General features: G+C 39.1%; 52 protein-coding genes. 41 read left to right on the forward strand and 11 right to left on the reverse strand.

The features are described from left to right. From AB5150_RS12630 to AB5150_RS12665, 8 genes are all read left to right on the forward strand, one after another. A partial coding sequence (locus AB5150_RS12630) for a murein hydrolase activator EnvC (protein WP_368291971.1) occupies positions 1 to 1,017 on the forward strand: 1,017 nt, incomplete at its 5' end. Positions 1,018 to 1,081: 64 nt separating this feature from the next. Beyond that, positions 1,082 to 2,314: a S41 family peptidase gene (locus AB5150_RS12635; RefSeq protein WP_368291972.1), complete on the forward strand. Its 1,233-nt coding sequence runs from the start codon at positions 1,082 to 1,084 to the stop codon at positions 2,312 to 2,314. 259 nt (positions 2,315 to 2,573) lie between these two features. Beyond that, a complete protein-coding gene (guaA, locus tag AB5150_RS12640) occupies positions 2,574 to 4,115 on the forward strand; it encodes a glutamine-hydrolyzing GMP synthase (protein ID WP_349818836.1) in 1,542 nt (513 codons plus the stop codon). Between the two features lie 139 nt (positions 4,116 to 4,254). Beyond that, on the forward strand, positions 4,255 to 4,371 hold the full coding sequence (locus AB5150_RS12645; protein ID WP_349824140.1) for an HAD hydrolase family protein: 117 nt from the start codon (positions 4,255 to 4,257) through the stop codon (positions 4,369 to 4,371). Further along, a complete protein-coding gene (locus AB5150_RS12650; protein ID WP_349824141.1) occupies positions 4,332 to 5,030 on the forward strand; it encodes an HAD hydrolase family protein in 699 nt (232 codons plus the stop codon). The genes AB5150_RS12645 and AB5150_RS12650 overlap by 40 nt, the downstream gene beginning before the upstream one ends. Before the next feature lie 21 nt (positions 5,031 to 5,051). Next, entirely contained in the window at positions 5,052 to 5,480 is a 429-nt protein-coding gene (locus AB5150_RS12655; RefSeq protein WP_173795988.1) for an NUDIX domain-containing protein, read from the forward strand. A gap of 387 nt (positions 5,481 to 5,867) precedes the next feature. Continuing rightward, a complete protein-coding gene (locus tag AB5150_RS12660; RefSeq protein ID WP_173795987.1) occupies positions 5,868 to 7,019 on the forward strand; it encodes a helix-turn-helix transcriptional regulator in 1,152 nt (383 codons plus the stop codon). Positions 7,020 to 7,050: 31 nt separating this feature from the next. Beyond that, a complete protein-coding gene (locus tag AB5150_RS12665; protein ID WP_173795986.1) occupies positions 7,051 to 7,560 on the forward strand; it encodes a toll/interleukin-1 receptor domain-containing protein in 510 nt (169 codons plus the stop codon). A gap of 388 nt (positions 7,561 to 7,948) precedes the next feature. On the opposite strand, the gene AB5150_RS12670 is transcribed toward AB5150_RS12665, so the two are convergent. From AB5150_RS12670 to AB5150_RS12685, 4 genes are all read right to left on the reverse strand, one after another. Beyond that, positions 7,949 to 8,599, reverse strand: coding sequence for an ATP-binding cassette domain-containing protein (locus AB5150_RS12670; protein WP_009243732.1), 651 nt, complete (start codon positions 8,597 to 8,599; stop codon positions 7,949 to 7,951). 2 nt (positions 8,600 to 8,601) lie between these two features. Beyond that, positions 8,602 to 10,557 carry a hypothetical protein gene (locus AB5150_RS12675; protein WP_101629281.1) on the reverse strand — a complete coding sequence of 652 codons (1,956 nt, stop codon included), beginning with the start codon at positions 10,555 to 10,557 and terminating at the stop codon, positions 8,602 to 8,604. A gap of 81 nt (positions 10,558 to 10,638) precedes the next feature. Continuing rightward, positions 10,639 to 10,953: a hypothetical protein gene (locus tag AB5150_RS12680; protein WP_009243730.1), complete on the reverse strand. Its 315-nt coding sequence runs from the start codon at positions 10,951 to 10,953 to the stop codon at positions 10,639 to 10,641. A gap of 411 nt (positions 10,954 to 11,364) precedes the next feature. Then, positions 11,365 to 12,000 carry a helix-turn-helix domain-containing protein gene (locus AB5150_RS12685; protein WP_101629280.1) on the reverse strand — a complete coding sequence of 212 codons (636 nt, stop codon included), beginning with the start codon at positions 11,998 to 12,000 and terminating at the stop codon, positions 11,365 to 11,367. Positions 12,001 to 12,497: 497 nt separating this feature from the next. Between AB5150_RS12685 and AB5150_RS12690 the strand changes: the two genes are divergently transcribed. From AB5150_RS12690 to AB5150_RS12700, 3 genes are all read left to right on the forward strand, one after another. Then, on the forward strand, positions 12,498 to 13,547 hold the full coding sequence (locus tag AB5150_RS12690; protein WP_257963366.1) for a replication initiation factor domain-containing protein: 1,050 nt from the start codon (positions 12,498 to 12,500) through the stop codon (positions 13,545 to 13,547). 12 nt (positions 13,548 to 13,559) lie between these two features. Further along, positions 13,560 to 13,766, forward strand: coding sequence for an excisionase (locus tag AB5150_RS12695; RefSeq protein WP_101629282.1), 207 nt, complete (start codon positions 13,560 to 13,562; stop codon positions 13,764 to 13,766). 77 nt (positions 13,767 to 13,843) lie between these two features. Beyond that, positions 13,844 to 15,034: a site-specific integrase gene (locus tag AB5150_RS12700; RefSeq protein WP_101629279.1), complete on the forward strand. Its 1,191-nt coding sequence runs from the start codon at positions 13,844 to 13,846 to the stop codon at positions 15,032 to 15,034. A 372-nt stretch (positions 15,035 to 15,406) separates the two neighbouring features. Here the strand turns inward: AB5150_RS12700 and AB5150_RS12705 are convergent, their stop codons facing one another. The 4 genes from AB5150_RS12705 to AB5150_RS12720 all read right to left on the reverse strand — a co-directional run bounded on the left by AB5150_RS12705 (position 15,407) and on the right by AB5150_RS12720 (position 18,228). After that, positions 15,407 to 16,468, reverse strand: a complete 1,062-nt coding sequence (locus tag AB5150_RS12705) for an IS256 family transposase (RefSeq protein ID WP_173796019.1) — start codon at positions 16,466 to 16,468, stop codon at positions 15,407 to 15,409. A gap of 454 nt (positions 16,469 to 16,922) precedes the next feature. Then, positions 16,923 to 17,282, reverse strand: a complete 360-nt coding sequence (tnpB, locus tag AB5150_RS12710) for an IS66 family insertion sequence element accessory protein TnpB (protein WP_173795985.1) — start codon at positions 17,280 to 17,282, stop codon at positions 16,923 to 16,925. Further along, a complete protein-coding gene (locus AB5150_RS12715) occupies positions 17,272 to 17,628 on the reverse strand; it encodes a hypothetical protein (protein ID WP_173795984.1) in 357 nt (118 codons plus the stop codon). Before AB5150_RS12715 ends, tnpB begins: the two co-directional genes overlap by 11 nt. Before the next feature lie 96 nt (positions 17,629 to 17,724). Then, a complete protein-coding gene (locus AB5150_RS12720; protein WP_349818835.1) occupies positions 17,725 to 18,228 on the reverse strand; it encodes an IS3 family transposase in 504 nt (167 codons plus the stop codon). 475 nt (positions 18,229 to 18,703) lie between these two features. On the opposite strand from AB5150_RS12720, the gene AB5150_RS12725 reads away from it, so the two are divergent. The 16 genes from AB5150_RS12725 (at position 18,704) to AB5150_RS12800 (ending at position 34,622) form a co-directional block, all read left to right on the forward strand. Continuing rightward, positions 18,704 to 18,952, forward strand: coding sequence for a type II toxin-antitoxin system prevent-host-death family antitoxin (locus AB5150_RS12725; protein ID WP_173795982.1), 249 nt, complete (start codon positions 18,704 to 18,706; stop codon positions 18,950 to 18,952). Positions 18,953 to 18,955: 3 nt separating this feature from the next. Next, positions 18,956 to 19,255 (forward strand): type II toxin-antitoxin system RelE/ParE family toxin, encoded by a 300-nt coding sequence (locus tag AB5150_RS12730; RefSeq protein WP_173795981.1) that lies wholly within the window; start codon positions 18,956 to 18,958, stop codon positions 19,253 to 19,255. Between the two features lie 16 nt (positions 19,256 to 19,271). Further along, on the forward strand, positions 19,272 to 21,761 hold the full coding sequence (locus tag AB5150_RS12735) for a DEAD/DEAH box helicase family protein (RefSeq protein ID WP_173795980.1): 2,490 nt from the start codon (positions 19,272 to 19,274) through the stop codon (positions 21,759 to 21,761). A 180-nt stretch (positions 21,762 to 21,941) separates the two neighbouring features. Next, positions 21,942 to 23,192 (forward strand): three-Cys-motif partner protein TcmP, encoded by a 1,251-nt coding sequence (tcmP, locus tag AB5150_RS12740; RefSeq protein ID WP_173795979.1) that lies wholly within the window; start codon positions 21,942 to 21,944, stop codon positions 23,190 to 23,192. After that, on the forward strand, positions 23,189 to 23,980 hold the full coding sequence (locus AB5150_RS12745; protein ID WP_173795978.1) for a radical SAM protein: 792 nt from the start codon (positions 23,189 to 23,191) through the stop codon (positions 23,978 to 23,980). The genes tcmP and AB5150_RS12745 overlap by 4 nt, the downstream gene beginning before the upstream one ends. 223 nt (positions 23,981 to 24,203) lie before the next feature. Then, positions 24,204 to 25,157: a hypothetical protein gene (locus AB5150_RS12750; RefSeq protein ID WP_173795977.1), complete on the forward strand. Its 954-nt coding sequence runs from the start codon at positions 24,204 to 24,206 to the stop codon at positions 25,155 to 25,157. A 484-nt stretch (positions 25,158 to 25,641) separates the two neighbouring features. Further along, positions 25,642 to 26,325, forward strand: coding sequence for a response regulator transcription factor (locus AB5150_RS12755; RefSeq protein WP_172674890.1), 684 nt, complete (start codon positions 25,642 to 25,644; stop codon positions 26,323 to 26,325). Positions 26,326 to 26,376: 51 nt separating this feature from the next. Continuing rightward, a complete protein-coding gene (locus tag AB5150_RS12760; RefSeq protein ID WP_368291974.1) occupies positions 26,377 to 27,330 on the forward strand; it encodes an ABC transporter ATP-binding protein in 954 nt (317 codons plus the stop codon). Further along, entirely contained in the window at positions 27,323 to 28,168 is an 846-nt protein-coding gene (locus tag AB5150_RS12765; protein WP_173795137.1) for an ABC transporter permease, read from the forward strand. The genes AB5150_RS12760 and AB5150_RS12765 overlap by 8 nt, the downstream gene beginning before the upstream one ends. 3 nt (positions 28,169 to 28,171) lie before the next feature. After that, positions 28,172 to 29,086, forward strand: coding sequence for a sensor histidine kinase (locus AB5150_RS12770; RefSeq protein WP_368291975.1), 915 nt, complete (start codon positions 28,172 to 28,174; stop codon positions 29,084 to 29,086). 1,128 nt (positions 29,087 to 30,214) lie between these two features. After that, complete coding sequence (locus AB5150_RS12775; protein ID WP_368291976.1) at positions 30,215 to 30,508, forward strand: helix-turn-helix domain-containing protein; 294 nt, start codon at positions 30,215 to 30,217, stop codon at positions 30,506 to 30,508. Next, complete coding sequence (locus AB5150_RS12780; RefSeq protein WP_368291978.1) at positions 30,508 to 31,449, forward strand: reverse transcriptase family protein; 942 nt, start codon at positions 30,508 to 30,510, stop codon at positions 31,447 to 31,449. Before AB5150_RS12775 ends, AB5150_RS12780 begins: the two co-directional genes overlap by 1 nt. A gap of 92 nt (positions 31,450 to 31,541) precedes the next feature. Beyond that, on the forward strand, positions 31,542 to 32,243 hold the full coding sequence (locus AB5150_RS12785; RefSeq protein ID WP_368291979.1) for a hypothetical protein: 702 nt from the start codon (positions 31,542 to 31,544) through the stop codon (positions 32,241 to 32,243). A gap of 17 nt (positions 32,244 to 32,260) precedes the next feature. Further along, positions 32,261 to 33,433 carry a PIN domain-containing protein gene (locus AB5150_RS12790; RefSeq protein ID WP_368291980.1) on the forward strand — a complete coding sequence of 391 codons (1,173 nt, stop codon included), beginning with the start codon at positions 32,261 to 32,263 and terminating at the stop codon, positions 33,431 to 33,433. A 162-nt stretch (positions 33,434 to 33,595) separates the two neighbouring features. Then, positions 33,596 to 33,820: a hypothetical protein gene (locus AB5150_RS12795; protein ID WP_368291981.1), complete on the forward strand. Its 225-nt coding sequence runs from the start codon at positions 33,596 to 33,598 to the stop codon at positions 33,818 to 33,820. 4 nt (positions 33,821 to 33,824) lie between these two features. Beyond that, entirely contained in the window at positions 33,825 to 34,622 is a 798-nt protein-coding gene (locus tag AB5150_RS12800) for an LPO_1073/Vpar_1526 family protein (RefSeq protein WP_368291982.1), read from the forward strand. Positions 34,623 to 35,166: 544 nt separating this feature from the next. Here AB5150_RS12800 and AB5150_RS12805 read toward each other — a convergent pair. Next, complete coding sequence (locus tag AB5150_RS12805) at positions 35,167 to 36,009, reverse strand: GIY-YIG nuclease family protein (RefSeq protein WP_346998694.1); 843 nt, start codon at positions 36,007 to 36,009, stop codon at positions 35,167 to 35,169. Positions 36,010 to 36,262: 253 nt separating this feature from the next. Here AB5150_RS12805 and AB5150_RS12810 point away from each other — a divergent pair, with 253 nt between their 5' ends. The 10 genes from AB5150_RS12810 to AB5150_RS12855 all read left to right on the forward strand — a co-directional run bounded on the left by AB5150_RS12810 (position 36,263) and on the right by AB5150_RS12855 (position 51,023). Next, positions 36,263 to 39,241 (forward strand): DUF3427 domain-containing protein, encoded by a 2,979-nt coding sequence (locus AB5150_RS12810; RefSeq protein ID WP_368291983.1) that lies wholly within the window; start codon positions 36,263 to 36,265, stop codon positions 39,239 to 39,241. 12 nt (positions 39,242 to 39,253) lie between these two features. Beyond that, entirely contained in the window at positions 39,254 to 39,655 is a 402-nt protein-coding gene (gene mutT, locus AB5150_RS12815) for an 8-oxo-dGTP diphosphatase MutT (protein ID WP_368291984.1), read from the forward strand. 87 nt (positions 39,656 to 39,742) lie between these two features. Beyond that, complete coding sequence (locus AB5150_RS12820) at positions 39,743 to 43,231, forward strand: topoisomerase DNA-binding C4 zinc finger domain-containing protein (RefSeq protein WP_368291986.1); 3,489 nt, start codon at positions 39,743 to 39,745, stop codon at positions 43,229 to 43,231. A 73-nt stretch (positions 43,232 to 43,304) separates the two neighbouring features. Further along, on the forward strand, positions 43,305 to 44,072 hold the full coding sequence (locus AB5150_RS12825) for a zinc ribbon domain-containing protein (RefSeq protein WP_015533465.1): 768 nt from the start codon (positions 43,305 to 43,307) through the stop codon (positions 44,070 to 44,072). A gap of 63 nt (positions 44,073 to 44,135) precedes the next feature. Then, positions 44,136 to 45,812 carry a hypothetical protein gene (locus tag AB5150_RS12830; RefSeq protein WP_368291987.1) on the forward strand — a complete coding sequence of 559 codons (1,677 nt, stop codon included), beginning with the start codon at positions 44,136 to 44,138 and terminating at the stop codon, positions 45,810 to 45,812. After that, a complete protein-coding gene (locus AB5150_RS12835) occupies positions 45,805 to 46,587 on the forward strand; it encodes a TPM domain-containing protein (protein ID WP_368291988.1) in 783 nt (260 codons plus the stop codon). Before AB5150_RS12830 ends, AB5150_RS12835 begins: the two co-directional genes overlap by 8 nt. Before the next feature lie 216 nt (positions 46,588 to 46,803). Continuing rightward, positions 46,804 to 47,433 (forward strand): RNA polymerase sigma factor, encoded by a 630-nt coding sequence (locus AB5150_RS12840; RefSeq protein ID WP_368291989.1) that lies wholly within the window; start codon positions 46,804 to 46,806, stop codon positions 47,431 to 47,433. A gap of 161 nt (positions 47,434 to 47,594) precedes the next feature. Then, a complete protein-coding gene (locus AB5150_RS12845; RefSeq protein WP_022216301.1) occupies positions 47,595 to 48,653 on the forward strand; it encodes a lysylphosphatidylglycerol synthase transmembrane domain-containing protein in 1,059 nt (352 codons plus the stop codon). Next, positions 48,616 to 48,912 (forward strand): hypothetical protein, encoded by a 297-nt coding sequence (locus AB5150_RS12850; protein ID WP_015533463.1) that lies wholly within the window; start codon positions 48,616 to 48,618, stop codon positions 48,910 to 48,912. The genes AB5150_RS12845 and AB5150_RS12850 overlap by 38 nt, the downstream gene beginning before the upstream one ends. 92 nt (positions 48,913 to 49,004) lie before the next feature. Further along, the gene (locus tag AB5150_RS12855; protein ID WP_015533462.1) at positions 49,005 to 51,023 is read left to right on the forward strand and encodes a hybrid sensor histidine kinase/response regulator; all 2,019 of its coding nucleotides are present in this window, start codon (positions 49,005 to 49,007) and stop codon (positions 51,021 to 51,023) included. A 128-nt stretch (positions 51,024 to 51,151) separates the two neighbouring features. Here AB5150_RS12855 and AB5150_RS12860 read toward each other — a convergent pair whose 3' ends face one another. Continuing rightward, on the reverse strand, positions 51,152 to 52,474 hold the full coding sequence (locus AB5150_RS12860; RefSeq protein WP_368291991.1) for a sodium-dependent transporter: 1,323 nt from the start codon (positions 52,472 to 52,474) through the stop codon (positions 51,152 to 51,154). Between the two features lie 239 nt (positions 52,475 to 52,713). Here AB5150_RS12860 and AB5150_RS12865 point away from each other — a divergent pair, with 239 nt between their 5' ends. The 4 genes from AB5150_RS12865 (at position 52,714) to AB5150_RS12880 (ending at position 56,477) form a co-directional block, all read left to right on the forward strand. Then, entirely contained in the window at positions 52,714 to 53,226 is a 513-nt protein-coding gene (locus AB5150_RS12865) for a DNA-deoxyinosine glycosylase (RefSeq protein ID WP_243440838.1), read from the forward strand. A 157-nt stretch (positions 53,227 to 53,383) separates the two neighbouring features. Then, positions 53,384 to 54,220 (forward strand): undecaprenyl-diphosphate phosphatase, encoded by an 837-nt coding sequence (locus AB5150_RS12870; protein ID WP_015533460.1) that lies wholly within the window; start codon positions 53,384 to 53,386, stop codon positions 54,218 to 54,220. Between the two features lie 117 nt (positions 54,221 to 54,337). After that, positions 54,338 to 55,486 (forward strand): glycosyltransferase, encoded by a 1,149-nt coding sequence (locus tag AB5150_RS12875; protein WP_015533459.1) that lies wholly within the window; start codon positions 54,338 to 54,340, stop codon positions 55,484 to 55,486. A 10-nt stretch (positions 55,487 to 55,496) separates the two neighbouring features. Continuing rightward, positions 55,497 to 56,477 (forward strand): glycosyltransferase family 2 protein, encoded by a 981-nt coding sequence (locus AB5150_RS12880; RefSeq protein ID WP_015533458.1) that lies wholly within the window; start codon positions 55,497 to 55,499, stop codon positions 56,475 to 56,477. 63 nt (positions 56,478 to 56,540) lie between these two features. Here the strand turns inward: AB5150_RS12880 and AB5150_RS12885 are convergent, their stop codons facing one another. After that, a complete protein-coding gene (locus AB5150_RS12885) occupies positions 56,541 to 57,395 on the reverse strand; it encodes an ROK family protein (protein ID WP_015533457.1) in 855 nt (284 codons plus the stop codon). Positions 57,396 to 57,671: the final 276 nt, after the last annotated feature.

Raw genomic sequence — 57,671 nt, forward strand, 5'->3', positions numbered from 1 at the left:
GTTCAGGACGTTGCGGATCTGGATGCCAAGATGACATCCGTCCAGACTCAGATAACGAGCCTGCAGGAGCAGACAGACGAGCTCCAGACGGAGATAGACACAACTCAGAAAAGTCTGGATGAAGCTCAGAAGGCAGAGGATGAGCAGTATGAGGCGATGAAGCAGAGAATACAGTATCTGTATGAGGAGGGGGAGACGGAATATGTCGATGCCCTGCTCACATCCATATCATTCAGCGATCTCCTGAACAAATCAGAGTATATAGACCAGATATCGGAATACGATCAGAGGCAGCTTGCAAAGCTGATCAAGACCAAGACAGATATTGCCAATTATGAGGCGCAGCTTGAATCTGACCTCAGACAGGTGGAGTCGGTCAAGACGGATCTGGAGAGTAACGAGGCTGAACTGCAGACCATTATAGATCAGAAGCAGGAAGAGATCACCAGATATGATGGTGATATAGAAGCCCAGAAGTCGTTGATGAACAAGTTCACTGTGGCCCGTGAGGAAGCCGAGAGACGTATCGCGGAGATATCCAGACAGGAGATGGGCAAGGCAAATGCAAATGGTACGGGTGCGTATACGAAAGATGGAAAGGTATACGACACCTCCAAATATAAGGGCAAATTCATGTGGCCGGTATCGACCGGAGGTGTTATCACGGATGAATTTGGTTACCGAGATGCTCCTACAGCGGGAGCAAGTACATATCATCAGGGACTTGATATAGGCTGTGATTATGGAACAGATATTGTTGCGGCGGAGGCCGGCACAGTCGTGATGTCCTGCTACAATGGCGGCGGTGGCAACATGGTCATGATCAGCCACGGCGGCGGAATATGTACGGTATATATGCACAACTCACAGCTATGTGTAAATGTTGGCGACAAGGTTGTGAAAGGTCAGGTCATAGCAAAGGCAGGAAGTACGGGTGTGTCGACAGGTCCGCATTGCCATTTTGGCGTGTCGATAGACGGAACGTATGTCAATCCGCATGACTTCCTTGGAAAGTAGACCGGGCAGGGGATATGGAGAGATTCAGGTATTTGATGGCAATACAAGGTTAGGAGATAATGATATGAGGAAAATGTTGAAGAAGACAGTAGTGACAGCGGTGCTGGCAAGTACGGTGATCGGTCTGACGGGCTGCGGTACATCAGGTGTGTTCAGTGGCACACTCAGCGGCAAAACCGGCAGTTCCACCAAGATAACCTATGATGGCAATCTGTTGGATGCGGACGTACTTGACAAGACAGAGAAGATCGAGAGTATCATAGACAATTATTATTACAATGATATTGACGATGATACGATCAGGGAGGGCATATACAAGGGTATAATGGAATCCCTTGACGATCCGTATGCACAGTATTACACCAAGGAAGAGTATGCCAAGCTGCAGGAGGATGATTCAGGTGAGTATGCCGGAATCGGAGTTACGGTCAGCAAGGATGAGGATACGGGATATGTCCGTGCGGTAAATATCCTTGAGGGTGCACCGGCTGAGAAGGTGGATATACAGCCTGATGACATTATTGTACAGATAGATGATCACGAGATCACTACAGACGATGATCTTGACTACCTCGTATCACTCATAAGAGGCGATGCTGGAACTGATGTTACGCTGAAGATATACAGGGAGCGTGATAAGGCTTACCACGATGTCACCATCACCAGGGAGATCGTTGAGTACAGTACGGTATCATCATTTATGATAGACGACAAGATCGGATATGTGAGGATCACGCAGTTCATAGACAACACAGACGAGCTTTTCCAGAAGGCAGTTGAGGAGCTCAAGAATGAGGGCATGCAGGCACTGATGATCGATGTCAGAAGTGATCCGGGTGGAATGCTCACCACGGTCGTAAACATTTGCGACTATCTGCTCCCAGAAGGAACCATAGTGTCCATCAAGGACAAGACCGGCAAGGTTGTGGACGAGTATAAATCGACAGATGATAAATACCTCGATATGCCTATGGTAGTCCTGACAAATGAGTACAGTGCCAGTGCGTCAGAGATACTTACATCGGCACTCAAGGAATTCGGGGCTGCAACTGTTGTAGGAAAGAATACCTATGGTAAGGGAATCGTGCAGAGTGTTATACCACTTGGTGATGGCACAGCGATCAAGCTCACGACACAGAAGTATTTCACACACGATGACAACGATATCCACAAGAAGGGTGTTGCGCCTGACATTGAGGTGGATCTTCCAGATGATTATACCTATGAGGATTTCCAGGGCAAGAATGACAGCCAGTACCAGAAGGGTATTGAGGTTTTGAAGGAGAAGCTGAAGTAGGGATTAAGATAGAGATTGGTATAAATATAGTTATATAATAGATTTCAATATTGAGTGGGCAGGGCAGATGACGTTACTGCGTTATATAATTTGTCAGTGAAGTATCTGTTCGAATGCTATCGTATATGTAAAATGCATAAATAATTAAAACAACATAATTTTTAGATAATATGCAGCACAAAAGTGCTGCATATTGTGTTATACTAGGAAATGTTCAGAAATCTGTTATAAGTAATAAAAGGCAACAAAGGAGATATACATGGATAAGGAACTGATTATCGTATTGGACTTTGGCGGACAGTACAACCAACTGATCGCCAGACGTGTAAGAGAGTGTAATGTATATGCCGAAGTACATCCGTACACATTGCCGCTGGAGAAGATCAAGGAGATGAATCCAAAGGGAATCATCTTCACAGGCGGACCAAACAGCGTATACAAAGACGATTCACCTAGCTGCAGCAAGGAGATATTCGAACTGGGTATTCCTATTCTCGGAATATGTTACGGTTCACAGCTCATGGCTCATCTGCTGGGCGGCAAGGTCAGCACGGCCCCTGTCAGCGAGTATGGAAGAACAGAGGTTGAGGTTGACAAGACATCCAAGCTGTTTGCAGATGTGAATGACAAGACCATCTGCTGGATGAGTCACACAGATTATATTGCAGAGGTACCAGAGGGTTTCAAGAAGACAGCTTACACTCCTGTATGCCCAGTGGCAGCCATGGAGAATGCTGAGAAGAAGCTGTATGCGACTCAGTTCCACCCAGAGGTTATGCACACCGAGGAAGGCATGAAGATGCTCAGAGCATTTGTCATGGATGTATGCCAGTGTGCAGGCGACTGGAAGATGGATTCATTTGTAAAAGATACAATAGAGAGTCTCCGTGCCAAGATAGGCGATGGCAAGGTGCTGTGCGCCCTGTCAGGTGGTGTGGACTCATCAGTAGCTGCAGTTCTCCTGTCCAAGGCGATAGGCAAGCAGCTCACATGTGTGTTCGTAGACCACGGTCTTCTCCGTAAGAACGAGGGCGACGAAGTTGAGGCGGTATTCGGACCAGATGGACCTTACGACCTGAACTTCATCAGAGTAAATGCGCAGGACAGATTCTACAGCAAGCTTGCCGGAGTAACCGAGCCTGAGGCAAAGAGAAAGATAATAGGCGAGGAATTCATCCGTGTATTCGAGGAGGAGGCCAAGAAGATCGGTGCCGTTGACTTCCTCGTACAGGGAACCATATATCCTGATGTCATCGAGTCAGGTCTTGACAAGTCAGCGGTCATCAAGTCCCACCACAACGTAGGCGGACTTCCTGACTATGTAGATTTCAAGGAGATCGTGGAGCCACTCCGTCTTCTCTTCAAGGACGAGGTCCGCAAGGCCGGCCTTGAGCTTGGAATCCCAGAGTACCTGGTATTCCGTCAGCCATTCCCAGGCCCAGGCCTTGGAATAAGAATCATCGGAGAGGTCACAGCCGAGAAGGTCAAGATCGTTCAGGATGCCGACGCCATCTACCGTGAGGAGATCGCAAAGGCAGGCCTCGACAGAAGCCTCGGTCAGTACTTCGCAGCCCTGACCAACATGCGTTCAGTTGGCTGTATGGGAGATTTCAGAACGTACGATTACGCCGTAGCACTCCGTGCTGTAAATACAACAGACTTCATGACAGCAGATTGTTCAGAGATACCATTTGAGGTGCTTCAGAGGGTAATGAACAGGATTATTAATGAGGTCAAGGGTGTTAATAGAGTAATGTATGATCTGACTAGTAAGCCGCCTGGAACGATTGAATTCGAATAACGGATTAAAATGCCGAAAACCTGTATTTATGCGGGTTTCCGGCATTTGTTTTATCAAATGGCTCTGGTTTGGCTCTATTTGTGGGGAGAGTAATTGATGCAAATGTAATTTTTCATAAGAATGAAAAGGAAAAAATGATATGAAGAAATGCAAACTTCTTTTTTTTGATTTAGACGGAACTTTATTACAGAGTGAAAAAACAATATCAACAAGAACATTATCAGCTCAAAAAAATGCAGGGAAAATGATATATTGATAGGTGTTTCCACCTCCAGAAGTGAGCAAAACTCTTTGGTATTTTTAAATGAATTGATGCCCGATATTTTAATATCGAGTGGAGGGGCATTAGTAAAATACAAAACAGAATATATTTATAGGGCAGAATTTTCCGAAGAAGAAACGAATGTGATGATTGACATGGCAAGAAATATTTGTGGAAATGATTGCGAAATTACGATAGATACAATAGATACACATTATTGGAATTATAAAATAGATCCTAAGAAGTTAGATAAGAGTTGGGGAGATAGTATTTATACAGATTTTTCAGATTTTAACGAATGTTCATTAAAAATGTGTGTCGAGATATTTAATCAAGATAAGGCAGATAAGCTGGCTCGAAGTCTCTCTGATTGTGATTGTATTCGTTTCTCTGATGGATTTTGGTACAAGTTTACAAAAAAGAATGTGACGAAAGAAAACGCAATTATGAAGATTACGGAAGTATGTGGATTTAGTACAGATTCAATTATTGCATTTGGAGATGATTATGCAGATATCGGAATGCTTGAATTATGTGGAACAGGTGTTGCAATATGGAATGCGATTGATGAGGTAAAAGAGAGAGCGGATATTGTAATTGGTTCAAATGACGAAGAGGGAATTGCGGATTTTATTGAAAATGAAATATTGTAGATATGTACATGGAGAGGAAATATGGTGGAAGTAAGATTTTATGATACAGTTAATGATGAACTATTGAAATTTGCAGTAATTATCTCACAGAGTAACGGCAAGTGGGTATTTTGCAAGCATAAAGAAAGAGATACATATGAAGTGCCGGGAGGGCATAGAGAAGCTGGGGAGAATATTCTTGAAACGGCTAAAAGAGAGTTACAGGAAGAAACAGGGGCAGTCAAGTTCGAGATAAAGCCGATATGTGTATACTCAGTAATCGGTAAGACCAGAGTAAATGATACTGGGGAGGAAACATTTGGACTGCTTTGTTTTGCAGAGATAACTGAATTTGCAAAAGAATTACATAGCGAAATGGAGAAGGTTGTGTTTATGGATGAGCTACCCGAGAAATGGACATATCCTTTGATACAGCCTAGGTTGATAGAAAAGTATTTGCAGATGAAATAAAGCTATAATGGTACAATAATAGCTATCTCAGTTGCCAGACCATATGAAAGGCATCATCCAGAAAATAATAATTGAGGATTGTACAATGAAGTATGGTTATATTGAAAGAATTATGGTGTTAGAAGGATAATTGAAGCAATATATGTAATGAGAGATAGGAAAAAATGATAAAAAAGTATGTAATATAGCCTTGATTAAGAGTTGTTTAACTTTTAGCCAAGGCTTTTGTTGTACATAAGTTGAATATGAAATATGGGGACGTTTATGATTGGTAACAATACTGGAAGTAAAAAATAACTGCGAAAATGTAAATAAAATATTTACAACAATGTGCGGGAGTGATACTATAATTTATATGAATGCGGAATTTATATCAAGGAGATTAATATGCAGAATAGTAATGATTTGTTTGATTTGAGAGCAGCAATAGGAAGTAAAATAAAAAAACAAATGGAACAGCAGGCGATTTCAAAGGCTGAATTATGTCGTGAAACTGGCATGTCGAGACCAACGTTGGATAAGATGATCTCAGGAAGTATTACAAATAAGACGAATTATGATAAACATATATCAAAGATAATGGATTGCCTTGGGATATCGTCGGATGTGCTTTTAGGCAATATAAAAAAGAATCGGACTAGAAATATTAGAGAGATTTTAAGGAAATCTATTGAAGACATAGCAAAATTTACTGGCATATCAGTAGATCGTTTGAAAGATATAGAAGACGGTGCGGAGGCAACATTAACAGAACTGAGAGATATTGCTATGTGCTTTTCTACAAGCGTCAATGTAATACAGGAAAAAAATTTCTTTGAACCTCAACTGGCAGAGATGGATTTGTTGATTTCTACTATTGCTGAAAAGGGTACCAATGATGTAAGTGGTTTTTGGGGTCATGTTGGGATTCGGATATCGCGTGGAAAAAAATACAAATGGTTTCCTATTACTAGAATTACCAGAAAATTTGTATATCAGGATATGGAAAACAAATACATGGTAATCCCGTGTATGAACAACAAGGTTCTATTTCTGAATATGGATAATATTGATAGAGTTGTATTGTTAGACGACGCATGTGATCCGCCTGCTGATTTAGATTGGCCGATGTGGAGTGGGGAAGAAAAAATTAGTGAGGGAGAAGTCCCTCAGGTGTTATATGAACTTCTAGAGGATTATTACTTTGGCGAATTGACAGAGATTTCAGACAACTTGCATAAATGTTTAGAAGGGTTCGTTAGAGAGTATAAAATATCTGAAGAAGAAATGAATGATATTGTAAGTGGGATTGAAATATATTATGCTGATGGGCTGCACGAATCAGATACGATATATTTTGATGATAATGAAAATATATCAGAAGCAGTCTCGTATGTGTATGATCATGATGATTATGACGATTATGATTGTATGGATGAGGTTCTATATTATACTGGATATTGTGAATGCGAGAATTTGATAAAATTAAAGAATATAGCTATGTTAGAATTGCCATTTATAAAACTTGAAAATGCTATAATCGAAAAAAATGACTTATGAACATAAGGGGAAAGGAAAGGGTGGATATTGTTTGGACAAGAAAATATTTATAAGTCATTCTTCTAAGGATGTACGATACGTAGAAAAAATAATAGATCTTATTGTTGATATGGGTGTTCGTGAAAAACAGATATTTTGCTCGTCTGTACCAGGCTTTGGGATTCCGATGGACAAGGATATATATGATTATCTTGCAGAAGAATTTAGCAGGACTGACGTACATGTAATATTTGTGCTTTCGCGCAACTACTATAAAAGTATTCCCTGTTTGAATGAAATGGGGGCAGTATGGGCACTGAAAAAAGAGTATATGACTATATTATTGCCTCATTTTGATTATCAGGAGATCAAAGGCGCAATAAATCCCAGACAGATTTCGTTAAAACTTGATTCCGATCAGGGGGAGATGAAGGAGCGGATTGAGGAAATGAGAACTAAGTTAAGTAAGGAATTGGAGCTGCCTCCAATTGTTGTTACGAGATGGGAGAGGAATAGAGATAGGTTTATTAAGGATGTGTTGGAGATTGATGATTGGTTTTAGAAAGTTTGAGATATAAAATCAAGAAGGTGTCTCATAATTGATTGAATTCTCAAAATATAGTTTGGGTTGTATTAAATAAAGTTGAAGCCATTCGTATCGATTTTATATGACGAATGGCTCATGCTTTATAAATAACAAATGAAATTACTATTTAGAGGTATAAAAAATTTTTGGCTGTCTTAAGTCGTAAATTAAAGATTCATATTTAAATGAAACTTGATATAGAAAATCCGATTATCCGCATAAATACAGCATTTAAGGGCTGTTCATCACTTGAAAAAATAAGTGTTTTACCACGAATTTACCATAATTGAATATGAGTCTTGATATGACGAAATATAAAGGGAGATTGCACGTATAATAAAACCGCGTATCTCCCTTTAACAAACTATCTAAAGTTTTCTACATTTATAACTCTGGAAAAACAATCGCACAAATTCATGTTGTGAGTGACCATGATTATAGTAATGCCCTTTTCATTTAATTCTTTCAAAAGTTTCATCACTATCAATTCGTTCTCTTTATCAAGTCCAGAAGTTGGTTCATCAGCTAATATAATCTGACTTCCTTGCAAAATCAATTTAATAATTGCAATTCGCTGTTGCTCTCCACCGCTTAACTGATATACTTTTTTGTTAAGCATGTCACTTAGCTCAAATTGCTTTAAATACTTATTGATTAGTTTCAGTTTTTCTTCTTTTTTTACTTTTTTATATTCAAGAGCTAATTTTAAATTCCACAACACGCTTTCATCTTCTATTAGTCCATAATTTTGAAATAGATAGCCTATTGTATATCTTCTCAAAATCATAGCATTTTTACCGTTCATGGACAAATTTTTATGACTATCAATAGTGATTGTTCCCTCGGATATATCAGTAATCAATCCTATTATATTTAAAAGTGTCGTTTTACCTGCCCCGCTTTTCCCTACAAGCCCCACAAATTCGCCTTTTTCTATTTCTAAAGATAAATTTTCAAATAGAACCTGATTTTTCCCATATTCTTTTTTGACGTTCTTTAATGTAATCAATGACATACTTATGCCCCCTTTTCAATCTCATATAAAGCGTTTGAGATATAAATTCTATAAAGCAATTCGCAGAATATGTAGTCAATAAGTATAATCGCAAAAAGGCAAGCAAAATAATAATTTATAGCAGTTAATACGCCTGATATAATTATTTCGATTCCCCAAAAAATATACCGATTTTTCAGTGTCCTAAAATGAGAGAATCCTAAAATCTCTTTTGCCGCATATCTCTTTCGATTTACAAAAATGTCCACATAATTTGAAATATACAAAATAAACAGTAAAGACACTATAAAGACAATCGTAAACATAGTGAGTGTTTTAAGAACGAATGTCACATTTTCAAGTTGCATTAAATAAGGTGTAAGTAATGTTCCAGCTGTAACTAATTGCTCTAAATCATATTCTGATAACAAAGAAGAAAAATCTTCTCTTGACTCCATTTGAAAAAATAAACACCTTGTATTTAAAGAATCCAAATAGTAAAGTCCTGCAAAATTGCCCGTATCAACAATGATAACAGGATTAGCCATATCCGAAAAACCATTTTCTGTATTGACTTTTATCGTAGAATCATCGTCTATATAAACAACATTAAATTTATCAATAGTTTTTTCTTCTCCCGGTATTCCATAAAATTGATTGTAATTCATCAATCGGAAATATTCTTGCTTAATATATTCGCTAATAGAATTTTCATCATTCTTATATTTATGTGGAACTAATACTGTTGGTTCACTAAATATATCTTCTCCCAATGGTTTTCCACTGAGCTGGATATTTGAAAATTCATTCAGATAATTTCTATTTGCAATAACAAGCTGTTGTTCATAATAGGGGCGTGATGTCTGCAAACCACCGTCTGTCCTAAAATCACATAGTAGTGAATGGTTATGATTATACATCTCTAATGTTTGTTCAGAATATTTTTCTAATATGTCTGTGTTTGCTAACGCATAATCATACTCCGATGAATTAAAACCATTAGCGGTATAATATCCGTCCAGATACTTATAATCTAAAACAGCTTGTTGGCTTTGTCTAAATGAGTTCCCCTGATTCAGCAATGAAATAATAGTGATAGCGATTATTACCGAAAAAATTATTTTTATAGCCTGAACTACAATATTTGTGCCGCTATTTAAAGTCTTATTTTTTATCATTGCCTCTAAAGAAACAAACTTAATTAAAATACTTGTAATTAAAACACAAAGTATATTTATAGCTAAAACACCAATAAAGAACAGTACACTTGTTGCTAAATAAGAAAAATCATATCTGTTTGTTAATGCGTAATATAAATTTAGCAAGAACAGTAATACTAAACATATTACAGCAAAATATTTTATTACACTGGTAATTTGCTCCTTTAAAATATGTATAGTAGAAAAGCCCATGCTTTTTTTAATACCTATTTTTTTCAAACTATAAGACGTATAAATACAGTATATGATTTGAAGTACAATAAATAAGATTACAAAATTCAGAAGATTCAATTCTAATACCATACTATACGGAATAGCGTCATTTTCAAAGTTATTTATTGCGACGGACAGTTGAGAAGCTATCTCTTTAATTGCGTTAGCTGGTAAATCTGTATAGAATACACCAACACTATCTAAAAAATCTTCCTTTTGCAATTCATGATATTGAAACAAAATAGAGGAAGATATAGGCTGTTTTTGTGTAAACTCATTTAATGGATAGCAATATAAATCATAAACAGATTTATCTGTGGAAGTGAGCGTATTGTTAATGAGTTCTAATTTATTTTGAGAATATTCTTCTGTAAATATTGTATAAAATTTGTCGAGAATTTCTGGCGATGTTTCTTCTAAAACATACCCTTTTAAATTCTCAGTAGCAATGTTATTCTTTTCATAAATGTTGTAAATAGAAGTATTAAAAATATATGCAAAGAGTATGACTTCAAGGAAAATAAAAATCTTTAAAAATTTTTTCATAACATACGCCCCTTTCTTTGAAGAAATGTATAAAATAGGGCGGGACAAATAGCCCCGCCCTAGGTGTTTGAACTATTTTACTTAATATGGATAATAATCATAATAAGATGTTTCGTTCGCCCACCAAACTCTCTTTGCATCTTTGTAAGCGTAGTTTGACTTGAATCCACTGGTATATGTATCTCCGCCGACCTTTACAGTTGCCTTTACCATGTAGTTGCGACTAATACCTGCTTTACGCCCAATTTCGGAATATACAATGGTGTCTGTTTGCCCTCCATTGTAGTACAAATCTCCACCCGCTACATCAATAGCCCACGCTGTAAGTGGAGCGCCGACAACCATAACTGCTGCTACAAGACCAACTACTTTCGTTCTCAACTTCTTTGCTCTCATTCGATAAACCTCCTTTCTCTTTTTTACTTTTTGATAGTTTTATGTCACGTACTGTTTTTACTAACCTCAACATAACATATATTTCATTAAATGTCAAGTTATTTTTGTTTCTATTTTATATATGACCTCTTTGTTGCTATCATATTTTGTGCATAATGCACAAAATCAAAGTGCCAATATTAGTGCTTTCCACGATTGTACTTTTACAATGAAAAGACGAAGTACCTGTGATAAATTCATTGCTCTAAAATTATTAGAGAAACTATACAATATAGCTATCCTTTTTTCTCTTGTCTGCCATAAACAGAAAAGAAAAAGCCCTGTCAAGAGCCTGCCACTTCTTTAGAAGTGGTGCTTGCACTCTTGATCTGGGCTTTTTGTTTGCTGTATCTTTTTGCAAGAGGAAAAAGGCTACTCGTCCCCGTTGTCAAAATGGCTGTCCTTTAAGACTTCCCGCAACAGCTCCATATCTTCTTTTGAGTTGGGATTTATCCTCTTTACAACCTGATAAGGTGTACCGTACTTGTGTCCGTCTGTGCTTTCCCCGAACATATCCATGCTGTATAAATCATCATAACGGTCTAATACTTTCTGAAATTTCAAGTGCTGGATAAATGTTTTGATAGGGTAAAGGTCGGACGCTTGTATGTCCTCTCCCTTGATATAGTCTGTGATGTATTTCCGCAACTGCTCCAACTCATACTCTAGCCATTCTTCTTCACTGTCAAAGAAGTTATCATAGTGTCCGTGTTTCAGTTCTGCATTTAGGCGTTCTTCCGTCCGTAAAAACTTGCATACCTCTTTTTCCGCCTGTTGGACAAACTTCCATTCTCCCGACAACAATTCATTCGGTGTTACTTCCAGTACGTCCATTATCTTTTCCAGCGTGTCAAAGGTGGGATAGTTTACCCCTCGTTCAATCTTAGAAAGGCTCTGCATATTGATACCGATGGCGTCCGCAAGCTCCTGCTGTTTCATTTTCCTGTGTTTTCTTATGGTCTGTATGTTCTCCCCTAAAAAATTTATTTTCTTTGTGTCATGCTCCATAACTTCTTATATCTTTTCCTTTCCCGGCTTTTTCGTTCCTTTATAAGCCTATCATACTTATTATAGCCGAAAAAGTCAAGAAAAAGTTCTTGACAAGTAATTCTAACGGCGTTATTATCATGGAGGATATAGTGATTAAGCACAATGAGGTCAATCACACGCTTGAGTAGGCATAGAAAAGAGTTATTTTCGCTTTGATAGCATGAATAGGCATGGACTATCCGACCGAAAACGGTGTTTCTTCCTGTGCCTGCCCCGTTTAGCCACGAGCCTCCCAAAGGCTCGTGAGCGTTAAGAACGGGGCTGGTGCAGGAAGAAAAGGAACGCCGTAGGCGTTCCGTACAGGGCGTATATGTAACACCGCCCTGCGCATACATGTCATAGTACCTAGAAACTGTGATAAATAAAGGACAAAACACGATTTTTACCCCGCAAAAAAACGGGGAGTACGAAAGGAGTAATGCACTATCGCAACACATGAAAATTTATCCGTCAAGATTGATTACATCAGCATTGTCTTTGATACGGCAACGGCAGAAGATGTGATACGGCACATTTTATGCTTGCCGACCGATATTTTTAATGTCTATCCTGCAACGGTCAAATTTAAGACGTATCAGGCGCGTTGGGAAATCGGAGATATTTATGTATCGGGCGACGCAAAAAAGACAGAGGACAACCCACAAGGGCTGGGCTGTTATCTCGTGATGACAGGCAGGGGGTGTGATGATATTTTCCGTATCCTCGATAACAACGGCTTGACCTTTGGGGATATGTTCGGACGCTGTGAAAGGAGATATGGGGCTGGAAACTACCATTTCACAAGGCTGGACGTTGCCATTGACGACAGGAACGAAACGCCGTTCTTTACCATAGAGCAGATAAAGAAGAAATGTGAAAAAGAGGAATTTATCGCCAACAGTGAGGGCTACCATTTTGACGAGAGCAAGTTTGATGATTTTGACACCGCAAAGACCGTCTATATCGGGGCTGGAAAATCGGGGCTTTCCTACCGCTTTTATGACAAGGACAAGGAAGTGTGCGGCAAATACAACAGGACGCTTGATGAAGTCGGGAGTTGGAAACGGACGGAAATGCAACTGCGTGATGAAAAGGCTCATGCCTTTGCTATGGCATTTCAGGCAAGACCGCTGGAGATTGGGGAACTGGCTTTCGGACTGCTGGCGGACAACCTGCGTTTTGTCGTAGCAAACAGGAATGAGAGCAACAAGAGCAGGTGGAAAACGTGCCGTTTCTGGCAACGCTTTTTAGGGGCTGTGGAACTTTTAAAACTCCATGTACCCACACCGCATAATTCCCTTGAAGAAACGCAACAGTGGCTTACAGAGGGTGGTGTCATATCCGCTGTCAAAGGCTTTTACTTCCTCGAATCCCATGACGCTTTAGGTGGGCTGGAACGTGTCGGGGATATGGTAGATAAGGCAAGGTACAGCACTTCCCTTTCCAGCAAGCTGACCGCCCATTTACAGCGGATAGACAGGACAGAATTGATACCCTACGTCCAGTATGACACAAAGAACAGGTAGGGGGGTGGCATGATGAACGAAAAGATTGATATTCCTGTATGGGAAAAATACACCCTTACCATTGAGGAAGCGTCAAGATACTTCACAATCGGACAGAACAAGCTACGCCGATTGGTAGAAGAAAACCGACACGGCGACTGGTATGTGATGAACGGCAACCGTATCTTGATTAAGAAAAAACAGTTTGAGAAATTTATGGATAAAACAGACGCAATCTAATGCAAAAGAGCCTTGTATGTGATATTATTTCAGTAAGTCATATCAAGGCTCTTTCTTACGAAAGGAGCAGATAAGAAATGTCGGAAAAAAGACGGGACAGTAAAGGTCGCCTCTTAAAGACAGGAGAGAGCCAGCGAGCAGACGGAAGATACTTATACAAATATGTGGACAAGGCAGGAAAGACAAGGTATGCCTATTCATGGAAACTTGTGCCGACAGACCTCGTACCTAAAGGCAAGAGGGACGGGAAATCCCTAAGGGAATTAGAAACGGAGATACAAAGGGATTTACAGGACGGTATCGACACAACAGGCGGAAAAATGACGCTGTGCCAGCTATACGCCAAACAGAACGCCCAGAGAGCCAACGTAAAGGAAAGCACAAGACAGGGCAGGAAAAAGCTCATGCGGACATTAGAGGGCGATATACTGGGGGCTAGGAGCATTGACAGCATACGCCTTTCAGACGCTAAGGAATGGGCGTTACGCATGAAAGACAAGGGCTATGCTTATCAGACCATAAGCAATTATAAACGCTCGTTAAATGCGTCATTCCGCATTGCCATAGCGGACGACCTCGTGAGGAAGAACCCCTTTGATTTCAAGCTGAATGAGGTCATAGAGGACGACAGGACACCACGGCAGGCATTGACCGAGGAACAGGAAGAAAGGCTCTTGTCCTTTGCCAGCAGGGACAGGGTATATAAAAAGTATTATGACGCAATCGTAATACTGTTAAAGACAGGGCTTCGTATCTCGGAACTGTGCGGACTGACAAGGCAGGATATAGACTTTGAAAACGGCGTTATCCATGTAGACCACCAGCTATTATCCAGCAAGGAAACGGGCTATTATATCGAAACACCAAAGACAAAAAGCGGTGTGCGTGATGTTCCCATGAGTGAGGAAGTGAAACAGGCATTTGAGCGTGTCATGGCAAACAAGGCAAAGGCAGAGCCGACAGAGATAGACGGGTACAGTGGTTTCCTCTTTCTGAACGGGAAAGGCTTTCCTATGACGAATGCCTATTATACTTCTACTTTCGCTAATCTGAGAAAGAAATATAACAAGAGCCATGAGGACAGCTTACCAAAGATAACGCCCCATATCCTGCGTCATACGTTCTGTACCAGACTTGCGAACAGGAACATGAACCCTAAGAGTTTACAGTATATCATGGGACACGCAAACATCAGTATCACGCTGAACCTGTACGCCCATGCGTCCATAGAGAACGTCAAGGCAGAATTAAGAAGCATGATAGCTTAAAGTTTTACCACGATATTTACCACGATTGACCGTGAGAAAACGTGATGAAACGTAGCTGTTTGGAAGTATCAGCCGAAAAGAGAAATGCCCGTAAAGCTGATAAAATAAGGCTTTGCGGACATTTAAGAAGATATGAAAAGATAATCAAAAATTTATATTAAGTTTAGTATAATCTTTATAAAAAAATGTCCTTATAATAGGTACTAATGAAAAAATAGAGACCGTTTCAAATTTTGTGTAAACGTTAAAAACCGATATAAGATTTGTGAATAGTTACAAATGGGCAGAGCCGACTTCGCGGGTTCTGCCCATATCTGCATTATACAGGAGTTTTTAGGCATGTCAATAAGACCTGGCTAAAACTTATCTGTTTTACAGGTTCCGTCCTGCCAGGCGTTCTTCAAAATAGATTTCCAGCTGGGAGTAAATCTGACCCCAGTCGTGCCTATGACCTGTCCATTTTTTCGTGATATCCATAGTTGCCAAATACAGCATTTTTAAAAGGCTGTCATCCGACGGAAAAACAGTCTTGCTTTTTGTTACCTTTCGGAGCTGGCGGTTAAAACCTTCGATGGCGTTTGTTGTGTAAATCAGGCGACTTACTGCTTCTGGATACTTGAAATAAGTCGACAGAGTTGCCCAGTTATCATACCAGGATTTGTAAATCTTAGGATACTTGGAATCCCATTTATCTCTAAACAGCTCTAGCTCATTTAATACTGTTTCTTCCGTTGGTGCAGCATATACGAGTTTCAAATCAGTCATTAGTTTTTTGATGTCTTTATATGAAACAAATTTTGTTGAATTACGGATCTGATGGATGATGCACTGCTGGATCTCTGTTTTAGGATAAACAGCCTCAATTGCTTGTGGAAATCCATTCAAACCATCAACACATGCAATAAGTATATCTTCAATTCCACGGTTTTTTAATCCATTCATGATTGAAAGCCAAAACTTTGCACTTTCGTTTTCGCCTACGTACATTCCAAGGACATCCTTGTCTGTGATCCTGCTGATTGTACTATCAGAAATATCAATATCGTATAATTCGCGCATGTGAGATTCGATATCGCCGGTTGTCATTCCCTTGGCATACATGGAAAGTATTTTTTCTTCCATGTCCTGAGTTACGGTATTTTGATATTTTTTAATCAGCTGTGGTTCATAATCACCGTTACGATCCCTTGGAATGGCTACATCCATATCTCCATAACTGGTATGCATAGTTTTATGGGAATGTCCATTTCTACTATTGTCCGTTTCTTTGTTTCGGTAGTCATACTTGGAATATCCTAATTCCTCATCCAGTTCTTCATCCAAGGCACCTTCTAAAAGGACAGACATCATGTCGCGCATGATACTGTTTACATCGGTGCCGTCTTTGATGCTGATATCATTATTTTTCAGATAGTCACGCATCATTTCTCTCATTGCTGCTTTTTGTGGGCTGTCTTTTCTTCTTGCCATAAAAATAACCTCCAAACTGAGTAATTTTATCTTACATCAGTTTGGAGGTTTACACAAACTTTGGGATGCTCCTCATGAGAAACAGCTGTATGATTGTTTCTTTATCAAACTTATTCAGTTGTTCCTAATCATACATTTTTGCCATAACAGACCTCCGTTTACATGAGTCTATTATACTATATCTCTTTTGAATTGGCGAATTGTGAATCCATGTGTTTTCGTCATAATGACTATGCCTCAGACTTCTTATACTGCTTGTAGATATGCTTTAAGATAATCAGATCTTTTGAATATCGAAATGTACTTGACCGCATGTAACGAATTAATTCTGTCCCCTGCAACATATATATCTATGCAGGGAGTAGGTGCTTTTTTACGTGAAATATCATATATTTTTCTTTGTTATGCACAAAAGTTATCAGCTCATGTACTCAAATGATACTTCTTTAACCGACTTTCTCGGCTCTATTGTCAAGCCCTCCATCAGCCACCTGAACTGTTTTGCAGTCAAGCTCTTTACTTCACTTGCATTCCGCGGCCACTGGAACAAACCATTTACAAGTTTCTTGTAAAGCAGAAGAAAACCATCACCTTCCCAGACTAATCCTTTGATCCTGTCTGATCTTCTCCCACAGAATAAATACAGCGTATTGGCCGCTGCCGGATTCTCGATGCCTAGTGATCGGAGAACTCCGGCAAGACTGTCTATGCCATATCTCAGATCAGTTCTGCCGCATACTATGTAAATGTTATTAAAACAGGTGGCTTTATTTAGCACGTACAGCCACCTCCATAATTGTCCGTATTATGTTCACGTCTGCTGTCACCGGTATGCTTATATTTAATTGTCCATGATTTATAGTGATCATATCTGTAGAAATATCTTGCGAGGTATCAACATCTTCGCACTCGATCCTCACTACTTGATTTATTTGAGCAGCCTCATTTTTGCTTTTGATATAAGCATTTTCTCGTACAAGCCTCAGCCAATAATAATACTGGTCTTTTGAAATGTTATTCTGATCCAACCAGTCCTTGGTCTTCAAACCGCTATTCTTGCATTCTTGGATAATCAAAGCCCAGCTTTCTAATTGTTTTTCTCTTGCAACTAATCGTGTATCCATAGACAACCTCCTTAACGTAGTTGGAAAATCCGCACGGATTTTCCAACTTTTTAGGAAGATTATCTCAAATTTTTTAAGAATACGGTAGGGTACTGGCTATGGAGCGTTTACTTTATAGAAGTTATATTTCTGTCTGCGTTTTCGTCTGATAATTAGTTTTTCCTGCTTCATAATACGGCGAACCACTTTTTCAGAAACTTTTACACCTTCACGATGAAGCAGCATATGAATTCTTCGATAACCAAATATATCTCGATTTTCATGAAACAGTTGTATAATTCTTTTGCGAAGATCAGAGTATTTATCTTCTGCATAAATGGTTTTTTCTTGATAATAATAGCTGCTTTTTGCAAGGTTAAGCTTTTTAAGAAAATCCGGCAGTGAATACTTATTTTTCAAGGCATCGATTATCACTGCCTTCTCCCAATTTGTGAGAGCTGTCTGGTCGATGCCGGGGTCTTTTTTTAATACATTGATTGTTTCTTTAAGAATATCTATTTCCATCTGCATATCGAGCATCTGAGCTTTAAGCTCATTGATATCTTCAGCAGAGGTAATATCGTTTGGATTTACATTAATGCGGGCAGTAGTTTTTTTCATGGGTTGAAAACATCCCTTCTCCCGATACTTCCTAATCCATTTATATATCAAGGAGGGGTGTATCCGATTTCTTCTGCCACTAATTTTACAGGCTCGCCTTTAATAAAGCAACGTTTAATTACGTCATGTTTCAATTCAGTTGGAGCTTGTCTCCAATGCTTTTGATTTGGAACATCGTAGTATTCAGGATACTTTTTGCGCCAATGATAAAGCATCGGTGAAGATGGATAACATAAGGTTTGAATTACTTTATCAGGTGATCCTGTGGCTTTTAACAATACAAGTGCTGTCGATATTTGTTCTTGTGTGTACCTCATAACATATCAGGCATTACACAGTCCAACTTTTTGTCCGCATGCTCTTAATCAGACACTGCAAATAAAGGAAATGCTGTAAAAACCTTCGTTGATTTTTACAGCATTTTGGGCTATAATAAAAGATGAAATATAGTATTGATTTGGAAAGGATGGTAACTATGCCAAATATATTACCGGTATCTGATTTGAGAAATTACAATGAAGTGTTGAAGAACTGCCAAGTGGGGGAGCCTGTTTTCCTTACTAAAAATGGCAGGGGCAGATTTGTGGTGATGGATATAGAAGATTATGAGCGTGACAAAGCTGAAAAGAAACTTTTAGAAAAGTTGCAAGAGGCAGAGGCGACTGTCAAGGATGGAAAAGGTTGGTTGTCATTGGATGAACTAAGGACAAGGGTGGGAGAATAGAACATGATGAAGTTACGGATTAATCCGTTAGTGGCAAAGGACTTGAAATCTATTAAGAATTATATTGCTGAGGATAATACAGATAAAGCATTGGAAACAATACAGGAGATTTACAGACAGTTTGAGAATATACAGCAGTTTCCTTACATTGGTGTAGACTTGTCTAAGCGTGTGAGTTTTAAGACGGATTATAAGTATGTGGTGTGGAAAGATTATGTTGTGCTGTATAAGGTTGTTAAAGAAGCAGTGGAGATTTACCGGGTGGTAAATCGGTATCAAGATATTACGAAGGTGTTTGGATAAAGTGGAGGGTAAAAATATGATAGATTTTACACAGTTGGGATTAAATACATTTCAAAAACAGATTAATCCAAGAGATATCTTCATGAGATTAACAAATAAAACGGAAAAATATCAGTATCCAAGAGATGTGCAAGGCGAAGTTTGGAAGCAATGGTTTGAGCAGAGAAATAATAGAGATACAATTATAAAAATGAATACGGGAAGTGGAAAGACCGTTGTGGCTTTAATGATTTTACAAAGTTGTTTGAATGAAGGTATAGGCCCGGCTATGTATGTTGTTCCTGATAAGTATTTGGTTGAACAGGTAATTAGTCAAGCAAAAGAATTAGGAATTAAGGTTATTGATTCAGAAACGGATTTGGATTATTCGCGTAAAAGAGCGATTTTAGTGACAACTATTCAAAAATTGGTTAATGGAAAGAGTGTGTTTGGACTTAGAGAAGAAAATAATTACAACATTGGAAGTGTCATTATTGATGATATGCATGCATGTATTGGAAATATTCAAGAACAATTTTCTATAATAGTTCCTAGGACAGATTCATTATATGAGCAAATTATTGCATTATTTTATGATGTGATGAATGTACAAGCCGAGGGGCGCTTTGCTGAAATTGTAGAAGATAGAAACATTTATGATAATATGTTAGTACCATTTTGGAGTTGGCAAGAGAAGAGTCATGAAATGTATCAATTGTTATGTGAAAATAGAGAAAAGAATTTTATCAAATTTAAGTTGAATCTTGTGAAAGATTCAATAAAATTATCTCATTGTTATATTTCTGCTAAAGGTATTAGTATTGTACCTAATTGTACACCTATACACAAAATTAAAAGTTTTGACGATGCAAAGCGAAGAATTTATATGAGTGCTACATTGCCAGATGATAGCCCATTTGCAACAGTAATGGGAGTAGATTTTAAGGAAGATATGAGAGTTATTACCCCTGAAAAAGCGAATGACATTGGAGAGCGATTAATAGTTGTACCTAAGTTAATTAATAAAGAGTTAACTGAAATGGAAATGAGAAATGCACTTATTGAAAAAGCTAAGGAATATAATGTTGTTGTACTTGTTCCTTCGTTTGCAATGTCAAAATATTGGGAGAGTAATGGGGGTGTAGTTTTATCGTCTGGAAATATTTCTGAAGGTGTTAGCCATATTAAAGAAAATAGTCATGGTTTATATGTAATTGTGAATAGATATGACGGGATTGATCTTCCCGATAATTCTTGTAGAATTTTAGTTATAGATGGACTCCCGAATATAAGCAATATGAATGATAAGTATGAACATGAAGTTGTTAGAAAAAGTGAAAGAATTCAACGTGAGCAAATACAAAGAATTGAACAGGGAATGGGAAGAGGAGTACGGTCGAGTAATGATTATTGCTTAATCTATTTATTAGGGAATCAGCTGACGAATGTTTTGTATGCTGAGGATGGATATAATTATTTTAGCAGTGCGACGAGAGCACAATTTAAATTATCTGAGAAAATGTGTGAGCAAATTGAAGGACAATCAATAGATGAGATTATGGGTATAGGAGATTATATTCTTCATAGAGATTCTAGTTGGATTGAGATATGTAAGAATGCTACAGCTAGTGTAGAGTATGTTTATTCAGTTAATATTAGTAACATGGCAAAAATGACAAGGAAAGCATTTGACTATGGAATGTATGGTGATTATGTAAAAGCGGCAGAAAGTATTAATTGCTTAGTCAACGAAGAAAAAAATGCTAGAGTAAAAGGATACTATAAACAAATTTTAGCAGAATATACAAATTTTATAGATCAAAGTGAAGCACAACAAATACTGAAATCTGCTAAAAAAGATAATATGGATGTTTTGAATCCTATTGAGGGAATTCAGTTTTTGAAAGTATCGGGAAATTTACCAGAACAGTCAAGGAATATTATTGATAGAATTAATGCGTTAAATTTTGATGAAAATAAATTTATATTATATATGGATGCTATTATGGATGACCTAAAGTTCTTAGAAGGGACGTCAAAGAAATTTGAAAATGCAATAAAAGATGTATTTTCGATAATTGGATATGGAGCAAGACAACCAGAAAGAGAAGTGGGAAAAGGACCAGATGATTTTATTATTTTAGGTTCTGGCAATTATTTGGTTATAGAGTGTAAAAACGAAACGACAACGGATACAATTAGTAAACATGATTGTAATCAGTTGAATGGATCCTATGCGTGGTTTCAGAATTTGTATCAAGATGAACAAGTAAAATGTATTCCTGTGATGATTCATAATAGTAGGATATTTAGTTTTGAATGTTCTCCAACTTCAGAAATTAGGATTATGACTCCTGAATTATTAGAAAAATTTAAAAAAAATGTAAGAGGTTTTGCTGTGGCAATGTGTCAGAAAAATAATTTTAAAAACATGGAAAAAATCAATAATTTGATACGCACCTATAAACTAAACAGAGAAGTTATAATTGAAGAATATACAACAATTTTTTCTGTAAAAAGTAGGTAATAAACGTATATTAATTAATGAAGACAGGATAAGGGCTTTAAAGGTGAAAGTTGTTACGATATAATAAAATGCTTTCTAGATAAGGTTTTATGCCCTAAACAAAAGAGATTAATTATTACTTGCGATGTATTGATGATATGTTTAGTTCTGAAGACTTTATCAAAGGTTGGGAGATATTTAATGTCGAAGGATAATAGAGATTTTTTTAAAGAGAAAAAAGATTGGTCGGAGATTAAAGATACATTATTGGGCGCATATTTAAAACCATATTTTCAAAAAGTTTTGATGACAAAACGTCCAATTTTTTATGTGGATTGCTTTTCTGGGAAAGGTAGATTTGATGATGGAAAACCAGGTTCTCCGATTATTGCACTTGATATACGCAAGGATTGTATTGCGCAGACAAGATCAGAAAATGCTCAGATTGATATGTGTTTTATTGATTTAAATTACGCATCAGATCTTGAATTAAATTTGTCTAGTTATTCTAGTTGCTATTGGAAGCCTGCTATTTTTTCGGGTAAATATGAGGAAAAAATTATTGAAATCCTTAAAACCAAGAAAAATGTTAATGTATTTTTGTACATTGATCCATATGGCATTCAGGCATTAGACTCTGAATTGTTTGATATATTTTCAACTTTTGAATTTGCATCATTTGAAATGCTAATAAATTTTAATTCCTTTGGCTTTTTTAGAGAGGCCTGCCGTGCATTAAAAGTTGATTATACAAAAGATCGTGCATTAACAGATCTTGAGGATTTGGTTGAGTACTCACCTATACAAGTGGAAGCAGATCAAAAATCTATCAATTTACTTAATAAGATTGCGGATGGAACTTATTGGCAGGAGATAGTTAGGGATTTTAATATGGGGAAATTTGATGGATATCAGGCAGAAGAATTACTATCCGCAGGTTATAAAAAACAATTACGAAAGAGATATTCATATGTTCTAGATATGCCAATACAGATTAAGAAAACAAATCATCCTAAATATCGAATGATACATGTATGTAACCATGAAGAAGGTTGCTTATTGATGGCACAGAATATGTTAAATCGTACAGATGAGTTAGTTTTAAATATACAAGGCGAAGGTCAGATGTCAATTTTTGATCTGATGTCAGATGTAAGCACTGATAGCTCAGGAAAACAAATCACTATTCAGGATGTTAAAGGCAAAATGAAAGAGCACTTATTAAATTATAACACGGGAGTGCATTTGAGTAGGCTAACTGCAGAATTTTATGTAAAATATGGATTGATAGGTTACATTAGCATGGTTAATGATGCTCTTAAAGAATTAGAAAAAGATGGATATATACAGATTGTGAGACAACCTCAATTTTCGGAGAAGACAAACAAGCCATTAAAATTTATGGACGAAAAGGGGAATCACAATGTAATAATTAGGAGGTTGCAACCATGAAGCGAGTGGCTGGTTATATTCAGCGAAAGTCAATGCTCTATGAAACAGGTGTTGAATACGGCGATTATACAATGAATCATGTTTTGGGATGTGCTCACGGATGTAAATTTCCATGTTATGCTTTCTTGCAAAAAAAAAGATTTGGACAAATACATACTTATGAACAATGGCTGCAACCATATTTGGTATCTAATACATTACAACTTCTTCAAAGTGAAATACCAAAGCTTCGAAATAGAATAGAATCAGTTCAACTGTGTTTTACCACAGATCCTTTTATGTATGAGTTTGATGAAATTGCTAAAATGAGTAAAGATGCGATTCGACTTCTAAATTTAAATGGGATAAAATGCACAGTTTTGACGAAGGGAATACTTCCGCTTGAATTGGGATACAAAAAGAATTATTCAATGGATAATGAGTATGGCATTACATTAATTTCTTTAGATGAAAAATATCGGGAAAAAATGGAGCCGTATGCAGCGCCTTATCAGCAAAGAATAGATGCTTTAAAAGCGTTGCATGATTCTGGGTGTAAGACATGGATAAGTATGGAGCCATATCCTACACCTAATTTGATTGATCAGGATATAAATGAACTTTTAGAAGCTGTGTCATTTACTGATAAAATTATTTTTGGTAGAACGAATTATTGTAAAGAGGTTTCACTAGGATATCCGCAGCATAAACACTTTTATAATGAAAAGGCAAAGCAAGTGATTGATTTTTGTGAAAAAAATAAAATAGATTCTTATATTAAAGAAAAAACAATTACACCAGATATATAAATTTTTTGCTATAGATAAATGCATAAATTGAAAGCGAGATGTTTTGATTTATTGAAATAGGAGATAAAATCTGTATAAGTTGGCATTATGTACCAAGGAGCAGATATATTGTGATTGTTTGGTAAATAAAGATAATGAAAGATTATTTACGTCGATAATACGCATGGAAATAATAAAATTTATGAAGTGGAGAAAAGCATACAGCTGAGAAATTTACATAGAGATGGATGATATTAAGTATATAATAAGTTACATTGTTGAAAAATGTTTGCAATGGCTATATGCAACAAGAAAAAAGCGATTTGGATATAGAATTATTGTTGGGATAATCTTGCTTGTTTTGCTTGTTCTTGGTCTAGCATTGATATTGTATATATTAGAGGCATTTTTGCTATATAATTGCATAGGGAATAATGGCGCAGATTTTGCTAGAATTTTAAGTGTAGTGGTAAGTACGGTAATTTTGATTATATTGTTAAACTGGGGAACTGGACAAGATAATTATAGCGAAGTATTATTGAGTTATTATTATTTAATAAGCAAGAGAAAGAGGTACCAATATAATTGGATAAAAATTATAGTAATTTTATTTGTAATAGTATTTTTGATTTCAACATTGTGTCAAGAAATAGATATTATTGCACAGGCGTTAAAGTTTAATCTGCCAGAGACCCTAATCATAGGGTTTGTAATTATATCTTTGTTTATATACATTCCATTAACAGAATGTGTTATTGATGAAGTGAAATTTTATAGGGTGAAATCAATTGCATCAATAGTGCAATTTTTGATTTTATTAGTTATATATATTACTTCCATGATGGATATGTCATCTGATGACGTAGGAAACATATATGATATAATGATTTTCGCAATTGGGCAAATTGCTTTTGCGGAGAGCGCAATAAGTAATTATAAAAGTATGTACAAAAAATTGAAAGAAGAGAAAAAAGATGAAGTAGAGAAATATCTTGAAGGAGTTGACAAACAATATGAAAAAAATGAAGAAATGATTCGGTCGGATATAAAAGAAGCAAAAAATTTTGTGGGAGAAATAGTTGATTTATGGTCTAAAATGAATTGGAAACAACGGATAAAAGTTGTAAGTGTTTTGTTGGCATTTATAGGTTTCTATGTGCTTCTTATATGGATATCAACATTATTGAGCAATATATAAATATATATATATTTGTTTTTATGTAAATGGGTACAATTTGGGTACAGCAGCTTTGAAACCACATTAACAAAAAATAAAAACGTATCAAAATGATACGATTTTGATACATGATAACATCAGATTAACATGAAAAATCGAACCCGAAAAAGAGTTTGAATAACGGACTAAAATGCCGAAAGCCTGTATTTATGCGGGCTTCCGGCATTTGTTTTATCAAATGGCTCTAGTTTGGCTCTATTTGTGGGCGGGATAAGGGTTGCGAAAGCACTGATGGAGAAATAAAGGCATAATGGTAAGGAAAAAGTGATATATGCATCTTGAAAGTACAGGAATACTGAAAATTATAAGTTCAGCTGGAACAAAAAGTATGTTATGTACTGGAGAATTCCGGGAATCTGTGGGGAGTAATTGCGGGAAAAAAGGGAAAAGCGTATAATGCAAGAAAATAATGTTTTCACAGTGTAAAATAGAGGAGAGAACTATCATGCAGAAAATACTGATTGTAGAAGATGATACAAATATCAATAATCTGCTTCAGGAAGCATTATCCAAAGCAGGCTATTCCTGTGAGCAGGCGTTTTCCGGAACTGAGGCAAAGCTGCTTTTGAATATGCAGGAGCATAGCTATGCACTGGTGTTGCTGGATTTGATGTTGCCGGGAATTACAGGAGAAGCAGTTCTGGAGGAAATACGGAAAAAGGGAAATCTTCCGGTTATTGTTTTGACTGCGAAAGATAGCTTGGATGAAAAGGTAAAGGTTTTAACTAGTGGGGCTGATGATTATATAACGAAACCTTTTGAAATCAGAGAGGTACTGGCAAGAATTCAGGTACAGCTTCGTCATACAGAAGAAAAGGAAATAAAAGAATCTAACCTTTCGTTCAGAGAGATGGTATTGAACAAAGCTACTTTTCAGGTCAGCATTGGTGGAAAAATACTTCCTAAGATAACAAGACAGGAGTTTGCGATTTTAGAATTACTGCTCAGAAATCCGAAGCAGGTTTTCAGTAAAGAGGACATTTTTGAATATGCGTGGGACGAACCATATATGGGTGAAACAAAAACTCTGGATGTACATATAAGCAATATTCGTAAAAAGATAAAAACAGTTACATCTGAGGAATATATTGAAACAGTCTGGGGAATCGGTTATCGTCTTCATCTATAATCTTTACTCTTTTTTTACTATTTATTTGCGTTTGATTAGGATTATTCCTTTATGATAAATGCAGATAAGAAAAAGGAGATGAAAAACTTGAGCGAAATGTTATTGGAAACAAGAAATTTGACTAAGCAATATGGACACCATAAAGCTGTGGACAGTGTCAATATGCATATTAAAAAAGGTGCTATTTATGGTTTTATCGGTCGGAATGGAGCTGGGAAGACAACTTGTCTGAAGATGATCAGTGGACTTTCCAAGCCAACTTGTGGAGAAATCGAGATGTTCGGATACAAGGGAAAAGATTTGCAAAAAGTTCGATCACGGATAGGATGTCTGATTGAGGCACCGGGACTTTATGGAAATATGACTGCATATGAAAATCTGAATATCAAATGCAAGCTGTTTGGAATAAAGAAAAAAAGTTATATTGAAGAAATATTGAGAATTATCGGTCTGGAGAATGTGGGAAAGAAAAAAACAAAACATTTTTCACTTGGAATGAAACAGCGTTTGGGAATTGGTCTTGCTTTGGTTGGAGAACCAGATTTATTAGTTCTTGATGAGCCAATCAATGGATTGGATCCACAGGGTATAGCAGAGATCCGGGATACGATTCAGAGACTTCAGAAAGAGAAGAATATGACAATATGCATTTCCAGTCATATTCTTGAGGAATTATCGAAGATTGCTACTGATTATGGAATTATTCATAATGGAAGTTTATTACAGGAAATTACAAGAGAAGAATTAATAAGAAGATGCAGTGAACGGATAGAGTTGACATTGGATCATCCGAAACAGGCGATTCCGGTGCTGGATTCTATGGGATTTACCAACTATCAGGTAACAGATAAAGAGCATATTCATATTTTTGAACGATTGAATGAAAGTGCAGCGTTGAATATGGAACTTGCAAAGTCAGGAATTCCGGTAAAAGGGATTTCCATAACCAGTGAAGAACTGGAAACTTATTTTCTGAATCTGACGGGAGGTGCGGATCATGCTTAATATAATAAAAATGGATTTATACCGGATGCTTAAAACCAAAAGTATGTATGTAATCTGGATCGTACTGGCAGCAATATTATTGATTACAACATCTTTATGCAAGACAGATTATGAGCTTTTGACTGAAAAGGATGCCATGAAACAGGAGCAGGTTACTGAACCTACTGTGGATAATATTAATGTGGGAATGATGGTAATGCTGCCTACGGAGCCGGGAGAAAAGGTGACGGTATATGATGTCTTTTTTGCCAATTCCCAAGGAAAATTGTATGCACTGCTTTTGGTGATTTTTACTGTTCTGTTTTCAACAGCAGATATCAGTAGCGGATATATTAAGAATATAGGAGGTCAGGTTAGAAATAGAGGAACTCTGATTTTTTCCAGGGCAATTGCCTTGGCTGTCTTTACGGTACTGACAATGGCAGGTGCATTCTTATTTCAGGCAGCGGCGAATGGTATTGTTTTCGGGGAATTGGAATGGGGAAATACAAAGGCAATTTTATCTTATTTTGTGACTGAACTGGCTCTTCATTATGCACTTGTGCTGATTTGTATGGCGATTGCAATTATTTTGAAAAATAATGTAATCAGCATGGTCATTGCTGTCTGTCTTAGCATGAATGTAATGACCATTGTGTATGGGGTGATCAATAGTGCTATTCAAAAAATAGGAATTCAGAATTTCCAGATTTATAAGTATACGATAACAGGAAAATTATCACTGCTTCCTATGAATCCGAGTGGAAATGAGTGTTTGGCGGCATTTGGTGTGGCAATAGTGTTCATCGTTATGATGATATCAGTAAGCAGCGTTGTTTTTCAAAAGAGGGATATTTAACGGATGTATATCGTAATTGGGATATTAGCAGGAATTATTATCTTACAATTTATTATTATGTGGAAATACCAGCGGCAGGTGAAAGACATCTGCCGCCAATTGGCGTTTATGATGAAACATGACAGTAACATGTTGATTAACCATGAATTTGATGTGGGTGGAATAGGAAAGCTTTCTGACAAGTTGAATGAGCTTCTGGAACTGCGAAGAAAAGAGAAGCAGCATTATCAGGAGAAAGAAGCTCTGATTGCGGACACTTATACAAATCTTTCTCATGATATCCGCACACCACTGACATCTTTGGACGGATATTTCCAGCTAATGGAAGAATGTGAAAATATAGAGGATCAGAAACGTTATTTAAGCATTATCCACGAAAGAATTCATAGTCTGAATGAAATGTTGGAAGAACTTTTTATGTTTACAAAGTTAAAAAACGAATCTTACAGTTTGGAATTGACATTGTGCTGTATGAACCGGATTTTGAAAGAAACAGTTTTTTCATACTATGATGAATGGGTAAGAATGGAAATTCAGCCGGATATTCAGATTACGGAAGAACAGTTGTATATACATGGAAACAGGCAGGGACTCCGCCGTGTTATCCAGAATGTGATAAAAAATGGGCTGGATCATGGAGAAAAGAAGATTAGCATTGTGTTGGAACGTGATCAAAATCAGGCGGTGCTTAGAATCAGCAATCAGGTTACACATCCAGAACAGATTAATATAGATCAGGTATTTGAGCGATTTTATAAAGCAGATGTTGCCAGAAGTAAAACATCTACTGGATTGGGACTATCTATTGCAAAGGGGCTTGTAAAACGTATGAATGGTGAGATTGGAGCAAAGATAGAGGAAAACGAGTTTATTGTTGAGATGAGCTTTCCGATTGTACAAGATGGAATGGGGAAATAATAGGAAGTTGTTTAAAATAAAGATTTTGACATATTGAGAATTTAATGCTAATATAATTATAGAAAAGGTGCTACCGATAGACGGTTAGCCCACATAATGATTAGTTAAGAAAATAACCGTTCAGTTTGCGAGGCTGGGGCGGTTATTTTTTGGTGTGATTGCATCCTATTGCGTAACCAAGTCCAAAGGCTGTTAGGCATAAGCTGATAACAGCAATCAGACCTTCGAGAGTCAACATTAGCATCCCCTCCTTTAGCAAGATTTCCGCAGATAACTGGGGATTTCTATGTAAACAGAGGGTCACAGTCCCTCTGGAGAAGGACTAACCGCCTACCGTGAATGGTAGCACCATGTGGTGATTATATCAGAATGAAGAAAAGGATACAAGATTATTTAATAATATGTATGATATGTGAAAAGTCTTAAATTCCACCATGAGTGTGTCTGCAAGAGTATTCAGATAAACCTCTTTTGGATTACGTTGCCGGATTCATATTGTGCAATACAGACGTCTGCCTAAGCTTCGCTGATACAAACAGAAGTTCACAAATAGCGAAAAAAGATATTGACATACGAAAAAATATACTGTATTATAATCTTACAGCATAACAATATGATTTTTCATATTGTGGTCTAATCCCATAAAGTGGAGTGCAATAGCACTTGAGGAGCATCTTTGAATGCTCTACTGTTAGGGGCCGGCATGTTACGAAAAGACCCTTAGCATGCTGCAAGCGTCGCAAGCTCTGCCTCGCTCGGGAAGCTCGGCAGAGCTCAACGGATTAGATAGGTTATTCTGTATGCACCACACTTCTTTCGGGATGGAAGCTATAAACTATATAGGTGGCTTCTAAAGGAGTGAATTTAATGAAAAAAATGCTGTATGTACAGAATGCTCAGGTAGCACCTCGAAAACCTGACAGAAAATCTGAGAAAAAGCGAAAAAAACTGAGAAGCAAAGTTTTTACGATGATGTTTCGAGGGATTGAAGCTTTATGGATGCTGTTACAGATTGTTCAGTATTTGCTACAGATTGTTAAGTAAGAGGATTGCTATAGAAAACCTATCTAATTTTTGATTATTAGTCGTAAGACTTCATATAGATTATTGAGGAAAGGTGGGAAAATTGTGATTGGGGATACATTGAAACGAACAAGAATGATATACGGATATAAAGCGTTTGAAATGAGCGAATTATTACAGATATCTAAAAGCTACCTTTCCGAGATTGAAAACAATAAAAAACAACCTTCATTAGAATTATTAGAAAAATACTCAGAAATCTATGGGATGAAACTATCTTCATTAATTTTATTGTCTGAAAATTATGAGGAAGCCAATAAAAGTAATAAAGGTGATAAATTTATAAGAAATATGATGATAAAACTTATTGAGAAGATGACACCGGATTTGGAGGAGTAATGGCAAAGCAATATAAGAAATATGATATTACACAGTGTGCTTTATACAAATGTAATAGTCCCCGCAATTTGAAAAGGGTATTAAAGATAACAGATGAGGAGTATAAGGACATTGTTAAAATTGTAAAGTATCATGCATTTCAGATTGATAAAAAAGATGGTGTGGAAAAAAGAAATATTACTGCACCTGACAGAAGAATAAAGGAAATTCAAACAAGAATTCTGCAGCTTCTCCAAAAAGTTGAAAGACCAGAATGGCTTATTTCTGGTGAAAAAGGAAAATGCTATATTGATAATGGAAAGAAACATATTCATTCGAATTACTTTTTAACAATGGATATTAAAAAGTTTTATGATAATTGCGGAAGAGAATATGTTTTTTGCTTTTTTAGGGATAGAATGTTAATGGCGGGGGATTTGGCCGGATTATGTACAGATATTGTTACATATGAAGGTGGTATTCCTACCGGATGCCCAACAAGTCAATTATTGGCATTTTATGCGTATGAAAATATGTTTAATGAAATATACGAAGTAGCATATAAGTATGGATGCATATATACGGTATATGTTGATGATATGACTTTTTCCTCGAAAGATACTTTCGATGTGAAGAAAATGAAAAGTGAGATTGATCAAAAACTAAGGAAATATGGGCATAAGCCGAAATATAAAAAGGTAAAGTATTATTCTCATGGACAGTATGTTCCAATAACAGGAACGATTGTTACTGGGAATCATGAGTTGAAAGTCCCGAATAGACTACAAAAGAGAGTATATGATGATTTTCAAGAAATAAAAAGTTTTGAAGGACGAAAATTAACTTCTGAAGAACAGATAAAGATAAATAGTTTAAAAGGAAGGGTTCAGGCTTCGGAAAATATTGAGCCAGGAAAATTCCCGGAAATAAAGCGATTAACGAATGTGATTGCAAAGGAATAGCGGGTATTTTAGAGGATATCTTTCTGAATGACAGAAGTTTATATTCTTTGTGGAATTAATAAATGTAATTAAGAACTGAGGGAGGTGCCAGAATGTTTGCAAATTTAATTTATTATGACAAAAACAAAGTAGATCAATATATGGCATTAATTACAAAAAAGTCAACTATTGCGAAAGAAGACACAGAAGAGGATTTACAGAATAAAAGAGCTAACTATTTATTAGAGTGTTCCGAATTTGAGGAACTTTTAAAAAATAGAGATGATTATGTTGATTTTACCGATGGCGATGCGGATATTAGCATAAAAGATGTAAAAATTGCTTCTATTATTAAAATGACGGGAGAAATTTATGTTCCAGAATCATTTGATATAATACATCTTATTGAAGAATATAAATCTTTGATATTAGCGGGTGTCGAATGTAAAGATGATGATGAAAGAGCGATATTAAATGCTGTATTTAATAATTCCAAAATGAAAGTGCCTATTTTTTGTGAGTTAGGGGAAGAGTGTGACTATTGGTTGGGAATTGGAAAAGCAGTACAAGATAATTTATTAGTAAATTATAATGAACTGGAGGACTTAGAAGGTCGTGAAGTTACTGTGCTTGCCAAAATAGAAACAAGAAAATATTATAAAGATACACCATTGAAAGTTTTTGATATATATAAAGATTTTTTGGGGTTAAATAGGGCATTACGTAAACAAATTGTAGATCAAAAAAGTAATGATTTTGAAAGTGTAGAAATCGAAGAAGATTATTTGGGATTAGAATTATTGGCAATTTATTAATTCTGAGGAGCATTCTAATGAAAGAAGTAATTAAAGAATTTTTAGAACCAAGTAAAAAAGAAAAACAAGAGTTATGGGAAAAAGCTGTTTTTGTATTTGATACTAATGTTCTGTTGAACTTATATCGCTATTCCGCTAAAACCAGAAATTCGTTATTAAATGCATTTGAAAGCTTTACAGGTAGAATATGGATACCATATCAGGTTGCCTGTGAATATATGAGAAAGCGCTGTGAGGTGATTTATGAAACTGTTCAGAGATATGATCAGTTCAAAAAAGAAGCGGAAACATTTACTGGTAAAGCTGTTGAAACATTAAGATTAACATCAAATGATGAGGAAGTTTCTGAATTAAAGAGATATTTGTTTAAATGGTTAGATAGCAATAAAGAGCGAAATTTACTGGTTTTAAATCCCGAAGAAGATGAAATACTTGAAAAAATCCTGAAGATATTTGACGGGAAAGTGGGGGGGATTGTTCCCGAAAGTGAACTGGATGTAATAAAAAAAGAAGGAGAGGAACGGTATAAAAAATCTATTCCTCCAGGATATAAGGATGGCATAAAGAAAAAGGGACAGGAAGATGATAATAACGCTTATGGAGATTTGATAATTTGGAAGCAGATTATTAAATATTCAAAAGAAAATAATATAGGCATTATATATGTTACACATGATCAAAAAGAAGACTGGTGGAATATTGTTAAAGGTAAAACAATTGGTCCGAGAGTAGAACTTAGGAGAGAATTTTTTGCTGAAACGAAACAAGAATTTCATATGTATTCGATGAATAATTTTATAAGTACATACAATAGTTTAAATGAAGTTCAAATAGATAAGAGTGCGGTTGAAGAAGTAATTAGTTTGGATAGAGCTGTAAATAAGCGTCGTAAAGAACGTTCTTATTCGATGTCTGAGAAAATAGCAAAGGTTGAAGAAACTTTGGAGAAGATTCAGAACCGTATTTCACGTCGAAGAAAAATTATTATGGATATAGAAAACAAATATCAAAAACAAGGATTAGAGATGCCGGAGAACATTAAAACTCAGTATAATAATACAAAACAAAAAATGGAAGAACTTGAACATGCACACGCAATAAAACAAAAGGAATTAGAAGGATTAAAAGAAAATCTAAAGCGAAGGGAAATGGATGGACAAGTATTAGATATAATAATGAAGGAGTATTAATTGGAGTTTAAAAATATTTTTGTAATGTCATTCGATATGGAATAGTACGAGAGTATATTATTTATTTTATATGGTAGGTAATTGGTAGGAGTGCCTGCTGTATGCGTATTTACTTAAAATATTTTATATTATGTTACCAATAATTTTTCAGAGGTGAATATTGTGATTGATTGGTTTATGAATCTTAGTGTAACAAATCAAATTGCGATTATTGTTGCAGGGATTGCTGCCGGTGGTGGAATCATAGTGGCGATAATTAACGGGCTTTTTAGTGTTTTTTCCAAAAAGAAAGATGATAAAACTTCAAAACATTCAGTTAATCAGACGGCATATGATAACGTAACGCAAATTGGGGTACAAATTAACAATAAGAAAGAAGATGAATAATAGTATGTCAGATATAATTGAGATAACACAAAAATCTGCACCAGCATCTAATTCAACACAGATTGGTGTCCAATACGTTGGAATGACACCTGAACAAGCAGCTAAACAAACAATAGATCTTTTTATGGATAATTTTCCGAAGCTTCAGTCACTTGCAAAAGAAACGGCAGAACTACGAGCAACTGAATTATGCAATGAGATTTTAAAAAAATTAGAGGAAAAGCAAGTCAAAGATTTTACTCCGTTTACACAACCCGATGTTCAATTTGTATTATATGAAGCTCAAAAGAATTATGCCCGTTTTGGTGAAAAAGAAGTTATGAAAATCTTAACAGAATTAATCGCAAATCGTATTCAGAATGATGACAAAGGGCATTTTAAAAGGATTGTGGATAATGCGGTTACTGTCGCTTGCGAATTATCTTCTACGCAATTAGATTGTCTGTCGACTTTGTTTATGTTGACTAAGGTTCGATTTTCGAATATTATAACTATTGAAGATTTGAAAGAGTTTTTTAATTATATTTCTTCAGTTTTTGATTTGGAAAATATAAATTATGGGCAAGAGATTTCATATCTTAATTTTAAAGGTTGCTTGCAAATAGAATTACCCGATATTCCTAAAATTCAATCAAAGCTATATAATTTAGCTCAAAATGAAGTGGAGAAAAATATATCTCAAGGAATAAAACAATTTGGTACAGATTATGGAATTTCAGAAATTGGCATTATATTAGGAATAATAAATGCTGAGCAGAAAAGCCGTTATAGATTTGATCCCCATATTTGGATTTATGATTGATGTCATTATATAAGATCAGCGATGGTAAACCTTTGAGATATGATCGGCGGAAATATATTTTAGAATTTATTTTCAGATTATGAGGATACTCACATTTTATTACACTAAATGTGTGGCAACATTTTGGCAACTGTTCTTCAGAAAGCCAGTGGAAATTATGTAATAGAAATAAAAACTGGGCATACTGCAAGCAAAACCTTAATTAATTCCGTTAGGTTTTGGCGTGGCAGAGCCGAGTTTGAGTAAAAAGGTAAATCCATACAAAGCCTGTATTTATGGGCTTTGTATGGATTTTTTAGATGGCGTTGGGGACGATTTGGGTACAAAAATATTGACCATTTGGAGGACAATGCTAAGTGGGAGTTTGTTTACTGTGTTGTGGATACAGTTAAATCTTCAAGAGATTACCCAAAGACCTTATTAACTCTGTTTTTCACAAGAGAAAAACTATTTCCGGCTTTTCTGATCAATCGTTGTACTGAAGGCTCAGCCAGGCTCGTATTTGACAACCTTGAAAAAGAATGGGAACCTATGAATTTAATTTTCAAAGTTTTTCTTCAATATCTTTGATTGATTTATGGTCTTCTGTTTTCCATTCGCTTCTTCCGTTTGCATTTCTTCCCATAACAATAGCAGCTGCCAATGAAGGGCTGGTAAAGATATAGTCTTTTGTAAAGCAGAAGTTTGAATCAATGATTCCCTTTTCAATAAGAGAAGTACGTAATTTGATTAGAGGTGCAGACATACTGGGCACGGTACTGGAAGCAATTTGGGAATCTTTAAAAACTGCAAAACCATCGGGAACAATAACACCTTTGGAGCTTGCGCCTCTTGCTCCCTTAATATAAAAGAGTAACTGTTTAGGTCCAGCTTTGATTGAGGAATCTTCGATGGAATCAAAAGTTTTATATCCCAAAGTGTTTACAAGTAATTTTGTATTACTAATAAATTCTGAAAGCATAGCTTCGTCGTATTCTGAAATGGATGAACATGTAGGAATTGTACTGTTTAACACGTTGGCACGCCCGGTATCCTGGGCGATATTGTAAAATTTGTTTTCAAGGTACTTTACATGTGCTTTATTTAGTAGGTTATCTTTACTTATTACTGCGATACAGTCGTTCCAGTAATCTTCTTTGAGATGCTGTTTGAGTCGTGTGAACATTTTTTCGGCTTCGCCTACATAGACCGTGTCAAAATTGCTTTCATCTTTACCGAATAAGAAGTATACGCCAGTGTTTTCCGAATCATTTCGTTTTGCAAATTCTGAAAGCTCATTTCGAGAAATTTTATATATACGGCCATTCCAATTGGAAAGTTCACACATGATACGTCCATTCGGATTGCCATCAAATATATACATTTGGATTGTTTTGCTAAATGCCATAGTGTTTACCTCAATTTCTGTTTATAATTGATGTTTCTGCATTCGTTGCAGAGGTTACAATGCTGAGTGCTTATAACGATAAGCTTTTGTTAAAAAAGAGTATATCATGTGGAAAATGTTATAACAATAAAAAGCTAAACAATGTAAGTTAATCAAAAATTCCTTTTACAATCCCACCATAATTTTTTCAAATCTCCCCATTCCCAATCTTTTATGATAAAATAAATCATACTATTTGAAATGGAGGACAACTATGATTCAGGATAAAACGCAGTTAGTACGTGACGGATTGGAAACTGCATATATCGATGGCAATATTGCATCTGAGATATCATATAAGCCGGGCTTTGTTTCAAATAATCATAGGGAAGGCAAGAAAGTTATTTCAGTCATAGAGAGTGAACTTCTAAAATGTGATAAGTTTCAGATAAGTGTGGCATTTATTACTTTGGGCGGTGTAACACCGCTTCTTCAGACGTTGAAAGAGCTTGAGAGAAAAGGGGTTCCAGGGGAGATATTGACCTCAAACTATTTGGATTTTAGTGAGCCTTTGGCTTTGGAGAAGTTGCATTCTCTGAAGAATATAAAGATTAGAATGTATGACACAAGATCTGCTAACAATGGCTTTCATACAAAGGGATATATATTCAGAGAGGATGAAATATACAGGATCATAATTGGCAGCTCAAATATTACCAGTGCCGCACTGACGACCAATAGAGAATGGAATACGAAGCTTGTCTCCACGGCACAGGGAGAGATGACAGAGGATATTTTAAGAGAATTTGACGAGTTATGGAACTCAGAATATGCTCTGGACTATGATGTGTTTTATGAGGAATATAAGCAGAGATACGATATAATCAAAGCTCAAAGGGAAATCGCTTCAGAGGGAAATGTTACCTCATTGGAGAGATATAAATTAAAACCAAACAGTATGCAGGTGAGATTTATTGCTAACCTTAAAGCTATATTGGAGAATGATGAGAAGAGAGCACTTCTTATAAGTGCCACTGGTACGGGAAAGACTTATGCGTCGGCATTTGCAATGCGTGAACTTGGATTTAAGAGAGTGTTATTTCTTGTTCATCGAGCGTCACTTGCTGTACAGGCAAAGAAATCGTATCAGAGAGTTTTCGGCAGTACGATTTCTGTAGGGTTGGTAGGTGCTGGCTATCATGAATACGATAGAGATTATATATTTGCCACTGTGGAGACGTTAAATAGGGATGTGCATTTGCAAATGTATGATCCAGCCGAGTTTGATTGTATTATTCTGGACGAGGCCCACCATAGCTCGGCAAATACATATCAGAAGGTTATGAATTACTTTACTCCACGTCTATTCCTTGGCATGACAGCTACGCCTGACAAGAGGAATGACAATGATTCTGGGGAAAATATTTATGAGATATTTAATCATCAGATAGCCTATGAGATTCGTCTGCAGCAGGCAATGGAAGAGGACTTGCTGTGTCCATTTCACTATTTTGGAATTACTGATTTATCCGTTGTACAGGATACCAAGTCAAAGAATCTATCAGAAGAAGATTTTAATAAATTGGTTTGTGACGAGCGTGTAAAGCATGTTATAGAGCAGTCGAATTACTATGGTTACAGCGGAGAACGTGTAAAGGGCCTGATATTTTGCAGCCGTAACCGGGAGTGTAAGGAACTTTCAAAAAAGTTCAACGAATTAGGATATAGGACAGTTGCACTCAGTGGTGAGGACTCAGAGATGGTTAGGCAGGATGCGTTTGAGAGACTTGCTATGGATGAGAGAGACGCAGCGGTAGATAAGACTCCTATAGATTATATTTTCTCTGTGGATGTCTTAAATGAAGGTGTTGATATTGTCGAGGTAAATCAGGTCATCATGTTGAGACCGACTCAGTCACCAATTGTTTTTATACAGCAATTGGGAAGAGGCCTTCGAAAAGCAGAGGGGAAAGAATACGTTGTAATCCTTGATTTTATTGGAAACTATAACAACAATTTCATGATACCGATTGCCTTATCAGGAGATAGAACATATAACAAAGATAATATCCGTAGATATGTCATGGAAGGTGAACGGATGATTCCTGGTGCATCTACGGTTCATTTTGATGAGGTTAGCAGAAAGAGAATTTTTGCGTCGGTTGATAACGCAAACTTTAGTGATATAAGGCTTATCAAAGAGAATTATACGAACCTCAAGAATAAACTTGGACGTATTCCCAGATTGAGGGATTTTGATGAATACGGCGAGATGGATGTTATTCGAATCTTTGATAACAACAGTCTCGGATCGTATTATAAGTTTTTAGTGAAATATGAGAAAGAATACAAGACTCGCTTGCCAGAGGGTGAAGAAAAAGTAATCGAATTTGTTTCTAAGAAATTGGCAAATGGAAAAAGAATTCAGGAACTTCAGATGTTGAAGAGAATACTTACATATGCCAGGGGTCTAGCTAAATTTGGTTTGTTTGCCGGCCTTTCAGAGGACATGAGGAAGTATGGAAAAGATGTCAGTCAGGATCAGAAGGAAAACATTGTAAATGTTATGACTAATGAATTCCCGGCTGGAGCGAGCAAGAAAACTTACGCGAAGTGCGTGTTTATTGAGAAAAAAGAAAACGATTATAGACCAACAAAGTCATTTTTACAAATGCTATCAAATGGCGAATTTTATGATATCCTTCAAGAACTTGTTGAATTTGGTATTAGCAGATACGAGCGTGATTATAGTAATACATATGATCAGACGGACTTTGTTTTGTACCAGAAATACACTTATGAGGATGTATGTCGTCTTCTAAATTGGGAGCAGAATGAAGTTCCGTTAAATATTGGTGGATATAAATATGACAGAAAGACGAAGACATTTCCTGTGTTCATCAATTATGATAAGGCAGAGGATATTAGTGACACCACGAAATATGAAGATCATTTTGTCCCGGGCTTCAGGAATCGATTGATAGCTATTTCGAAGTCTGGCAGAAGTTTACAATCAGAGGATGTACAGAATTTCCTTAAAGCGAAGGAAAGAGGAATTCATGTAGAGCTTTTTGTAAGAAAGAATAAAGATGATAAGATTTCTAAGGAGTTTTATTATCTTGGACATATGACAGCAAGTGGAAAAACTAAAGAATTCAAAATGGCGAACACAGAGAAAACAGCAGTGGAAATTGAATGGATACTTGATGTTCCAGTGCGTGAAGATATTTACGAGTACATTGTAAATTCTTAATTGGAGGATGTTATGAAGACAATAAGAGTAGTTGCTGCAGTAATTGTAAGAGAAAAAAACAACCAAAAGCAGATATTTGCAACCCAGAGAGGATACGGAGAACTTAAAGGGGGATGGGAATTCCCTGGAGGAAAAATAGAAGCTGGTGAAACTCCACAGGACGCTCTGGTCAGGGAGATAAACGAGGAAATGGATGCAAGGATAAATGTTGGAGAATTGCTTTATACTATCGAATATGATTATCCAGCTTTTCATTTGTCGATGGATTGTTTCTTGTGTGAGCTGGCAGCAGATCATTTAGAATTAAAAGAACACGAAGATGCGAAGTGGCTCACTATAGAGGAACTTGATTCGGTCGATTGGCTGCCGGCGGATGTGACACTGGTGGATAAGATAAAGGGTAAGCAAATGTAAAAACAGATTCAAAAGTGAGGTTATAAGAAAGATCGGAAGATATTTCAAGAAAGAAGATTAGGGGTTACACCACAAGGAGCACACCGAATGGAAAACAAACGAAAAAACGCAGTCCTGGAAATCTTAAACTACTGGAAAATCACAGAATTTCTAGGTCAGATCGACATTCCACAGGAAAGTACAGAGAACAAAAAGCTAATTAAGAATATTAAGAATGGCAAAGAAGTTAAGGCAGAGAAGATCGAGGTCTTCCTTGATTTGCCAGTTTTGTCGGCTTCTGATATAGATCTGGAAATGATCCTGGAAAATGACAGGGACGACTATGCGAAGTTTCCTACGGTTGGTGAAGAGATCCATTTTTGCCTGGGAAAGGTAGAGCGGAACACAGTAGTTGATTATCTTGAGAAGTTTATAGAGGATAAATCCGATAATCCTGAGATAGCTTATCCGAAAAAGAGCGCGATCGCATGGTGCTCATTCAAGACAGATACGAAAGGTGTGTATCTTAAGAACAGTTTCCAGCTGTCATCGATACTGTGGGCAGTTGCCAAGTGGGATGAGTCAAGAGCACATAATAGTCATGACTTTTCTCTCGATACTAACGAGTATGAAGAACTTGTTGGAGAGATCGATGAGGAACTGCAGGACCAGAATGTCGATGAGTTCATTTCAACCATATATGAAAAGATTTTTAACGAGTATGTGAAACACAGGTTCTTAGATGATCCTCAGGAATCGATGGGAATTGCCGAATACAACAGGTATGCGAGCGAACAGGTCAGAGATGCGGACGAAGACACATTTGACTATGCGGATCAGGGTAAAAGCTTCTTTTTGAATGACATTATCCAGTTGTCAGAGCTGGTGCAGAACGGGAACTTTGGCGAGGGGAATGAATATGAGAAGAAAGTGATCGAGTACATCCTGGCAGGATATGAAAAGTCGAAAGGCCTAGACGATTTACCGAGAACGATCATCTCGCCGGATGCGGGAAAAAGTGAGATGAAGTTGTTCTTTGACAGAATTCTTAACGTTACAAATTCGCCAAGGGGTAAATGGCCGGCCAAATATATGCCGGCGTTGATGCAGCAGGTTGCAGTCAATATTGCAATCAGACAGGACGGGGATGCTCCAGTTTTTTCTGTAAACGGACCTCCCGGAACGGGAAAGACTACATTGCTCAAGGAGATCGTGGCAAGCAATATTGTTGAGCGTGCCAGACTCCTCGCTGAGAATGCAGAAGATCCAGACTCTTTATTTGAAATGCATTCATTTTCGCATGGACCGCTAGAGGCAAATGCGAATGCCTATTACCAGTATGCGCCTCATTATTATTCGATAAATGTTGATGAGATCAACAATTATAGTATGCTGGTCGCGTCATGTAACAATGCGGCGGTGGAAAATATCACGATAGACCTTCCGAAGGAGGGGGATATACTTGACAGTTTGGAGTCGTCTGGGGATGACGAAGAGGAGATCTGCTGCGGTCTGGATGAGGTTCATGATTTGTTTGATATCAACAAGTCAGGTGATGTGGAGACTATAACCAGATACGGAAAGAGCCGAGAAGAGAAGGATATTTATTTTACGCGTTATGCGGATAAACTTTTAGGCGGAGCCGACTGCTGGGGCCTTATATCCGCTCCGTTTGGCAGAAAGGCAAATATCCGTAAGTATTGCAATTCGGTCCTGAAGCCATTTGTGGAGGACTATAAATCGAATGGTGTCAGAGAGCAGCATAAGGCAAAATATCTGGAGGTAAGAAAAAAGTTTTTATCTCAATATAAACTGGTGGAAAGCCTGCGAAATGAGTTGGAACAGATCTGTGCTCTGGCAAGTTCGGTTCCTGTGGAGTTGCAGGAAAATGCACCAGAGGATTTGTCATGTGAAATAAGTGATGTGGAAAGAAAGCGGCAGATGTTTGAGCGTCAGTTATTTGCTGAACAAAAAGAGCTGATCGAGCTTGAGGAAAGCAGACCGAAGGGATTGTTCGCAAGGCGTAAGGATACATCCGCAAGAGATATATTCATTCAGGAGAAGAAAGCAACAATATCAAAACTTAATGGAGAGATAACTTCTTTGAACAACAGGATATCAGGCCTGCAGAATCTTCAGGAATACCAGCGGTGTATTTCAAAATACTCGCATGGGCAGATGAAGATGACCCCGGTGGACGCTGCATTTATGGAACGTTATGTATCCGAGGACGACAGGCTGTCAACAAAAGCACAGATAACCAATCCATGGTTTACCGCCCAGTACAATAGAGAGCGTGAAAAGTTATTCCTGTATGCATGTAAGCTGCACAAAGAATTTGTCATTTCTTCAAAATGCATGCGGCATAATATCATCAACCTGATGATTGCGTGGAATGTGTTTGATGATTGTGGTGAGAGGATGAAGCTTGCAGACAGAGAAGAAGCCATGCCGTACATGCTTCAGAGCATTTTCCTGCTCACCCCTGTGATATCCACAACATTTGCTTCTGCGCAGACATTTCTGGGCGATGTGAAGAAAAGCGGAGTGCTTGGAACTCTTATCGTCGATGAGGCGGGACAGGCACAGCCGCAGATGGCGGTTGGTGCGATGTTTAGGTGTAGAAAGGCGATCATAGTCGGAGATCCAAAGCAGATCGAGCCTGTGGTTACCGCAGAGACTGACATGATAAAACAGCTGCTTACCGCAGAGATATTGGCAGGTTACAAGGATAAGAAAATCTCTGTGCAGGCATTTGCTGACTATATAAATCCGTATGGAACTTATCTTGGAAAAGATGAGGAGAAAGAGTGGGTAGGCTGCCCGTTGGTAGTCCATAGGCGCTGCATTGACCCGATGTACACAATCTCAAATGTGCTTTCATATGATGGAACTATGAAGCAGCAGACGGCAGCACCTAAGGCTGATAGGGCAAAGACATTTATTTTGGACAAGAGCTGTTGGATAGATGTAGCCGGTGCTGAGAATTCGGGCAAGAAGGATCATTTTGTCAAGGCACAGGGGGAGCTTGTTCTGAAACTACTGGAGAGAAAATTTGAACGGGATACTATCGATATTCCGAGGCTGTTTATCATCACACCATTTACATCGGTCAAAGAGGGAATGCTGGAGATGATAAAGAAATCGGAGTTATATGGAAAAGAGCCAAGAGTTAGAAAATGGCTTAATGCAAATAACATTGGAACAGTTCACACTTTCCAGGGCCAGGGAACGGATGAGGTTATATTCCTACTCGGATGCGACAGCAAATCTATGGGAGCAGTCAACTGGGTGAACAATAATATCGTCAATGTTGCAGCGACAAGGGCGAAGTTTAGATTTTACATGATAGGAGATAAGGCGGTATGGACTTGCAGGCCGGTGAGGGTTGCGAGAGAATGCACAGCAGAGATACTAACAGATAAAGAGGTTGCTGAGCTGCTTGGCGATAAGACCGAAGATGCTAAGTCTGCACCTGCAAAGATGTCTATGATATGCCCGGAATGCGGGGAAAAGCTGGTTGAGAGATCTGGAAAATTCGGCAAATTCATAGGCTGCTCGGGCTTCCCGAAATGCCGGTTTACGCAGTCGGTATAGGAACAGAGCAACACCCCGTTGCTTTCCCCAATCCCCTTAATCTGTTATGATATCCATAACGGAGGTGAGTACAATGGAGACAAAGGATGTTATATTAGAACTTCGAACCAAACGGGGATTATCCCAGGATGACCTGGCAGAGAAAGTCATGGTCACAAGGCAGGCGGTATCGCGCTGGGAGAATGGCGAGACGGTGCCGAACACAGATACGCTTAAGCTCCTTTCAAAGGAGCTGGACGTATCAATAAATACACTGCTGGGGACACCGAGAAAACTCATTTGTCAGTGCTGCGGAATGCCCATTGAGGACGATAACATTATGGGACGTGACAGCGACGGTTCACTGAACGAGGATTACTGCAAATGGTGTTATGCCGACGGCACCTATACCTATAGCAATATGGATGATCTGATCGATGTATGTGTGAAGAATATGGTGGGGGAGAACTTTTCCGAGGAGCAGGCCAGAGAATATTTGAAAGAGATGCTGCCGAAACTTGACTATTGGAAGCGTTATGAGCAGTTAAGTGACAATGGCCAGTTTGAGGTATTTAAAGGTAAGCTTATAGATGAGATAAATGCCCTTCAGATAGAGGGGATGCCTCATCTTGAAAGACTTAATGCGCTTGTTGGCAAATATGTGAATCTCGAGTATCGTCTGCCAAATGGCATGAATGTCAGATTCCTTGATGACGAGAAGACATATCTGGGAAATCAGCTGGAATGCGAGTTCGGTGGAGACAGATGTTTTGGGGTCCTGGCGGATATGGATTTTATATTGATATCGACATATGAGGCGGAAGGGACAAATCCGGAACTGGTTCTATATAAAAAGAGGTAGTATAATGAGTTAGGTTATTTCGTCAATAATCTTTCACAATTTATATTACAGGGGGAAATACATATGATACAATGTGCCGGATGTGGCAGCAATCTGGTATATGATATAGCAAGAAAGAAAATGTACTGCAAAGCATGTGGAAATGAATACGAGCCGGAGAGTGTCGACAAGGATGAGGACAGCGAGGAACGCAAGCTTATGGAACTTACTGTATTCATTTGTCCGCAGTGTGGTGGGGAGATATACAGTACAGATGAATCAGCGACGGGATTCTGCAGTTACTGCGGGGCAGCGACTATGCTTTCCAGCCGGCTGAAAAGCGAGAGAAGACCGGATTATGTGATACCGTTTGCGGTGACGAAGGACATGTGCAAGGCATCATATGCCACAGTCATGAAGAGGGCGATATACGCTCCGAACAGGCTGAAACACAGACGAAATGTGCAGGAGTTTCGTGGAATCTACATGCCGTATTGGCTGTGTGATGTTGACCAGAAAGGTAAAACAGCTGTCAGGGCGACGGACAGCTATAGCTCAGGGGTTGATACAGTCAGTCATACATATAATGTAAGATGCTTTGCGGATAATCATTATGAGAATATAACCATGGATGCATCATCGCTGTTTCCGGATGATCTCAGCAGTAAGGTGGCACCATTTGACTCGGCGGATATGAAACCATTTTCCATGGGATATTTGAGCGGGTTCTACGCGGATCTGCCGGATGTGGATTATGGTGTGTACAGGGATAAGATAGCGCAGGTGACAGGTGATATGGCGTATGATGTGATGATGAGTAAGATAAAGCATCATCTATGTACATACGATGCTATCGGTGAACCGGAGGAGCCATTGTCAGAAACGATGGATATAAAGATCACTGGAGCAAAGACCGGGTTGTTTCCTGTGTGGCTTTTGTCATACAAGAACGGTAAGCGTATTGCATATGCAGCGGTAAATGGCAGCACAGGAAAAGTGGCTGCGGATATACCGCTTGATATCGGCAAGTTCCTGCTGGGATGCCTGATAGGAGTGGCTCCATTATACTTTTTGCTGAACTTATTTCTTACGGTGAGACCTGGTGTTCTGCTCGCATTTGTATCTGCGATAGGTGCGCTTGTGACCATGATATATTGCGATGAGATGGAGAAGATAGCGGATGTAGAGACACATGAAAATGATGTGGGATTCTTCGCAAGGCATACACTCAATGTAAAGAAAAGTGGAGGCAGGAAGAAAAAACTACAAATAAAAAAGCTACAAACAAAAAAGCCACAAAAAAATACAAAAAGAAAATTAAAAAATAAGATAACTTCATTTATAAAGTTTTCTTGTTTTCTTGAAGTCATACAGCTGATAGCATGCATGATATTATTTTTCTGCCTGAAGTTTGGAATAAATCCTTTATTTTTTAACTGGGATATTATGGGAAAGGCCAGTTATGTTGTGGCGGGCATCTCGTGTCTGGTTGCCATTTATGGAGCAGTAAAAGGCATAGCAAATGTGAGGAGAGTAAAAAGAAAAAGTGGCACCATGGGATTATTTATTGCATTTGCCACCATTCTGTCTGTAGCGGTCGTGTTGATAAAACCGGTTATGGACAAGTATTATTATGGATGCGTGCTTCTGGTGTGTGCTGCCACTATTCTGACGCTTATAGATCTGGTTATCAGCCACAACCGACTGTCCACAAGACCACTTCCACAGTTTGAGTACAAGGGAGGTGATCATCGTGCCTAGATCGGTAATTGACAGAGTGATGATCACTGTAATGATCACGCTGCTGTTTCTGGTTGTGGGATGCAACGGTGCAGTGACTGTCCACGCATCTGAAAATGATCAGGATGATTCGTACAGTTACCACTATAAAGTGAGAATCAAGGATTATGCAGATGTGTTGACTAAAAGTCAGGAAGCACAATTGACGGAGACTATGCAGGAGACGGCCCGTTACTGCAATGTGTTCTGCGAGACATCGGATTTTATATTTGGTTCTTCAGCGGACTACGCTGAGTCTGCCTATAAAAGAGAATTGGATACTAGGAATGGTGTTATGTTCCTCATTGATATGTGCAATAGACAGATATACATCTATTCGTATGGTGAACCATACAGGATCATCACTAAGACAAATGCGTATACGATAACAGACAATGTATATGAGTATGCGAGTGAAGAGAAATACTTTGAGTGCGCAAATGAGGCATTCAGGCAGATAAATACGCTGCTGGCTGGAGAAGAGATAAGCCGTCCCATGAAGCATATCAGCAATATACTTCTTGCAATAATATTTTCTATATTGCTTAATTATCTTCTGCTGAAGAAGACGTCAAAGGTATATGACATGGGTTCAAAAAATCTGCTTACCGGTACAAAGGTTTCATATAACATGAATCAGAAATATGATATGATCAGTGAAACGAGAAGTACAAGATCTGGATCCGGCGGTCATGGCGGAATCGGCGGCGGTGGATTCGGAGGCGTCGGCGGTGGCGGTGGAGGCCACAGCTTCTAGTCAAAGAGAAGAAAATCTGACAAAATATAAATGATGAAAAATGCTGTGAAGAATTTTCGAAATTCACAGCATTTTATTTTCATAAGGAGGGACCCACGTAAGTGGGAGGATTCCTTGTGAAGTACGCAGACGCCGCGCGAAGCGCCTTACATGCGTCTGCTCCTTTTGTAACGTTTTTCAATTATACTGGTCTTATATGTGAAGGGAGGTAAAAACTTGGCGTCAGGAAAAGAAAAAAATGGAATAGATGAAATATACGAAAAGTACTACAAAGACGTATATCGTTTTGTGCTGGCACTGTCTAAGAATCCCCACATAGCCGAAGACATAACACAGGAGACATTTGTTAAAGCGATAAAAGCTGTGGATCGGTTCAAAGGAGACTGTGATATAAAGGTCTGGCTCTGTCAGATAGCCAAGAATACATACTTTACATATGCGGGCAAACAGAACCGGGAGCAGGTGGATGGTGACGCGGTAAATAACCGGTCAGAGTCACAGGCTGCACTTATGGGGGCTGCGGAGTATGATCTCATATCTGAGTCGGTTGAGGATAGCGGCGTATTCAAATTCTATCTCGGGGAGCAGGGGCTGACATCACTTGATATATTTGGAAATGCAAGGTCGTGGATGTCAAGTGAGGCGTATCAGAGCTTTGGAGGATATAGAGAGGGCGTGGCTGTCCCTCAGACAGAACATAAGGATACAGGCAGTTCAGATATATACTATGGCGATGATGAGCCAAGAGTTATAAATAAGATTGTGTATTGTCACAAGGATGGAACCGAGGTTGCCACTCTCTGGGAGGAGAACCAGAATCTGCCGATCCTGAACAGTGAAAAATAGAATGTGTATGCCACATAAAACTCACATTACAAATAATTAAAGTAAAAACCACCCTTTTTTGCCATTTAATTGAATGATCCATGATATACTAGCATTGTGCATGACGTTCACGCTGTATTTAAAGGGGTATTGCCCCAGTTATGAAAAGGATAGTAAGCTAAATGGGAAATAAGAAAAAGATGGTGTTCAACGTATTGTTCCTGGTTCTCATATTTGCCGGAACGATATACGGAGTGTTTCACGGCGAGGATATAGGACAGATATCTGATATACTTCAGACGGTGAATCCTTGGTGGCTCATACCGGGAGTGGTATGTGTTGTGGTATTTATATGGGGAGAATCAATTATCATTCATTATATGATGCGAAATCTTGGAGTGAAGGTAGGCAGGGGAACCTGTTTCCTGTTCTCGTCGGTTGGATTCTTCTTTAGCTGTATTACACCATCTGCATCAGGCGGACAGCCGGCGCAGATATATTATATGAAGAAAAAGAAGATACCGATCCCGGTGTCCACACAGGTACTGCTCATAGTGACGATCACGTACAAGCTGGTACTGGTGCTTCTGGGACTTGGAATCGCTATATTTGGACAGAAGTTTATACATACTTATATAGATGATGTGCAGTGGGTGTTCTATCTGGGACTTGTGCTGAACGTGGTGTGTGTGGCAGGTATGGTGCTGTTCGCATTCCATCCGTCACTTGCCAAGGCATTTGTTGTGAAGGGCAGCAGACTTCTTGAGAAGATGAGATTCCTGAGACACAAGAAGTCCCGTGAGGAAAAGCTTGCAGCATCGATGGAGAAATACAACCAGACTGCGGATTATATGATGGGACATTTCGGGATGCTGGTGGTAGTGTTCATTATAACAGTTGTGCAAAGATTCTCACTATTTGCAGCGACATGGTTTGTGTACAAGGCATTCGGACTTGCGGGGGCATCTGCAGGACTTATCATACTGATGCAGGGAGCTATAGCTGTTGCGGTCGATATGCTTCCACTTCCAGGTGGTATGGGAATCAGTGAGAAGCTGTTCATGGAGATGTTTTTGCCGATATTTGGAAGCAAATTGTTGCTGCCGGGTATGATACTCAGCAGAGGTCTGGGATATTACACGGAGCTGATAATCAGTGCGGTATTTACGATTGTGGCAAATTTTGTGATTGGGAGAAAGACTGATGAAACCAAGATCAGAGATGAGCATGGAGCTCTATGAGATGATGCTTGACCGGGGATATCCCGAGGAGTTCTGTGATCTCATATCAAAGAATCTGAATACGGATTTTACGGCGGGCAGGATGATGGGCTATCTGTCGCATTATCAGGAGCTGCCTCTTGAGGAGATTGTGGATGAGATGTTGTCCATTCTCGCAGACCGGAACCGTATCATGCAGAAGAAGCAGCTTGAGAGCAACAATGCCGAGTGGAACCGTTTTCTGGAGGAAGGCTTCGGACTGGATGAAGATGATGAATAATCTTTATAATAGTTGAGTTACTTAACTGGTAAAATCTGTCGTTATATGGTACAAATATTTATAGAAAAGTATATGGAAAAAGGATTGATATAATGACGGAAAATGAAGCTAATCAGAGCGCTGAGGAACAGGAGAAAAAGGTACAGAGTGAGATAGAAGAGACCCTGGCCGGGGCCGGTATTGGTATGTGGACCATGGTGCTCATGAACGACGGCAGATCCATGCTGTATGCGAACAAGAAGATGAACGCTCTTCTTGGAACGACTGATGATCTGTCGCCTGAAGATAGATATGTAAAGTGGATAGCAGGCATTACTGAGGAGTCACAGCAGGCCACCGCTGAATACATGGAGACCATAAGACGCGACGGCAAGGCTGAGGTTATATATACCTGGATGCATCCAACCAGAGGACTGTTGCACATAAGATGTGGCGGTGTTCGGGACAGGAGTTTTACCGATGGCATCAAAGTCAGAGGCTACCATCAGGATATAACCGCTGTGCGCAATGCGGAACAGGCTCACAAGGAGGAACTCCGGGAGCAGGATTCGGTTATCGAGGCTGTTAGCAGCATATATTTTATTGTGTGGATATTCAATCTTCAGACCGGTAAGGTGCGGGTTATCAAGGAAGGTGATACCTTCAGAAAGCCGGCACAGAATGCGGATTACGAAGCAGGAAAGACAATAGAAAATGTGATAAATGACTGTGTGGTTGAAGAGGATCGTGAGCAGATGCGCAGATTCTACAATCTGGACAGGCTGGCGGAGAAACTCAGGACGGAGAAGAGCGTCAGTAAGGATTTCCGGGACACTTTATATGGCTGGTGCCGTATAACGGCGATTCCAGTCAGGACGGATGAGGAGAGTGAACTCACCCGTATACTCATAGGTGTTCAGGAGATCGACGAGGAGAAGAAGGAGGAGATCCGTGCCCAGAAGCTGCTTGCCGAAGCTTACGAAGAGGCCAAGCGTGCAAATACAGCGAAGACGGAATTTCTTTCACGCATGTCACACGACATAAGAACACCTATCAACGGAATCCTTGGAATGTCACGAATTGCCGAACAGTGCATAGATGACAGGGACAGAGTGATGGATGCGCTGTCCAAGATAGATGATGCTGGAAAACAGCTTGAACTGCTCATCAACGATGTGCTTGATATGAGCAGACTTGAGAGCGGAAGAACGGAGCTCACCAGTGAACCGTTTGACATAATAAAGGTTTTGAGAAGTGGATATGATCCAATCCTGGTCATGGCACAGGAGAACGATGTGAAGCTTAAGGGTGCTCATTTCAATATAAAGCACAACATGGTTATAGGCAGTCCGCTTCATCTTCAGCGGATCTCTCTCAATATACTGACAAATGCCATCAAGTACAACAAGCCGGGCGGAACGGTAGAGGCGTGGATGGACGAGATCCCTGTAGACGGCAGGCATTCCAATTATGTGTTCAGGATAGCTGACACAGGAGTTGGAATGAGCCAGGAGTTCATCAGCCACCTGTTTGAGCCATTTTCAAGGGAGCACACTGATGCGGGAACAAAGTATCAGGGAACAGGTCTTGGCATGGCTATTACCAAGGAGCTTCTCGACCTCATGGGTGGAAGCATAGAGGTTGATAGTAAGCCGGGTGTGGGTTCTACATTTACCATGAAGATACCATTTGAGATCTGTACAGATGTCGTTGAGCCGGAGAAGCCAGAGGATCACGAGGCAGTCAGACTTGATGGAATGAAGATACTGCTGGTTGAGGACAATTCGCTCAACATGGAGATAGCAACATTTATGGTGGAGACGGCTGGTGCTGTTGCCACAACTGCGGCAAATGGCCGTGAGGCTGTTGAGATATACAGATCACATCCGGCTGGAAGCTTCGATGTGATACTCATGGATGTGATGATGCCGGAGATGGATGGCCTTGAGGCCACCAGGCAGATAAGAAGCTCAGACCTTGAGGATGCCGGAACCATTCCGATCATTGCCATGACTGCAAATGTATTCGCAGAGGATGTGAAGAAGTGCAAGGCGGCGGGCATGAATGAGCACATAGCAAAGCCACTTGATGAGGATAAGGCATTACATATAATTGCGGGATACAGACATTAAACACAATAAGATACACGATTAAAGAGATAATGATACAGTAAGTAAAAAGCAGTCTGCGGACATCGCCAGTGTTATACATGGTGATGATCCGTCAGACTGCTTTTTATTAATTATATTGAAATGTCTGTCTAGCCGATGCCTCCGAGAAGGATACCAAGTATCAATACAAGGAGACATACAGGACAGTAGATGTATTTGCATATAGGCACGAACTTCTCTGTGAACTTCTTTTCCCTTCCGGTGTTGACCTGTGTCTCAACATATTTCTTGCCACATACCCAGAAGAACATGATTCCGGCAAGTCCTGCGCCAAGTGGGCAGATGTAGATGGACAGTACATCCATCCAGTCAGATACGATACCCTGTATACAGATGGATACCACAACTGCTATGACACCGATGATGGCACATGCAGGTTTTCTGCCAACTCCAAGCTTCTCCTGCACCGTTGCGATTGGTGCTTCGTACAGATTGATTAGTGATGACAGTCCCGCCATGAACACAGCCACAAAGAAGAGTATGGCAACAATATAACCGCCAGGCATGGACTTGAACAGGCATGGCAGATAGATGAACAGCAATCCCGGGCCGCCCTGGTTGAGCTGTGCTCCGGCAGTTGCCATGGCAGGTATGATTACCAGTGCGGCAAGCATGGCAGCAATCGTATCGAAAAGTGCAACACGTCCGGCAGCCCCCGGTATATCCTCATCGTCTGGCAGATATGAGCCGTATATCAGAGTTCCGTTTCCCGCAACTGAGAGTGAGAAGAATGCCTGTCCCAGCGCAAATATCCATGTCTTTGGATCTGCAAGTACCTTTGGCTCTATGCGGAAGATGTATTTGTATCCCTCTATAGCTCCCGGCTGGCATGCCGCATATATGGCCAGGATGATGAACAATACGAAGAACGCCGGCATCAGGACCTTGTTGGCCTTCTCAATACCGTTGCCCACGCCGAACATAAGGATGGTGATTCCGATGGCAAGTGCAATGATCTGCCATGCATTGTTGCCAAATGAAGATGCCATTCCGCCGAAGCTTGAAGAAAAGCCGTCTATATCCTCCGGTGACAGTGTGCTTCCGGTGAAAGCTCCGATCATGTATTTCAGTATCCAGCCCATGACGACCGTGTATCCGATGGCCATTGCCAGTGCGCCGAGCACAGGTATGCCGCCCAGCAGTTCACCGAGCTTTCGCTTGCCCTTTTTCTCCATGGCGATTCCAAATGCATCGATTGGACCGGATCTTGTGGCTCGTCCGAAGCTCATCTCTCCGATAACTCCGGTGAATCCGATGAGTACCACAAATATAAAATATGGTATGAGATAGGATCCGCCGCCGTATATGGAGACTCTTGTAGGAAACATCCAGATGTTGCCCATGCCCACGGCAGAGCCGATGCAGGCCAGGATGAAGCCCCATTTGTTGTTAAAAGATTCTCTCTTTTTCATGTATAATTCCTCCCAAATGTGTTCGTTACCGCATTGACGGACCTCCCTCATAGTCCGTAAATTACGTTAACTTAATTAATATACATGAATATCATTTGGAAGTAAATTAAATAATGTGGACATGACTTAAAACATAGCTGCAAAAGCAAGAATTTAATTGAAAAATAACCGGCAGGTGGCGTACAATGTACCAGAAAAATGGAAAAAGTTATTTGAATATTATCTGAGAGGTGAGAAGATTGACAGAGGACAGATATGAACATATAGTACATCCATTTCCCCCACTTTACGATGAGGAATCAAGGATACTCATACTGGGAAGCCTGCCATCGGTGAAGTCCAGGGAGCAGATGTTCTTCTACGGACATCCACAGAACAGATTCTGGAAGGTCATCAGCAGAGTGCTTGGCGAGAAACTTCCGGTGACCATAGATGATAAGAAAGCCATGCTGCATGCACACCACATAGCCCTGTGGGATGCGATCTACAGTTGTGACATCATAGGTTCAAGCGACAGCAGTATAAAGAATGTTACGCCCACGGATCTGTCGAAGATAGTGGAAGCTTCCAAGGTCACAAAAGTGATATGCAACGGCAAGACCTCAGGAAAGTATTACGCAAAATATCAGCAGAAGATACTTGGCATAGAACCTGTTGTACTTCCGTCCACAAGCCCGGCAAATGCTGCGTTTTCGGTGGATAAGTTGGTTGACATCTGGGGCGCTGAGATACCGGATATATGCAAATTATAGACAGAAGATAAACTCATACATAACATTTTCTAAAGCTTTCTGTAGAATGATGTACAACGAGTGAGAATATGTTATCATAGAGACCGCAGCCGGATGGAGTCAGATATCCGCTGTGAATATAGAATATTCATAATGAAGTTAAAAGGAGAGAGAAGAGATGGCATTAAGTTTTATCGAGATACTTAAGGTAGTATTCCTTGGTATCGTGGAGGGAGTCACAGAGTGGCTCCCGATCAGTAGCACAGGACATATGCTTCTTGTGGATGAATTTATCTCACTGAATGCGAGCACTGATTTCAAGGAAATGTTTTTCGTGGTGATACAGCTTGGAGCGATACTTGCTGTCGTGACCATATTCTGGAATAAGATGTGGCCTTTCCAGCTCAAAGACAAGACACAGCCTGTCATGAAGAAAGATACCTGGAGTATGTGGTTCAAGACAGTTGTTGCATGTATACCTGGAGCGATAGTTACGATACTGTTTGATAATTACATAGAGGCGCATTTGCACACAGCGGTTGTCATAGCGATTGCCCTTATTTTCTATGGAATAGCATTTATTGTGATTGAGAACTGGAACAAGACCAGAACACCGAAGGTTGAGACGCTGAACGACATAACATACAAGACAGCATTTCTTATAGGTATGTTTCAGGTGCTCTCCATCATACCGGGTACATCCCGTTCAGGTGCCACCATCATAGGCGCTCTGCTCATCGGTGTATCAAGAGTGGCAGCAGCGGAGTTCACATTCTTCCTTGCGGTTCCGGTTATGTTCGGACTCAGTGCTCTGAAGATGATCAAATTCGGACTGTCATTTACAAGTGCTGAGTTCGCTATACTTATTATAGGTTGTGTCGTTGCATACCTTGTATCCATTGTTGTCATCAAGTTCCTGATGAGCTACATCAAGAAGCATGACTTCAAGATATTTGGCTGGTACAGGATCGTGCTCGGAGTTATAGTTCTTGCATATTTTGCCTTATTTGCATAGCTTATAAATAAATAAAATCAAAAATTGCATAATATATATAGTATGTGCTATAATGCCCATGAATTGTGCATTATAGCACATATTAACATTGTGATAAAATTTTATGGGAGAAGAAAGATGGCAAAGGTTTCAATCATCATTCCAACATATAACGTAGAGATGTATCTGGTGGAGTGTATGGATAGTGTTGTAAATCAGACATTGAAGGATATCGAGATCATATGTATCAATGACGGATCTACAGATAGTTCACTTGAAATATTAAAGGGATATGCGGAGAAAGACGACCGTATCATTATTGTTGACAAGGAAAATGGCGGTTATGGAATAGGCATGAATATCGGTCTTGATAAGGCTACAGGTGAGTATATTGGTATAGTTGAGCCTGATGATTTTGTGCCACTTAATATGTATGAGGAACTGTACAACAAGGCGGTTGAGAACGACCTTGACCTTGTAAAGGCAGATTTCTATAGATTTAAGCGCAACGATGACAATGGCAACATGACTTTGGTGTACAACCACTTGTCACCGAATGCAGAGGATTATAATGTTGTGTTCAATCCAAGCGAGACACCAAGTGCGATCCGTTTCATTATGAACACATGGAGTGGAATCTACAAGAGAAGCTTCATAGAGGAGTATCATATCAGACACAACGAGACTCCGGGAGCATCATTCCAGGACAATGGTTTCTGGTTCCAGACATTTATATATGCCAAGAGAGCTATGATAGTGAACAAGCCATATTATATGAACCGCAGAGATAACCCGAATTCATCTGTTCACAGCAGAGAGAAGGTATACTGTGTCAATGTTGAGTATGATCACATCAGAGATATACTTGTAAAGGATCCTGAGATCTGGGAGCGTTTCAGAGGCGTATACTGGCTCAAGAAATACCACAATTACAACGAGACGATCAGGAGAATCGGACCTGAATTCAAGAAGGATTATATAAGAAGATACAGCTCCGAGTTCAAGAGAGCAATGGAGATGCAGGAGATTGATCAGACTATATTTACAAAGCTTGAGTGGGCGAACATCCAGTTTATCATCAAGTCCCCTGACGATTACTATTATACAAGGATCGCATGTACAGATCGTGAGCGCAAGCTTGAGAGAGAAGTCAAGAGACTCCGTGGTCTGGTTCATCAGACCCGTGCAGATCTGGACAGAGTGAAGAAGACACCTACATTCAGGATCGGTGCGGTCATTATGTTCATACCTAGAAAGATCAAGAGTTTATTTAGTCGAAACAAATAGAGGTAAAGCTATGGGTACAAAGGTATCAGTTATTCTTCCTGTTTACAATGTGTCTGATTATCTGCGCCAGTGCATGGACAGCATAGTGGGTCAGACACTTAAGGATATAGAGATCATTTGCGTGGATGATGGCTCCACAGATGATTCTCTGGCGATATTGAAGGAATATGAGGCGAAGGATCAGCGTGTAAAGGTTATACAGCAGGCAAATGCCGGAGCCGGGGCAGCGAGAAACAAAGGTCTTGAGATCGCGACCGGAGAGTATCTTTCATTTCTGGATTCCGATGATTTCTTTGAGCCGGACATGCTGGAAAAGGCATGGAGCAAGGCTCACGAGACCAGAGCTCAGGTAGTTGTGTTCAGATCAGATCAGTACAGAGAGGATCTTCAGGAATTTGTTCAGGTCAGATGGACACTTCACGAGAAGGAGCTTCCACCGTACAGACCAATGTATTTTCGTAATTTCACGGGCAATATATTCAAGGTATTTGTGGGATGGGCTTGGGATAAGCTCTTCAGCAGGGAATATGTTGAGGAGAACCATTTCCGATTCCAGCAGCTCAGAACTTCGAATGATATGCTGTTCGTATTTTCAGCGATAGCATTTGCAACAAATATAGAGATAGTGGACGAGGTGCTTGCACACCAGAGAAGAAACAATCCAAAGTCATTGTCCAATACCAGAGAGAAGTCATGGCAGTGCTTCCACGAGGCTCTTGTGGCACTCAAGGCGGCGCTTGAAGCCCACGGCAATTTCTGGGAGTATGAGCAGGATTACATCAACTATGCACTGCATTTCAGTCTGTGGCATCTGGAGACCATCACAGGACCAAAGAAGGAGGTTCTGTTCAACAAACTTAAGGAAGAGTGGTTCGAGGAGTTTGGTATCAAGAGTCTTTCAGAGGAGTGCTTCTACAACAAGACCGAGTATGGCAAGTACAAGGTTATCATGGATAAGACCTTTGAGGAGTACGAGAAGGCAACAGCATAGAAAAGAAAAAACAGTTTCACCAGTCGATCGGTGAAACTGTTTTTTTGTGGACAAATGTGTGTATCAGAACAGGTTCATAGCACCTATGATGCCCTGATTTCCCTCGAGCCCTGCGGGAACAATGTATGTGTCGGTGTCCTTGACCTGTGGCATGTCGATGTAACCCGACAGCAGTTCAGTGTAGTAATTGCGGATCATAGGGAACAGGAATTTGTTGTCCATGACTCCGCCGCCAAGGACGATCCTCTCAACTGAGTAGCACATGGTGTAGTTGACCAGTGCCTCAGCTATATAAAATGCTTCAAGATCCCATACCGGTGAGTCGGCTGGGATGTCTTTGCCTTTCATTCCGGTTCTGCGCTCAAGCATAGGGCCGGATGCAAGACCCTCTACACAGCTCTGGTGGAATCGGCAGGTACATGGTATATCATCGCCGGTTCGTCTAGGGATGAGGATGTGGCCTGTCTCCGGGTGTTCCATGCCGTGAATGAGTCTGCCATCGGATATTATACCGCCGCCGATGCCGGTTCCAACAGTGAGGTACATTCCCGAGTTGAGTCCTTTCAGTGCTCCATACAGGTATTCACCCCAGGCTGCTGCGTTTACGTCTGTGTCCACCACAACCAGGCAGCCAAGCGCATCCGTAAATGCTTTGTAAAGGCTGAATCCCTCCCAAGCTTTCTTGGGACTCCTCATGATGGAGCCGTAGGTAGGGGAATTAGGATTGATGTCGGCCGGGCCAAATGTACCGATTCCGAGAGCGGATATGTCATATTTCTTAAAGTAATCTATCATGGCAGGCACGGACTGGTCAGGTGTGCCCGTCGGTATGGATATTCTGTCTATTATATTCTTGTCTGCATCGCCTATGGCACAAACCATCTTGGTGCCACCGGCTTCAAGTGCGCCGTAGTACATATTTCCTCCTTGGTGCCATGTTTATATGGCAGAAATTTTTCAAAATTATATACATTATATATGCCGTGTCACTTATCTTCAAGCCCGGATTTGCGTCGGTACTTGTGGAATATAAAAGAAACTTGGTGTACGCTTTTTTGGACACTTGACAAGATAAGATAGAGCCATATTAAGGAGCTTGATAGAGGCTTGAAGCTTGGAAGATAAAGTGTACAGGAGGCGTGGTCATGATAAAAGGATATTTTGTTTCGGAAGGGTATATGGGATATGTGGACG

The sequence above is a fragment of the Coprococcus sp. RTP21281st1_F1_RTP21281_210402 genome, assembly GCF_040915325.1.
GTDB lineage: Bacteria > Bacillota > Clostridia > Lachnospirales > Lachnospiraceae > Coprococcus > Coprococcus aceti.

What these genes read in the sequence shown, in the direction of transcription:
- AB5150_RS12635 (WP_368291972.1), top strand. Translation starts at nt 1,082, where the DNA reads ATGAGGAAAATGTTGAAGAAGACAGTAGTGACAGCGGTGCTGGCAAGT.
- guaA (WP_349818836.1), top strand. Translation starts at nt 2,574, where the DNA reads ATGGATAAGGAACTGATTATCGTATTGGACTTTGGCGGACAGTACAAC.
- AB5150_RS12645 (WP_349824140.1), top strand. Translation starts at nt 4,255, where the DNA reads ATGAAGAAATGCAAACTTCTTTTTTTTGATTTAGACGGAACTTTATTA.
- AB5150_RS12655 (WP_173795988.1), top strand. Translation starts at nt 5,052, where the DNA reads ATGGTGGAAGTAAGATTTTATGATACAGTTAATGATGAACTATTGAAA.
- AB5150_RS12660 (WP_173795987.1), top strand. Translation starts at nt 5,868, where the DNA reads ATGCAGAATAGTAATGATTTGTTTGATTTGAGAGCAGCAATAGGAAGT.
- AB5150_RS12670 (WP_009243732.1), bottom strand. Translation starts at nt 8,599, where the DNA reads ATGTCATTGATTACATTAAAGAACGTCAAAAAAGAATATGGGAAAAAT.
- AB5150_RS12675 (WP_101629281.1), bottom strand. Translation starts at nt 10,557, where the DNA reads ATGAAAAAATTTTTAAAGATTTTTATTTTCCTTGAAGTCATACTCTTT.
- AB5150_RS12680 (WP_009243730.1), bottom strand. Translation starts at nt 10,953, where the DNA reads ATGAGAGCAAAGAAGTTGAGAACGAAAGTAGTTGGTCTTGTAGCAGCA.
- AB5150_RS12685 (WP_101629280.1), bottom strand. Translation starts at nt 12,000, where the DNA reads ATGGAGCATGACACAAAGAAAATAAATTTTTTAGGGGAGAACATACAG.
- AB5150_RS12695 (WP_101629282.1), top strand. Translation starts at nt 13,560, where the DNA reads ATGAACGAAAAGATTGATATTCCTGTATGGGAAAAATACACCCTTACC.
- AB5150_RS12700 (WP_101629279.1), top strand. Translation starts at nt 13,844, where the DNA reads ATGTCGGAAAAAAGACGGGACAGTAAAGGTCGCCTCTTAAAGACAGGA.
- AB5150_RS12705 (WP_173796019.1), bottom strand. Translation starts at nt 16,468, where the DNA reads ATGAGAGAAATGATGCGTGACTATCTGAAAAATAATGATATCAGCATC.
- AB5150_RS12715 (WP_173795984.1), bottom strand. Translation starts at nt 17,628, where the DNA reads ATGGATACACGATTAGTTGCAAGAGAAAAACAATTAGAAAGCTGGGCT.
- AB5150_RS12720 (WP_349818835.1), bottom strand. Translation starts at nt 18,228, where the DNA reads ATGAAAAAAACTACTGCCCGCATTAATGTAAATCCAAACGATATTACC.
- AB5150_RS12725 (WP_173795982.1), top strand. Translation starts at nt 18,704, where the DNA reads ATGCCAAATATATTACCGGTATCTGATTTGAGAAATTACAATGAAGTG.
- AB5150_RS12730 (WP_173795981.1), top strand. Translation starts at nt 18,956, where the DNA reads ATGATGAAGTTACGGATTAATCCGTTAGTGGCAAAGGACTTGAAATCT.
- AB5150_RS12735 (WP_173795980.1), top strand. Translation starts at nt 19,272, where the DNA reads ATGATAGATTTTACACAGTTGGGATTAAATACATTTCAAAAACAGATT.
- tcmP (WP_173795979.1), top strand. Translation starts at nt 21,942, where the DNA reads ATGTCGAAGGATAATAGAGATTTTTTTAAAGAGAAAAAAGATTGGTCG.
- AB5150_RS12745 (WP_173795978.1), top strand. Translation starts at nt 23,189, where the DNA reads ATGAAGCGAGTGGCTGGTTATATTCAGCGAAAGTCAATGCTCTATGAA.
- AB5150_RS12750 (WP_173795977.1), top strand. Translation starts at nt 24,204, where the DNA reads ATGGATGATATTAAGTATATAATAAGTTACATTGTTGAAAAATGTTTG.
- AB5150_RS12755 (WP_172674890.1), top strand. Translation starts at nt 25,642, where the DNA reads ATGCAGAAAATACTGATTGTAGAAGATGATACAAATATCAATAATCTG.
- AB5150_RS12760 (WP_368291974.1), top strand. Translation starts at nt 26,377, where the DNA reads ATGATAAATGCAGATAAGAAAAAGGAGATGAAAAACTTGAGCGAAATG.
- AB5150_RS12765 (WP_173795137.1), top strand. Translation starts at nt 27,323, where the DNA reads ATGCTTAATATAATAAAAATGGATTTATACCGGATGCTTAAAACCAAA.
- AB5150_RS12770 (WP_368291975.1), top strand. Translation starts at nt 28,172, where the DNA reads ATGTATATCGTAATTGGGATATTAGCAGGAATTATTATCTTACAATTT.
- AB5150_RS12780 (WP_368291978.1), top strand. Translation starts at nt 30,508, where the DNA reads ATGGCAAAGCAATATAAGAAATATGATATTACACAGTGTGCTTTATAC.
- AB5150_RS12785 (WP_368291979.1), top strand. Translation starts at nt 31,542, where the DNA reads ATGTTTGCAAATTTAATTTATTATGACAAAAACAAAGTAGATCAATAT.
- AB5150_RS12790 (WP_368291980.1), top strand. Translation starts at nt 32,261, where the DNA reads ATGAAAGAAGTAATTAAAGAATTTTTAGAACCAAGTAAAAAAGAAAAA.
- AB5150_RS12800 (WP_368291982.1), top strand. Translation starts at nt 33,825, where the DNA reads ATGTCAGATATAATTGAGATAACACAAAAATCTGCACCAGCATCTAAT.
- AB5150_RS12805 (WP_346998694.1), bottom strand. Translation starts at nt 36,009, where the DNA reads ATGGCATTTAGCAAAACAATCCAAATGTATATATTTGATGGCAATCCG.
- AB5150_RS12810 (WP_368291983.1), top strand. Translation starts at nt 36,263, where the DNA reads ATGATTCAGGATAAAACGCAGTTAGTACGTGACGGATTGGAAACTGCA.
- mutT (WP_368291984.1), top strand. Translation starts at nt 39,254, where the DNA reads ATGAAGACAATAAGAGTAGTTGCTGCAGTAATTGTAAGAGAAAAAAAC.
- AB5150_RS12820 (WP_368291986.1), top strand. Translation starts at nt 39,743, where the DNA reads ATGGAAAACAAACGAAAAAACGCAGTCCTGGAAATCTTAAACTACTGG.
- AB5150_RS12825 (WP_015533465.1), top strand. Translation starts at nt 43,305, where the DNA reads ATGGAGACAAAGGATGTTATATTAGAACTTCGAACCAAACGGGGATTA.
- AB5150_RS12830 (WP_368291987.1), top strand. Translation starts at nt 44,136, where the DNA reads ATGATACAATGTGCCGGATGTGGCAGCAATCTGGTATATGATATAGCA.
- AB5150_RS12845 (WP_022216301.1), top strand. Translation starts at nt 47,595, where the DNA reads ATGGGAAATAAGAAAAAGATGGTGTTCAACGTATTGTTCCTGGTTCTC.
- AB5150_RS12850 (WP_015533463.1), top strand. Translation starts at nt 48,616, where the DNA reads ATGAAACCAAGATCAGAGATGAGCATGGAGCTCTATGAGATGATGCTT.
- AB5150_RS12855 (WP_015533462.1), top strand. Translation starts at nt 49,005, where the DNA reads ATGACGGAAAATGAAGCTAATCAGAGCGCTGAGGAACAGGAGAAAAAG.
- AB5150_RS12860 (WP_368291991.1), bottom strand. Translation starts at nt 52,474, where the DNA reads ATGAAAAAGAGAGAATCTTTTAACAACAAATGGGGCTTCATCCTGGCC.
- AB5150_RS12870 (WP_015533460.1), top strand. Translation starts at nt 53,384, where the DNA reads ATGGCATTAAGTTTTATCGAGATACTTAAGGTAGTATTCCTTGGTATC.
- AB5150_RS12875 (WP_015533459.1), top strand. Translation starts at nt 54,338, where the DNA reads ATGGCAAAGGTTTCAATCATCATTCCAACATATAACGTAGAGATGTAT.
- AB5150_RS12880 (WP_015533458.1), top strand. Translation starts at nt 55,497, where the DNA reads ATGGGTACAAAGGTATCAGTTATTCTTCCTGTTTACAATGTGTCTGAT.
- AB5150_RS12885 (WP_015533457.1), bottom strand. Translation starts at nt 57,395, where the DNA reads ATGTACTACGGCGCACTTGAAGCCGGTGGCACCAAGATGGTTTGTGCC.